A 44895-nucleotide genomic window follows, 5' to 3' on the forward strand; every position below is an offset into this window, starting at 1 on the left:
CGAAGGTCTTCCTGTCAGCCATCGCACTCGCGGCTACCGTTCTATTCTGGTTGTAAATCAATGAGTCTGGAGCCTAAGGCATCGTGGGGTTTGGTGCGTTCGGACAACTTGCAGCACTTCATCTCGGACAGCACTTCGAGATATCGGCCTATAATCCGTCGCCGGACCTTGCCAAGATCGCAAAGAAACTCGGCGTGCGTCTGTCATCCCTGCACTCAGTATCGCAGGCTGATGTGATCCTCATTGCGGCACCAGTGTCCTCTTTCGAGCAGGTTGTCAGAGGGATCGCGGTTGCTTGTAAACCCGGCGCGCTGATTGTCGATGTTGGCTCAGTTAAAGTAATTCCCGCGGAAATCATGCGGCGGCTGCTGCCGAACCATGTAGACATCGTCGCAACCCACCCCTTGTTTGGTCCTCAGAGTGCCGCGACGGGTATTGAGGGTCTAAAGATCGCGGTCTGCCCCATTCAGGGAAACCGGCATACAAGGCTGGCTGCGTTTTTACGCAAAGCGCTCGGTCTGACTGTCATCATGACGACACCAGAAGATCACGACCAAGAAGCAGCAGTTGTCCAGGGACTCACGCACCTCATTGCCAAAGTGCTACTGCGAATGGGACCGCTGCCAACGCGCATGTCAACGAAAAGCTTTGACTTGTTATCTGAGGCAATATCCATGGTTTAGCACGATGCGCCAGAAGTATTCGAAGCGATTGAGAAGGCCAATCCTTACGCCGAGACGGTGCGACGACAGTTTTTTGATTTGGCCGCAAGTTTGAGTGTTGAGCTGGAAACAGCATCGAGGACGCTACGGCACAATGAAAACGGAAGTTGATGGAGCGGCATCCAAGGTCTACTTCGGAGTCCACTTTGACCGATGCTGCGCGATACCTCAATTACAGCAATGCGCAGAAAACAGGCTTCGCAAAATTTGGTGGATCTTCCTTTGCCGCCGCTTTAGTCCAGCCTCAATGCAGCGGTCGCAGCCAACGTTGCCGCCGTGTGCAAACACTGTTGTATTTTGCATTGGGTGAGGATGACCGACGTTAGGTGCTAAGTGATAAGCTTGCGATGGAGTCTTTCAAAGCAGTCGTTCGCGGCCGGTATTTGGTCCAATGCAAGCTGAGCTCGCACGTGCCAAAGCAGCGTTCAAAAGCGGTCTCTTAAAGCATGACCAGCGGATTCTTCCTACTTTGAAATTTTGACTGCGATGAGTTTCGGCTACATTCCAGAAAGCCCAGCATTGGTATTCAATAGAAACTGGCGGAAAATTGGGCTGCTAGCCGCCCCAATGCCGCGAGCGTTTTCCCCAACCGCAGCGGCCTCAACGACCGGAGGAATCAAGCCGCGTTTGTCTTGATTGACTAAGTAACGGCGAACCCTAGACACCAGTTCTTCCCGAACCTCAGGCGGGAACGCGCCATCGATAAGAATGGCCTCGAAGTCGATGACAGCACAGATTGAAAGAGCGGCCTTAGCTAATTCTTGCGCCGTGGTGCCAATCCACGGCTCGACATAGCGGGAAATGCTGCTCCAGTCCTGCGGCTTCTCCCATAGAATCCCCGGGTCGACACCCGCTTCGATCAATCGGTCCTCGAGCAAAAACAGCGACGCCGTGTCGATCAGTTGTTGGCTTTCACCCAAAGGACCGGTCGTGCGCATGGCGCCCAATGCACCGGCATTGCCTTGGTTGCCTTCGAACACGGTGCCGTTCAATGCAACACCGCCGCCGATCATTGAGCCAATAAAAAAGTAGAAGTAGTCACGGTATTCTGCCCCACGTCCATAGAGATGCTCTGCGTGACAGGCGGCTGTCGCGTCGTTGACCACAAAAACCGGCAAATCGCTGAACTTGGCGACCTCGGAAAAGAAATTCACGTTTCTCCAAGACCTAAATTTTTTTGCAGCAAGCCCAGACAGATCGTGCCATTTCCAAAGTTCAAATGGAGTCCCGATCCCGATCCCACAAACACGATCACGAAGCCTCTGAGGCTCGTGGGACAGAAGCGTTTCCAAACCAGACTCCAAAAAACCGAAAATGACCTCTGGTAGCGGATAGTCATAAGTCGTGGAAAGTTGGCGGCGCGGCGTGCCAGTAAAGTCGATCAAGAGCAGATCGGCGCTACGCCGCCCGATCTTCATCCCAACCGACAAGATGCCTTCCGGGTTTAATTCCATAGGGGTTGAGGGCTTTCCAACCTTCCCGCGAAGTGGAGTACCACGCTTGAGAATCGCGTCCTTTTCTAGCTTGCGCAGAATGATTGATACAGTCTGAGGAGACAGGCCCGTTAATCGCGCGACGTCGGCGCCTGCGGCGGGCCCATGCCGTTGTAAAACTGTCAAAATCAGACGCTCGTTGTGATCGCGAACCCCGCTTTGACTTACCCCACCGGTCAGTGTGTTGAGCGCTTCTCTCTCCATAAGCCTGAACATAAACACCTTGTTTTCTTATGAAAAGGTACTTCGGTAAATTAATAAATAAACTTTATTTATTTATTGACAGAAAGACTAGAATCACAGTTTCTTGAAATAGACCTTCATTGGAGGATGAGGGCGAGTCTCGTTGGCCTGCCATGCGGGGCATCAACAATTTTCTGGGAGGACTACATGAAAAATCTATTCAAGATTGCCGCATCTGCTACCGCGCTTACGGTGGCTGCTGCATCTGCTCACGCAGCCGGAGAAACCGTTTGTCTGATCACGAAGACAGATACCAATCCATTCTTTGTAAAGATGAAGGAAGGCGCAACGGCCAAGGCCGAAGAGCTTGGCATGACCTTGAAGGCCTTTGCCGGTAAAATCGACGGCGACCATGAAACTCAAGTTCAGGCCATTGAAACTTGTATTCTCGACGGCGCAAAGGGAATTCTCCTGACGGCCTCGGACACAAGCTCGATTGTCCCCGCTGTTCAACAGGCGCGTGACGCTGGCCTGTTGGTTATCGCTCTGGACACGCCGCTAAGCCCGATTGATTCCGCTGACGCAACCTTTGCGACAGACAACTACAAAGCTGGCCTGTTGATCGGACAATGGGCGAAGGCAAAGATGGGCGACGCAGTGGCTGACGCCAAAATTGCGACGCTTGATCTGAACGTCAGTCAACCAACCGTGGACGTTCTTCGCAATCAGGGCTTCCTCGACGGCTTCGGTGTGGACCTGGCAGACCCCAATGTCATCGGCGATGAATCTGATGCTCGATTGGTCGGCAGTGACGTGACCGACGGCAACGAAGAAGGTGGGCGCCGTGCCATGGAAAACCTTCTGGCCAAGGACTCGACGATCAACGTGGTTCACACGATCAACGAGCCGGCAGCGGCAGGTGCCTATGAGGCATTGAAATCTATTGGACGTGAAAACGATGTGCTGATCGTTTCGGTCGACGGTGGCTGCCCCGGTGTACAAAATGTGCAGGCCGGAGTTATTGGTGCCACAAGCCAGCAGTATCCGCTTTTGATGGCTTCGCTTGGCGTCGAGGCTGTCAAAAAGTGGGCTGAAGAAGGCGTAAAGCCTGAAAACACGCCCGGAAAAGACTTCTACGATACCGGAGTCGCGCTCATCACGAACCAACCTGTTGATGGCGTGGATTCGATCTCGGTCGCCGAAGGCTTAGAACTCTGCTGGGGCTAAAAAGACCTAATGAATGAGGCGCATGAGAGCGCCTCATCACTCCTTTCACCAGCAAACCGAAACTTCCTGTACACTGATCTCGTGGGCGTTACGCCGCCCGCGAAAAGGGGGAGATATGTCCGAAGCAAACCAAAGCGCCCAGGAATTTGAATCCGCTGCTAGCAGAACAGAAACTGTTGCGGCTTTTGAGGACCATCGGCGTGGCGTTCTGGGGAAGTTGCAGCATCTTCTCCACGTCAATCCATCTTTTGTGCCGCTTATCGTTCTGGTCGGTGCGATATTGATATTCGGACTGCTATTGGGGTCAAAGTTCTTTTCGCCCTTTGCCATGACCTTGATCCTCCAGCAGGTTCAGATCGTCGGCATCGTGGCCGCAGCTCAAAGCCTGGTCATTCTGACCGCTGGCATCGATCTGAGCGTCGGCGCAATTATGGTATTTTCTTCTGTTATCATGGGGCAGTTCTCTTTCCGATACGGCATTCCCGTGCCAATCGCTGTAATGTGCGGGCTTGCGGTTGGAACCTTGATCGGAGCACTGAACGGCTGGCTTGTCAGCCGCGTTAAACTTCCCCCCTTCATTGTCACACTAGGGATGTGGCAGATCGTACTGGCGACTAACTTCCTGTATTCCGCGAACGAGACTATTCGCAGTCAGGATATCGAAGCCAACGCTCCCTTCCTTCAATTCTTCGGAACCAAGTTCAGCATTGGTGGAGCGACCTTTACTGTCGGCGTCATTTTCATGCTCGCCCTGATTTTTGTGTTGGCCTATGCACTTAAACACACGGCTTGGGGGCGGCATGTCTATGCGGTCGGAGACGATCCAGAGGCTGCCGAGCTCTCCGGTGTCAACGTCCACAGAACTCTGATGTCCGTCTACATGCTGTCCGGATTGATCTGCGCCTTTGCGGGCTGGGCTTTGATTGGGCGCATCGGGTCGGTCTCGCCGACCTCCGGCCAATTGGCCAACATTGAAAGTATCACCGCGGTTGTGATCGGGGGCATCTCATTGTTCGGCGGGCGAGGATCCATTCTGGGATCGTTGTTCGGAGCTCTGATCGTTGGCGTGTTTACTCTGGGGCTGAGGCTTCTGGGCGCAGATGCACAGTGGACCTTCCTGTTGATCGGTCTTCTCATCATCGCAGCGGTCGCAGTCGACCAGTGGATCAGAAAGGTATCGGGCTAATGTCAGACACAACTCCAGTCGTCCAAGGGCGCGGGATCGTGAAGCGTTATGGCCACGTCACCGCCATCGACCATTCCGACTTTGAACTGCGGAAAGGAGAAATCCTTGCAGTTATCGGGGACAACGGTGCGGGTAAATCTTCCATCGTCAAGGCGATTTGCGGGGCCACCATCCCGGATGAGGGCGAGATTCTGATCGAAGGGAAGAAGGTAAACTTTAGCTCTCCAATCGACGCCCGCAATATGGGTATCGAAATCGTCTATCAGCAGCTTGCCATGTCTCCTGCCCTTTCAATTGCGGACAACATGTTCATGGGGCGCGAGATCCGCAAAAAGGGTTTCATGGGCAAATACATGCGTCAGCTCGACCGGCAAGCTATGGAGAAGTTCGCCCGCGAAAAATTAACCGAGCTTGGCCTGATGACCGTGCAGTCGATCAACCAGGCGATAGAGACGTTGTCCGGCGGCCAGCGCCAAGGCGTTGCCGTTGCGCGCGCAGCCGCCTTTGCGACCAAGTTTATCATCATGGACGAGCCCACAGCAGCTTTGGGCGTGAAAGAGAGCCGCAAGGTGCTTGAACTCATCCAAGACGTACGCGCACGTGGCATTCCAATTATCCTGATCAGTCACAACATGCCACATGTCTTCGAAGTCGCTGACCGAATTCATGTGCACCGGCTCGGTAAAAGGCTCTGCACGATTGATCCCAAGGACTACACGATGTCCGACGCCGTGGCCTTTATGACCGGCGCCAAAGAACCACCAAAAGAAGACGCCGCGTGATCGAGCAGGATGCAAAGCGCGTGTACGACCTGATCTCCTCCCGGAAGCAGGTTGGGGTTCGGACGATTGTCGCAATCTCCGGCCCCCCTGCATCCGGAAAGTCGACCCTGGCAGAATCCGTTGTGCAATCGCTGAACGCAAAACAGAACTCGGCGGTTCCTATAGCCACGTTAGTGCCTATGGATGGCTACCATTTAGACAATCGTGTACTTGAAACGCGAGGTTTTCTGGCGAGAAAAGGCGCGCCAGAATCCTTCGATGCAATTGGGTTTTGCAATGCAATAAAAAAGTTGCAATCCGCGCAGCATGAATCTTTTCACCCCAGATTTGACCGTCAAATGGATCTCGCCATTGCTAACGCGATTGCGGTTCACCCGGACACTCGAACTGTTGTTGTTGAAGGGAACTACCTTCTGATGGATAGTGACCCGTGGAGAACATTGGCGGATGTCTATGCCGCAACGATTTTTGTCAGCCCAACTTTGGAAGAACTCGAAAAGCGGTTGCAACACCGCTGGATCAAGCATGGATTTGATCCGAAAACCGCGTTGCAACGCGCGAAAACGAACGATCTGCCAAACGCTGAACGTGTCATCCGTGATAGCCGGAAAGCCGATCTTACACTGAACCAGAATTACACCGAATTCGGGATGCGCTACGCATTCTGAATTTACGCATTGGATTCACCCATCCGTCAAAGCAGCACCTCTAGGCGGGTTCAGGTGCAACCAAAATCACTCCATTCACGATGAGGAAACCTCATGAAGTTCTTTGTGGACACAGCAGAAGTAGACGAGATCAAAGCCCTAATAGGCTTTGGATTAGTAAATGGTATCACCACCAATCCAAGCCTGATTGCCAAGTCCGACCGCAATTTCAAAGAAGTTATCGCCGAAATTTGCACCCTGACAGATACACCCGTGTCGGCAGAAGTTGCAGCCCTGGATGCTGCGGGAATGATTGCAGAGGGAGAGCATCTTGCAGCAATTGCCGACAACGTCGTTGTCAAACTGCCGCTGACGCTGGATGGCCTCAGGGCCTGTGCTCATTTCAAAAAGGAAGGGATTAGCACGAACGTCACACTTTGTTTCTCAGCCAATCAGGCACTTTTGGCTGCCAAGGCAGGCGCGACCTATGTATCGCCTTTTATTGGCAGATTGGATGACATCAATCTGGACGGAGCCGATTTGATCCGTGACATCAGGATCATCTACGACAACTACGGTATTGAAACTGAAATCATCGCAGCATCAATCAGAACCCCAAATCACATAGCTGAGGCTGCTTTGGCCGGATCAGACATTGCCACGATACCCCCGTCCGTCATCCGCAAACTAGTAAGGCATCCGTTGACCGACGCAGGCATTGAACAGTTTCTCTATGATTGGAAGTCTACAGAGCAATCGATTCTTTGATGGGGTTTTATTTTGACTGAAACGGGATGACGTGAACCAGACTTTGAACGGCTGAGCAGCAAGGCCATGTTTCGAGAAAATAGTCTAAATGAGATTCTCCTTAATTTGACAAGCAGGCCGAGTTTTGTGGGAAACTTCCGAAAATCCTTTTCAGTGGTGGCATTAACACTACGGCAACAGGAGATCGGTCTGAGGTCCGCATTATTGAATTGATTGGAAATTTTGGCGCGGTCGCAGCGGCAGTCCGGTTCGGTCCTTCGCGGCTGACCATCCAGAGTGATCTACCGTGTTTATCTCGTCTGCGTTGGCTGCGATCAGCTAGTTGTCCCAGACGCAGACAGCAGTTTCATTGCGGCTAAAACTGGGTTTTTACGGCAGAGTAAATCCGACACCGGCTGACAATTACTTTTGATCCACGTATCTGACAATCATCCTGTTGTTTTTGTCTTTGTGCATTTCCCAATAGCTCTTGGTGATTTGGTTCGTGATTTGACCAGGGACTCCAGAACCAATCTTTTGGCCATTTATTTTGGTCACTGGCATGATTCCACCAGCGGTTGAAGATATGAAAACCTCTTCTGCATCAAGGAGTTGATCTTGAGGTATGTCGACGGCTGAGCGGTCGATATCCAGGTTCGTGCAGATGTCGAAGACCGTCTGACGAGTGACCCCGAGAAGCACACCGAACCTTGGTGTTAAAACTGTTCCGTCGATGACAGCAAAAATATTGAACCCGGGTCCTTCAGACACGTTTCCATTTTCATCAATGAGGATTGCTGTGTCAGCTCCGCGGTCGTAGGCCTCATAGAGGTCCTTCACCAAATCCAACCAATGATAGTTCTTAACGGTCGGATCGACTGACTTTGGAGGAATGCGCACCAAGGATGATATTGCTGCATTTAGTCCATGCTTCATCTGCTCTGGATTGGCCACCGATCCAAACGGGATTGCGAATGCGATGACGGACAAAGGATACACCGACTACCCGGCACTGGAAGAGAAAGCGGTTGCCGCAGAGTGATGCATCACTCTTAACTCCTTGGTGACAGGCAATACCAAATAGAGTGAGCGCGCCGGTTTGGACGCGCTCACTTCGCGGGTACGGCAATATCCTTTCTTGAAGCGGGGTTCTGTCACAAGTCTACGAATGGACTGCTTCCCCCCGATTGCAGTGATTAAGAGAGGCTTTTGAGTTTATCTTCAGCGTCTCTTTGAGTTGGCGAAATCCAGGTTTCAGCAGATACCACGCCCGAGAAAACGAGCCGCGTGAGTCGGCCTGATGGATTTTGGCCTTATCTGACGCGCAGAGTTGGTCCTTCGTATTTGCTGGTAGTCAGGTAACGTTAGGTTGGGAGTACGATATGGAATTACCAACACTGACGTACGAAATGATAGCCGTACTGAGTCTATTGTCTTTTACGGTCTTACTTTTTGTTACCGAGATTATACGGATCGATGTCGCAGCAATTCTTGTAATGGTACTGCTTGGCGCACTGAGCTATCTACCGGGGCTAGGTAATCTAGCCGATGTATCCAAGCTCTTTGAAGGTTTTTCCTCGAACGCCGTGATGTCCATCATCGCAGTTATGGTAATTGGGGCTGGGCTTGATAAGACTGGACTTATGTCAAAGGTCGCTGCCTTGATCCTCAAAAATGGTGGTACGACAGAGGCCCGGATAATCCCCATAATATCAACAACGGTTGGTGTCATCAGCTCTTTCATGCAGAACGTGGGAGCTGCTGCGCTTTTTCTGCCTGTTGTGAGCCGCATCTCAGCACGTACGGAAATCCCTATGAGTAGGTTGCTTATGCCCATGGGGTTTTGCGCGATTCTGGGTGGTACGATCACTTTGGTCGGGTCGTCGCCCCTCATCCTGCTGAATGACCTGATTGTTTCGGCAAATTCATCCCTTCCGGCTAATCAACAAATGGAGACATTTGGGTTGTTTTCAGTCACGCCTATCGGTGTGATGCTGGTGCTGACAGGGGTGCTTTATTTTGTGCTCTTTGGTCGTTGGGTTCTCCCTGAACAGCGGGAGCGTGGAGAAGACGCAAGCTCAGCTCGGTCCATGCAGACCTATGTCGAAAACACATATGGGCTCAGGGCTGATATGTTCGAAATTCGTGTTCCTGAAGGCTCGATCTTGATAGGACAAACGCTCGCGGATGTCATGGTCGCCCATAACATTTACATTCTCGGCACATCCTATCGCGGCCACAAGGTCATCGCGCCGATGGCTGATACCAAGATCGAAGCCCCGGCGCGGCTCGCTGTGCTTGGCCTGCGTCGGGTGGTTGAGCAACAGTTCGTTGAGCCTTACGGCTTAGAGATCCTACCGCAACTAGACGTCTTTGCAGATGATTTCGCCGCAACTCAATCGGGGGTGGCAGAGGTTGTTATTCCCCCCGGTTCTTCAGTGATCGGCCAGACTCCGATTGATTTGCGTCTCCGTCAGACACATGGGCTATCTTTGTTGGCCATTCAGCGAGGCGAAGAAACACTGAGCCATGTGGAAACTGAAGATCATGCTGCAACGCATATCGGGCAAGTCCCTTTGCAGGCCGGTGATACGTGTGTGGTGCACGTGCAGTGGGACCGTCTGACACGACTGATGTCGGACAGGGATTTTGTCGTCGTAACTTCGGACTTTCCCCAGGAAGAGTTACGGCCACACAAGGTCGGTTGGGCGCTCGCCTTCTTCCTTATAGCGTTGAGCTTAATTCTGTTCTCTGATCTGCGTTTGTCGCTGTGCCTATTAATTGGCGCTGTTGGCATGGTTTTGAGCCGGGTGTTATCGATTGATGAAGCCTACGAGTCGATCAGTTGGAGCACAGTCTTTCTACTGGCTTCGCTGATCCCGTTGGGCCAGGCAGTTCAGAACACTGGCACTGCGGATTGGATTGCCGCGCATGTATTGGCTCTCCTGAAGGGGTGGCCGATCTGGTCTTTGCAAGCAGGGATCGCCGTTTTGGCAACGGCGTTCACGCTGGTCATGTCCAATGTAGGCGCAACTGTCCTCCTGGTGCCGCTAGCAGTTTCTATTGCCGTATCCGCGGGTGGCAATCCGGCTGTGTTTGCTCTCACCGTGGCAATTTCAACGTCCAACTCATTTTTGATCCCAACACACCAAGTGAACGCGTTGATCATGGGCCCGGCAGGCTACCGGGTGGTCGATTTCGTTCGCTCGGGTGGAATCATGACTCTACTTTTCTTGGTTGTCTCAATGACCGGACTTGCGCTCTTCTTCTGATGCGCTTCTTGGTGATCCGCATTGATGAACTCTGCTTCAGCTGAGAAGAACTGGCAAGATGAGGTCTTTGAGACCAATCCTTTTGTTGGAGCAGCACATCCGAGATCTATGCAATAGCCAGGACAGTCTTGTATAGCGCAGCCAATTGAAGAAGCGATTTAGTGTCTTCGCCCGCGGCCTCAACACACACCAAATTTGCGACGCAAATGCTCAGCCAAGGCCGTTATGCGACGTGGTTGGGCTCGGCTAATCCACAATAGTCAAAGGGCATAAGTCTGATCCAAGCAACCCACCGAAGCGTATCTATCAAGAACCATTTAGCAAGGAGATAACGACCGGATGCGAGAAGATCAGAGGCTGTTGAGCCGATGCTTTTCAAGTATCCCGCAAAGCATAGCCTTGGCTTGCAGCCTGTGTTCTCGATGACGTTCGCGGGCGGCATTTGGACGACCTTCACTAATCGCTTGAAAAACAACCCGGTGATCTTCATTGGATTTGACGGGCAGGGGCCTGATGAACAATGTCGTTGCGCGCGCGCGACGTACCTGGTCGCTCATCATGGCGACAATCGCTTCGACACGTTTGTTGCCGCCCAACCGAACGAGCTCCTGGTGAAACAACTCGTCGGCCTCGGCCCAGGCTTCTAGGTCTTCGGCTTCGATGGCTTGGTCCATCTTTGCAATTGATCCGGCAAGTACTGCCAGTTCATCTTCTGAATAGCCCGCTTCGGCAGCGCGCTGTACTGCGAGACTCTCGAGTTCCGTCAGTATGTCGTAAATTTCACGCATATCATCTGATGAAACAGGCAGTATCCGAACGCCCTTTCGGGGCCGCATTTCCAGCAAGCCCTTACTTTCCAACATCAGCGCAGCTTCCCGTATCGGGGTGCGGGACATGCCAAGGGTCTCGGCGAGTTCCGACTCCAGATGGTCAGTTCCGGCTGCAAGTTCGCCGGACAGGATCATCTTTCGCAAATCCCTAACAGCGCGTTGCGTATTGGAAAGAGTTTTTGCGTCCTGATCTTTCACGGCGTCTCCAGGTTGATCTTTCGTCCCTCCGCAGCCGAGAGATAGATGTTCTCTTCGATGCGGATCACGTCCAAATAGTCGCGAGCCGTGTTTTCCAACGGCGTGCCCCGTAGAAGGCCTGAAACGACGTGACTTTGCAAGGCGTGGACGCAGTCTCCTCCAAACCCATCATGATCGCTTGGAGGTAGAATCTGCTGTCGCTCCTGTTTTCCAAAAGCGCGGAGCTCGACTGAACCGTCGCCGTTAAGAACCAGTGATCCTTCCGTTCCTTCGATGAGCGCTTCGCCCATGGTCTGACGCAGATTTTCGGCACTGTGGTCAAGGCACCTGTTGCCATCGAACAGAGCTTTCAAACCGTTGGGGTGGTCAAACAGGATGTAACCTGCGTCCTCGCCCGCGATAACGGGGTTAACTTGGCGCAAGTCCGCATAAACTGCGCTGGGCGCATCGAATAGAAACCGGAACGTGTCTACCCAGTGAACCGCTGTTTCATGAACCAGGAAACGCGGCATGTCCTGAAAGTACGGCTGCCGGTCTAGGTAGGCTCGTGGTCCCTGTCCGTCGCCGGGTCGAAGCCGGAAAGTCGCTTGTAGAGGTGTTCCAATTCGACCCTCGGTCATCGCCACCTTGATCGCACGATACCAGGGCTGAAAGCGAAAATTTTCATGCACGACAATGGTTGCGCCTACTGTTTCAGCCTCGGAGACGATTTTCTTAGCTTCATCCAATGACATGCAGAAAGGTTTTTGGCAGATCAGCCACTTGATACCAAACCGCAGTGCCGTTCGGATGGCGTCGGCCTGTGCCACAGGTGGAAGGATGATGTCCACGAGATCTGGTTTTTCCGCCCCCAGCATTTTTGACAGATCATCGTAAGCGGCCAGTCCCGTTTCCTTCGCCTTGTTGATATCACGGTTGCAGGATGCAAACGGAACCGCTCCGGGCATTCGGGACCAGCTTTCGTAGTGGAACCTGCTGAAATACCCCGCACCCACACACGCGACCCTGATGGCTTGTTGAGTATTCATGCCCGCATTGCTTCCAATACCGATGCCGCGGCACCCTGCGTCCCGGCCGTTCCACCTAGGTCACGGGTCAGGTTCTGTCCGTTCGCCGTCACCTTTTCCACGGCTTCACGCAATCGTTCGCCGTCGCTGGACAGGTCTGGATGATCATGGGTGAACCCCAACCATTCAAGCATCATTGCTGCGGACAGGATCATCGCAAACGGGTTGGCAATACCCTGTCCCGCAATGTCCGGAGCGGAACCATGGCAGGGTTGGAATACAGCGTGGTTCAACCCGATATCCGCTGATGGCGCCAGTCCTAGACCACCCATGAGACCCGCACCAAGGTCAGAGAGGATGTCTCCGAACATGTTCTCAGTGACCAAAACGTCAAATTCCCAAGGCTTTTGAACCATCCACAGAGCGGTAGCATCAACATAAGCATGGTCTGCCTGTAATTCGGGATGGTGGGCGGCTTCTGCATCAAACATCGATCTGAAGAACGCAAAGGCGCGGAATACATTGGCTTTGTCGACACATGTAACTCGACCCCGACCGCGCCCGGTTCTTTTGCGGTTCTGGGCGAGCTCAAACGCGAACCGGAACAGTTTTTCGGACACCTCACGCGTGATCAGCAGAGTTTCACGTGCTTCGTCATCGGTAACTTCGCCAGCGCCTTGGGTGAAGAACAGCCCTTCCGTGCTTTCGCGTATCAAGACAAAGTCGATCTCTTTTCCGGGGGGCAGCGCCAAGGGGGTCATTTGTCCGCTGCTTACTTTTACAGGACGCACACCAGCGAAAAGTCCCAGTTGCTTTCGCAGATCAATTTGCGGTGAAATTTCGGTTCCGTCAGGATATCGCACATCCGGCAAACCCATTGCAGATAGCAGAATCGCGTCGGCGTTGCGTGCAGTTTCGAGTGACCCAGCCGGAAACGATTCTCCAGTTTTGGCGTAGTGGCCTGCGCCTGCCGGAGCGTCTGTAAACACCAGTTCGTAGGAAGGACTGCCGCGCGAAAGCTGGCGCAGAATTTCAAGCGTAGGGGCCATGATTTCCGGGCCGATTCCGTCCCCTTGGAACACTGCCACATCATAACTTTTCTTCATCTTAGCCCGCTTCCTTCCCGTTTCGCATTCATAGCGCGATTGCAGCTCTCACTACAGTCCGTTGACAACGCATTCTTTAATGTATACGCAAATAAATGCAATAATAAACGCAAAGTTGTTTGGAAGGACTTGGAAATGAAACTAAAGCTAGGGCGGTTGGCGGCCGCAGCCGTGATGGCGACCGGTGTTGCAGGCGCAGCTGCGGCGCAGGATTACCCCTATCGTGATATCACCACAGCTGTGGTCTGGGGGGCCGGTGGTGGCACGGACACGATCAACCGAATGATCATGGCCGAGATGGAAAAACACCTTCCGGTTTCGATCAATGTGATCAATCAAACAGGTGGGGTCGCAGGCTCTAACGGTATGGTCTACGTCATGAACCAACCAGACGATGGCTACACATTGGTTGGTCTTTCTGAATCGAACGTAACCGCTGCTGTGCAGGGTGGTTGGGATAAGAAATTTGACTTTTGGTATCCGTTTATTGTTGGCGGATCACCCGATCTGATCTCGGTTCCAGCGGACAGCCCTTACAATACTCTGGAAGAACTGGTCGACGCTGCGAAAGCTGCTCCTGGCACTATTCCAGCGGCGGCTTCCGGCGCGGGTTCGATCCACCATTTGAATCTTCTGGCCATCGAAAAAGGGTCAGGGACTGAGTTCAAGTTTGTTCCCTACAAAGGCTCAGCGCCCGGGCAGGAGGCAGCGATAGCGGGCGAAGTTGCGTTGGTTGTGACGTCACTGGCTGAACAGGCTCCGTTGATTGAAGGCGGTCAACTTAAACCGCTCGCGATGTTGACGCCCGAAGATGCGCAGATTGCAGGGGCAACAGTGCCTTCTGCCTTTGGCATCTATGACGGTCTCGATCAGTATTTGCCGCTCAAGCAGGCCATCGGGTTTGCAGTTCACAGTTCAGCCGGGGACGATGTAAAGGCCGCGCTTGGTGATGCCTTCGAGCAAGCTATTGCCTCCGACACCGTCGCCGAATGGGCCGCGGCAAACAATTACGATGTCGGTGGTCAACACGGTGAAGAAGCTCAAGAACTGTTTGCGAACCTCGAGGCTACTTTTGCCTATACCTTGCAGGACCTTGGCGCTGCCACAGTGGATCCAGCCTCGCTGGGTATCGCGCAGCCCTAATCCGATCAATTTTGAAGGGGCGCACTTGATCGCGCCCTTTCCCTCAGGAGGCAGGCAATGGACAAACCTGACGAAACACTGGTCATGCGGTCGCGCGACTTTTGGGCAGCAATTGTTCTAATAACAGTGTCCGTCTTTTTTCTTTGGAAGACGTCGGACATTCCACTTTGGGGCGAAAACCGCGCAGGTGTAAGTGGATCGGATTGGTACAACTCGGCGGCAATTGTACCGCTGTTCATCTTCGGTGGATTGCTTGTGCTGTCCTTCGTCTTACTGGCTAATTCAATCCGCTCAGGTGGTGCCCAAAACGCGCTCAGTGCTTTGGGCATCGGATGGGATAAGTCGGAAGCCTATCGAGCTTCTACAATAGGCCTGATCCTTCTTGCATATGTCGTCGGACTGGTTCCCAGAGTGGACTTCATTCTGTGTTCTGGGTTACTGATTACAGCTTTGACTTACGGCTACTACGGGGGTCATGCGCGGCGTGCTTTGGTGGCCTGTAGCGCGGTTGTCTCTGCCGGGCTATTTGCGTTTGCTGTATTTCCCGCGCAGGCGGGCTGGAACGCACACAGTGATGATTGGTTTACACTGGCCTTATGGGGCTCGCTCACACTTGTGGTGTTGAGCAAGGCGGTTTCCGAACGCGTTTTGCGGTTCGTTCCGTTGGTGGCAATACTTGCCCCGCTCATCCTCGTTTGTGCGATGGCCTTTGTTTTCCGGCAGAACGTGCCCGCGCGCGGTGGGCTGATCTTCAAGCAAATCGAATACCACTACTATGTGACGCTTCGTCCGCTATGGAAAGACTGACCGGATGGACTTTATTCTTTCGCAACTGGCCGGATTTGGGACTGCATTCGTGGGCCTGGCAGTGGACCCGCTGACCTATCTGTATTTGATCGCATCCGTGTTCTTGGGCATCTCGTTCGGCGCATTGCCCGGCCTGACCGCAACCCTGGCCGTGACGATTCTGACGGGATTCTTCGGCAACAAAATCCCGCTGGACTATTCACTCATCGCATTGCTCGGGGCCTATGTTGGCGCGATTTATGGGGGTTCTTACCCGTCAATTCTGTTGAACATTCCAGGTACGGCAGCCAGCGCGGCGACGGCAATGGATGGCTACCCACTGGCCAAAGCGGGTCGAGGGGGCGAAGCACTTGGGCTGACCACAACGGCCAGTTTCATTGGCACAGTTATCGGAACCCTCACGCTTCTGATTTTCGTATGGGCACTGCTTTTGGTTTCAAAGAACATCGCAAGCCCGGAGAAAGCATTGCTGGCCCTGTTCGGCATTCTGCTTTCTGGCACTTTGATGAGCGAAGACCTGGTGATCAAGGGATGGATCGCCGGTCTGATCGGGCTTGCGATGTCCATGGTGGGGCTTGACCCTCTGTTGTCTGAACCGCGCTATACTTTCGGCTGGTCTTACCTGTTGAGCGGGTTTCAGGTCGTGCCAGTTTTGATGGGGGCCTTCGCCATCCCCCAAATCATCGACGGCTTGAGGCACGTTGAGGCCGGGAAAGTTCTGGCCCTGAAAGGTCGCATCCTTCCGAACCTACGCTCCATCCGACGCTACCTGCCCACCATTGGCCGGTCAGGAGTGATCGGGACCGGGGTAGGAGCGCTTCCCGGCGTGGGCGAAGATGTCGCCGGTTGGGTCAGTTACGGTGTCGGCAAGACCGTATCTGCCGAGGGCGACAAGTTTGGAAAAGGCTCTTTGGAAGGTCTGCTGTGCTCAGAGACCGCAAACAACGCCTGTATTGGTGGCGCACTAATCCCGCTTTTGGTGTTGGGTATTCCCGGTTCACCACCTGCGGCCGCTTTGATGGGCGCTTTCAAGATTAACAATGTGATCCCGGGACCGACGATTGATCCCGAGATCATTCTGCGCGTGGTTGCAATACTTGTGTTGGCCTCCCTGACAATGTTCCTGATGGGCCTGTTCACTGCTCGGGTTTTCATCAGAATACTCGCCATCCCGCAGACTATCTTCTTGCCGGTTGTGATGGTTCTAACAACAATTGGGTCTTTCAGCGTCGGTGGTGGCATCAATGATCTTTACCTGATGCTTGGCGTCGGCGCCGTTGCCTATTTCATGAACCTGATGAAATACCCAATCGCGCCATTGGTTATCGGGGTTATTCTGGGCAGCCTATTTGACGAAACCTTCCGCCGGTCGCTGTTCTTGTCGGACGGGGATCTTTCGGTCTTCTTTTCACGCCCGGGTGCGGCCATTCTGCTGGTGCTCAACATTGGCCTGATCCTCAGCCAACTGCCCGTTGCGAAGCGCGCTTTCTCACGTCTGAAAGGACTTTCCGTCTGATGTTTGTGGTTACTGTCACCTTCACTCTCAAGCCCGGTACGCGGGACACCTTTTTGCCGCTGATGGTCGAAAACGCTTCAACCTCTTTGCGTGAAGAAGCCGGATGCCAGCAGTTTGACGTTTGCCTCGGCGATGATCCTGAGACAGTTTTTCTCTATGAGGTTTATGATGATAGCGCGGCGTTCTCCGCCCACCTAGAAAGCGCGCATTTCCAGTCCTTCGATACGGCTGTGGCTGATATGATCGCCACCAAGGTAGTTCACCAGTACTCCGAGGTCATCCGATGAACGATTGGGAAATCCACGCCGTGAAATACGCGGATCGCAATGCCCGGACGCGAGCTGATAGTTTCATCATCGATGATAATCACAGCGCGCCTCACGCGATGGATTACTTCGTTTGGGTGCTCAAACGCGGTAACAAAGTCATTCTGGTCGATACTGGCTACGACTCCGATGAGGCCGCCGCCCGTGGTCGTCCCATTGCGATGGATCCTCGCGAGGCTCTGCGGCCCCTAGGCATTTCACCGGAAGCGGTAACCGAGGTTATCGTGACCCATCTTCATTATGATCACGCGGGGGGGCTGCATATGTTCCCGAACGCGAAGTTGCATATGCAATCGGCGGAGATGGCCTTCGCCACAGGCCCCTGCATGTGCCACGACCATCTGCGCGCGCCTTTCACGGCCGGCCATGTCTGCGAGGTCGTAAAGCGTCTCTATTCAGGCAAGGTCGTGTTCTACGATGGAGATGCCGAGATTGCAGATGGGATCACGGTGCACTGCATCGGTGGGCATTCGCGCGGGTTGCAATGCGTTCGCGTGAGAACGGCAGCCGGGTGGATGATACTCGCCTCTGATGCCTCACACTATTACGAGAATTTCATGGCGCGCAAAGCCTTTCCCATCGTCGTCGACCTGCAAGACATGATGGATGGTTTCGAGATGCTCGAAAAGCTGGCCTCGCACCCTCGACTTATCGTGCCAGGTCATGATCCACTTGTGCGTGAGATTTTTCCCGTCGGAGCGGCACCGCATATCCGTAGGCTAGATCCCGGGCCAACCAGGGACATCAAATTATGAAGATCGGCGTCATAGCGGACGACTTTACCGGTGCGAGCGATATTGCGAACACCTTGGCGAAAGGCGTTGAGCCGGAAGGTGGATTAAGAACCGCGCAGTTTCCGGGTATTCCGAATACCCCAGCCGACGAGGAGATCGAAGCAGGCGTCGTCTCGCTCAAGAGCCGCACTGCACCGGTCGAGGAAGCTGTTGCGGACAGTCTGAATGCCTTGCAGTGGCTCGCGGACCAAGGTTGCCAGCAGTTCATCTTCAAGTATTGCTCGACCTTCGATTCCACTATGGAGAGAAATATCGGCCCCGTTGCGGAAGCGCTGGCCAACGAACTGGGCGCGGAAAAAGTGATTTTCTGTCCGGCCTTTCCGACAACGGGGCGTACTATCTATTACGGTCATCTCTTTGTGCTTGGTAAGTTGTTGCACGAGTCTGGGATGGAAAATCACCCTCTTACTCCGATGACGGATGCCAATATCAGGCGATGGTTGCAGTATCAGACTGAAGAAGCGGTTGGGTTGGTGTCAATTGACACTGTGAAGCAAGGTTCAAAGGCGATTGCTGATGCTTTGCAGAAAGCCGACGAACGATTTGTGATTGGCGATGCGATTTCGGATGAAGATTTGTTGGCCTGGGGCGAAGCTCTAAAAGATGCCAAGCTCATTACTGGGGGATCGGGTATAGCGCTGGGTCTACCAAGAAACTTCCTGAGAGAGACTTCATCCAAAAGTGCTGGCAGTGCGTTCACTGGTATCGCAGGGCCTGCCGCGATCCTTGCGGGTTCTTGTTCAGGTGCGACCCGCGGGCAGATCGATGTTCATGCGAAATCCCATCCAACCTTCGCCATTGATGTTCCGGGTGTCATGTCCGGGGATGTGACCACGCAAACGCTTCTGGATTTCTTTAAAGCGCATCCGGGTCAGGCGCCGCTCGCATATTCATCGGGAAGTCCGGATGATGTGCGAGCGATCCAAAATCAATTTGGTCAGGAAGCTGTAGCGAACAGGCTGGATAATCTCTTTGCAGAAACTGCATGGGAACTTGTCCAAACGGGTTATGAGCGCCTTGTCGTGGCCGGAGGAGAGACGTCGGGAGCTGTCGCCCAGGCTGTCTCTGAGGCACTGGGGTCACCGGCCATGTCAATTGGGACAGAGATTGACCCAGGCGTACCTGTCCTGAGCGTTGGAAAAACTGAACCCATTGCGATGGCTTTGAAATCCGGAAACTTTGGCGCTCCGGATTTTTTCGCGAAAGCGCTGAGAATGATGGAGTCGGGCAAATGAGCTCTGAAGAAATGGCGCTGCGGCAGCAGATGTCGGAGCTGTGTGCCTCGCTGTTTGTGCGTGGCTTTTCCGTTGGCACTGCGGGCAATGTCTCTGCGCGTTTACCGGACGGGATTCTCATGACGCCAACGAATTCGACTTTAGGCAATGTTGACCCCGAGCGAATTGCCAAGATTGATTTGGATGGCAACCACGTCTCCGGAGACAAGCCGACCAAGGAGGTCTTTCTGCACCAAGCCTTTTATGAGACGCGGCCGGAAGCTGGTGCAGTGGTGCATCTGCATTCGACCTGGGCCACCGCACTGTCGTGTCTGGAAGACACCGATCCCAATGACTGTATTCCGCCGCTTACACCATACGTGGTCATGCGCGTAGGCACGGTTAAACTGGTTCGATACGTTAAGCCGGGTGATCCAAAATCCGGTGATTTGATCCGCGAACTGGGCGGCAAGTATAGTGCTGTTCTGCTGGCCAATCACGGCCCTGTCGTGTCGGGAAAGGATCTCTTCTCAGCGGTCTATGCAGCAGAAGAGTTAGAAGAAACAGCCAAGTTACTCTTGGCACTTCGAGGTATGCCAACCCGGATGTTGGATGTAGCTCAAGTCGCAGAACTCAAGGGAACTATCGGAAGGATGTAGTCCGGTACCGAAAAGGGGAGTGTGCAAACTTTTGGGCAAATCGTGCAAAGTTATGCGCAAATATCGCGCAGAATTATGGGCAAACTTCAAGGATTTTCTTTAATGAAATCAATGCCGGTAATGCAGCGTTATGAGAGCACCTACAGGATCTTGTAGGTTTGCGCATAGCACTTCGCACACCCCATAAGTTTGCGTAGTTTGCCTATAGTTTTGCGCTGCGCGATTGTTTGCCCTGGCGGTGAATACAATCAGTTTTTGGCGTAGTCGTTGCGGTTATGGTCCTTTGCGTTGCTCAATCCCGCAAATGGCCTCCCTATGGAATCTTGGGTTGCATGCGGCCCTTTTTTGCTTGGCCTTCTCGCCAAGGCCTGCGATGCGCACAAAGCTGACTTTGCAAAGTCTCCGTTCAAAGTTTCGCCTGCCTAACCTAACCTGACCGGCCCGGAGCCGCCGTACGTGCAGGCGTACTAAGCTACCGCGCAGCTTCAGGAAAGCAGTCATTGAAGTGTCTGCTCAAGCTACCTACTGGCTACCTACTGGTTTGCACGTCTCACTGCAAAACGCCTCCACATCACAAGAGACGCCTAAGGCAAAGCTGCTTGCACTTGCGTTGGCATACCTGGATTTCGGTAACGAAAACCCAAACCTATGGGCCGCTTTATTCGATCACCGGATGCAGCCGGGTGTACCGGTCCCGCAATGGCACCTTGAGGAACACGCGGTGCTCATCGCCGAGATCATCGCTCCGTTATCGCAATTGAACCCTCAGTTGGATGACGACACATTGGCTTCGCGTGCACGAACTGTGTTTTCTGCTGTGCACGGCATAGTAAAGCTATCACTGGAAGGCCGGTTCGTCGCGTTGGACGCGGATGCGGTACAAGCTGAATTGTCCGAGTTCATGACCCAATATCTGCAGGGGTATCAGTCAGGGTAAGTGTCCTCGTTTTCTCGAAAGTGATTGCATATGGAATTGACATCAATGCCACCGCATTGCGACGCTGCCAAACAAGTTAAGAAAGCGGAAAATCCGAAAATTCGACGGAGGAATCATGCGTAACATGTTTAAGGTGGCGTTGGCTGCAACACTCATAGTGTCTGCTCCGATCATGGTGCAGGCCGAAACCATCATCCGAGTGACGTTACAGTTGCCAGAGACTCATTCGTTGGGACAGAACTGGATCGCGTTCAAGGATATCGTTGAAGAGAAGTCCGGCGGTGAGCTAACGGTTCAGCTGTTCCCGTCAGCGCAGCTTTACAAAGATAAGGAAGTTCCAGAAGCAGTGGGTACAGGCGCTGTCGAGGCCGGTTCGGCGTTTCTTGGCCGGTTTACCGGGGCGGTCCCGGCAGTAGACGTCGTGAACCTGCCCTTCTTTTTCCGTGATGAGGACCATCTGCGGGCGGCCGTTGCCACTGGATCACCGATGCGCAACATTCTGGATGCCGCTGTGCTTGAGGAAACGGGGGCCAAGGTTCTGTGGTGGCAGGCGTTTGGGCGTAATGTCTATTTGTCGAACGGGTCTGCCATCCGAACACCCGCCGATCTCAAGGACCAAAAAGTCCGGACCTACGGTAAGGTGATTGGTTGGACGATCGAGGCGCTTGGTGGCGCACCCACGCTGATGTCGGGGTCCAAACAGTTTCTGGCCTATCAGCAGGGTGCTGTAGATGTGGGCATGACAGGTGCGTCTGCCGTGAAATCGCGAAAACTGCACGAAGTGATGGATCACATGACATTGTCATATGACAGTGCCATCGAATTTGTTGCCGCCATGAACAACGACTTTTTCGAAAGCCTTTCGCCCGAGCATCAGCAGATCATTCTGGACGCCGCCGCTGAGGTCGAACAGCAATTGCGTGACGCGATCTACGCAGAAGAAGATGCAACGATCGACGAAATGCGTGGCCTGATGACCGTGGTCGATCTGACCGATGAAGAGCGTCAGCAATGGATTGAGGCGACCTCGAGCGTTTCTCAGCGTTTTGTCGATGACGCAGGCGATACTGCCGCCGAAGTGATTTCAGCCGTGTCCGGAATGTAATCCCTTCTTCATATTGTCAAAGCAAGCGGACATCCCAGGTTCGATTGCTTCTTCTATTGGCGAGGCACCCCGAATGCTGCAAGCCCTGACCAGAACCGTCGATTGGCTGTCTGAACTCTTTGGTATTGTCGCCGGATGGATGTTCTTCGCCATAGGCATTTTCGTGGCTCACGAGGTCTTCATGCGCTACGCGCTCACCAGCCCGACGGTTTGGGTGGATGAGATCGCAAGGATCTTTCAGGTTTGGGCTACTTTTGGCGCGACGGCATATGTTCTAAAGCACCGCCAGCACATCGTCATTGATTTGGCGTTCCGGGATGCGAACACGCTTAGGCGCAGGGTTGTCGAGACGTTTTCGTTGCTTGTTATCGTGTTTTTCGGATGCGTCGCCGCGCGATATGGTTGGGACATCTGGCTGAAATCCACGCTCGCCGGGCACACGACGGACAGCTACCTTGCTGTACCCAAGGCCTATACTCAATCCGCGATCTGGGTTGGGTTTGGTTTGCTATCGCTTCAGGCTTTGGTGGAAATCTACCGGGTGTGGACGGGCCAGGCGAACCTGCAAAACCATGAACTTGGGGGTCACTGACCCTTGGAAACCATTCTGATCATCGGGGCCCTGCTGGGTTTGCTGCTTTTGCGCGTACCCGTCGCCTTTGCCATGGGGGCCCTCGGGGTTGTGCTGTTATGGCTGAAAGGGCTCCCATTGATTGCCGTGCCGCAGCGCCTGTTCGGGACGATGGACAGTTTTGAGCTTTTGGCCGTGCCTTTGTTCCTGCTCATGTCAAACGTGCTGTTGAAAGGCGGCGTCGGACGGGATCTCTTTGCCGGCGTGCAGGCTTGGGTCGGGCATTGGCCCGGGGGATTGGGCGTCGCTACGATCAAAAGCTGCACGCTTTTTTCGGCGATTTCGGGATCCTCGGTGGCGACGGCAGCCACAATTGGCACCGTCGCCATCCCCGAGATGGAAAAGCGCGGCTATGACCGTCCATTCATCTTGGGACAACTCGCCGCCGGAGGAACCCTGGGCATTCTGATCCCCCCATCGATCCCGCTGATCATCTATGGCGTCATTACCGAGACTTCGATTCCAACGCTTTTCCTTGCCGGAATTGGACCTGGATTGTTCCTTGCAACGCTCTTTATCATCTACGCCATGCTTTATGCGCGCGGCAAAAAGAGCTTAAAAGTCGAGCGCATGCCAATGAAACAACGGCTGCTGGTGACATTAAGTGCGCTTCCGACTGTCGTCTTGGCTATAGCAATCATTGGATCGATCTATGCAGGAATAGCGACGCCATCAGAAAGCGCGGGCATCGGGTTCGTGATCGCGATGGTCATAACATTCGCGATGCGAAGAATGACCTTCGTAAAACTGCGAGAAGCCGTGCACGATTCACTGATAACCACTGTGATGATTTTCATCATCGTCGCAGGGGCTAAGGTTTTTTCTTACGCCATTACTTTGTATCTGATTCCGCAATCGATCAGCAGCTTTCTCACTGAAAACATCTCAAACCCGACGATTTTTATTTTCGCGGTCGGGCTTGTGTTGCTGATTATCGGTTTTTTCCTCGAAGCACTTTCCATGATGCTGATTATGGTTCCGGTGCTTTTCCCTGCGCTTGAAGTCATGGGAATTGATCCGATCTGGTTCGGCATCTTTTTCGTCGTCCTGATCGAGACAGCGCTAATCACTCCGCCGGTCGGATTAAACCTGTTTGTCCTTCAAGCTGTCGGAAAGGCGCGCCTTGAGGAGGTTATTCAAGGGGCCATCCCTTTTGCGTTCATCATGCTGGCTACGGCCGTGCTGTTGTGGTTTTGGCAGGATTTGGCGCTTTGGATTCCTTACAAGCTGTTCTGACGGAACAAGCGGCGCACTCAATTGGTTCTTACAAACTGCCATACCGGGATACAGTCAGGCCGAAACGGTGCCATCCTCCGGTGAAGGTTCCGTCTGGGGTTTCGTATACGGCCTCGGATCGGCGAAGTTACTCAAACTGAATTATGACCGCTTCAAAGTCCTGATCGTTTGTGACCCTGGTGTGGTGACCCTTTCCCACTTTGTCTTCCATGTGCCACACGTCGCCGGGGCCGATGTCACGATAGTTTCCATCACTTGCAGTGACGCGGATTGTGCCTGCAAGGCATATCAGCCTTTGCGCCACCGGGGTCGGATGGATGGGCTCGTTCCAACCGGATCGAAGCCGCAGAAACATTGTCTGTTTGACGCGCGCTGGCTCGGATACCTCGATGGCGTGCGCGGGCGGGGCGAAACTCCGTTCCTCGAGGTTGACGTCAATGTCATCCCAATGGCTTTCGCCAGCAGCATCGGCATAAAGCTTGTAATACTTCACGGTGAACGTCCTTTCAGCTTTTTGCAGCGGTAAACCTAAGAATGATCGGTCGCGTTAGTCGTTACTTGCGGGCCTAAAGCTGTGACCCGATCGGTAAAATACTCAGAAAACCAGAGACGATGTGATCCCAGACCGACCCCGTGGGCTCGGAATCGTATTCCAGTATTTCCCCGTCCGCTCCTCGTGTTCTCCATTTAAGCTGGCCTGCGCGTTCCAACGTCACCTGGTAGGTGTAGGCGGGCAGGGCCGCGTCCAATGCACCCATCGTTTGAACAGCCATCGCGGGCGAGTCGATCAGAATGCCCATTTCGGTATTGATGTTCACAGACCGCGGGTCCCAATTGAATGAGCCAACAAAGAGGTAACGGTCGTCGATGGCAAAAGCCTTGGAATGCAGGCCGGAACGGGATTGCGCCCAGTTGATACCGCGACGCTGAACCTGATAGGCATCTGGCCGCAATTCATAAAGCTCAACCCCACCGCGCAGCAACGCCCTGCGTTTCTTGGCGTAATGGGCATAGACCGGCACGACGTCGTTCGACCCTAAGGAATTGGTCACGACTTTGACGTCCACACCGCGATTTTCCAACTCGGTCATCCATCGGACGCCATTGTTGCGCGGCACGAAATAGGCCGAGATGATATTTACCTCGCTGCTGGCAATTTCAAAATACGGCAGCAATTGCGATGCAAGAATGGGGTCGGACGTTTCATCGCCCGCAGCTTTTGAAGGCGGGTCCGCATACAAACGCGCGGGGACCCAATTCAGCCGCAGCGCGCCGTCGGCAAAATTCTCTTGCGCGGATTTCCTGAGCGCAGCGCCGTACTGGGTCTGTTTTGCTTCCTCCACCAACTCATTCAGCCTTGTGCGCGCATCGTTCAGGTCAAACGATTCCGGTTGTCCAACAACCGCGCGGGCGGGAACGGCAAATTCACTGTTCCAATAGGCGTCAAAGCTTTGGGAAACCTCATTCACGACAGGGCCTGCCGCCAGCACGTCCAGATCTGCGTAGTTCATTTCTTCCCGGGCCAAGAAATACTCGGCCCCAATGTTGCGCCCCCCGACGATCGTGAACATGTTGTCTGCGGTCATGGATTTGTTGTGCATCCGGCGATTTATGCGTTTGAAGTCTGTCAGACCTGCAATCAGTAGGCTTTGATCCCGCCAAAAAGGATTGAACAGCCGGATCTCGATATTCTCGTGATAGTCCAGCGCTGCGGTCATAGCGTCGTAACCGGACGTGTCCATGTCATCCAAAAGCAGCCGGACACGAACGCCCCTGTCCGCCGCCTGCAAAAGACTGGCCGCAAACAGGTGGCCCGTGGGGTCATTGTGCAAAAGGTAGTATTGCGCGTCGATGGTATGCTCTGCTGCAGCGGCCAGCAAAAGCCTTGAAACCAGCGCTTGTTCCCCATCACTGATCAGTTTTACCCCGGACCGCCCATCCTTGGGATCGCCAAGCCGGTTGGCCGCGCGCATCAGGGCGCTGTTCGCGGGGGCCGCAAAGGACAACGAAATGGTTTTTTCATAGCTGCGTGTTTTGGGGGCGCATGCAGCAAGAGCCAGCGTACTGCACACACAAACCACCACGGCCCATGGCTTCATCGACATTCTCCCCCCATTCTATCTCAGGTGACTACGCTTGTAGGGGTGATTGCAAGTTTGTTTCCGGATTCACCGGGTCGTTTCTCAAGCCTGTGTTGTATGGGCGAAACCCCAAAAAGGCCCGCGCAGGGGTGTTCGCTGACCGCGTCGTTTAAAATTGAAGACGGAGTCTCGGGTACTGAGGTTGAAGGGGTGTCGCCGGGTTTTGCAGGTCCGATCCGCCCCAATTCTGATCATAAAGCATCTAACTGGTTCAAGGCACCTAGGCCGTCCCACAAATGGGTGACGATTTTCAGGTTCGGGGTTTGCGGCTCAGCAACCCGTATTTCATGGCCCACGACCGGAATGAACGACGTTTGCGTCTTTCCGATTTCACTGCACGCTTGGACTGTGCGCCGCCTTGTCGGTTGAATTCGAACACATCAATCACCTTCTCGGCACAGCCGCAGGCTTCGCCCATGCCAACCTTGGCAAAGTAGAATTTCTCGAAACTATCCCGGTTTTTCATGGCGAGCCTCCTGACGTGATTGAACCCGTTTTGGGGGAAAACTCCAAATCACATTCCGGATGGTTGTTGAAAACGCCACGATGACCGGGTGTTTCCAAAATGCAAGCCATCAGATTTCGTGACCGCGAATTTGTTGTTTTCGTTTTTCGTAAACTAAGACTGGGTTACGGTTCGCTTAACGCCTAGCGCGTCTACAAGGATGCGCTTGCCGGCCGACAACATACGACAGGCGAACCTGCGATTGAAAAGACTTGTTGCGTACACACTGCCAATGTTCTGTGGTTTCGCTGCGTCGACCAACGCGCAAAACCTGGATCCAGACGCCTCGGAAACCGCCGCCCGGGCCGCTCTTGCGGTGCTGAGTATTGCCGCCACACCGAACGAAACACTGTCGTCCCTATCCTTTCTGAGCGCAGCCGGTGACGCGCGAAATCTGCGGTCCACGCAGTTGCGCGGCGGGTTCAAACCATTGGACAACGGCCTGTATCTGGAAGGTCAGTTCGCCTATCAGAACTATAATCCGGTGGTGATATTCCCCGAAATCGGGTCTGATACCGAACTGGATGTGAAATGGTCAAGCATCGCCGCGACCCTTGGTGTCGGATGGGAATTTCCGCTCACAAATGATTGGCACATCCGGCCAGCCGCGCATCTGTCCCTTGGCCATGTCACAACGGACGCCGTGTTTTCCGACTTCCCGTTGTTTCCGACCCGCTCGAACGGAGTGGGCGAGGTGGATGGCAATCTGAACGCCTTTGGCTTCGGCGCGTCCCTGAGTCTTTTTCGCGAGGCACAGTTCGGCCGTTGGCACGCAGAATACAAACTGCGCCAAACATTTCTGGAGTTTCACCCGATAGACGAACCCGAGGTTGGGAATGCGCGCGCAAACTCGAACCAGACCACGTTGTTTTCGCGCTATCGCTATCCGCTGGACAAGGTCAAACTACTGGGCAGTCCGTCAAAGCTGGTTTTGGACGGGGGTGTTGTCCTCTATCACGGCGACAGCGCGATGGTGTTGGATACGGATTGGCTCGCGACGGTAGGTGTCGGAATTGAGGTCGATACCACAAAGATCGGGTTGCCCGCCGTCGAAGGCGCGCGCGTCATGCTGAACGGCGTTATCGCGGATTCGTTTTCGGGGTTTTCGGTCGGGTTCGGGGTTCGGTTCTGAACCTGCCACCAAAGGAAAAGGGCGCAGAAAACCTGCGCCCTTCTTACTGCTCTGGTTTTTGCCCAGATTATTTCCAGCCGGCTTCGTTAAAGATCTTTTGTGCTGTCGGCAGGTTTTCGGCGACGTCGGACAGGACGACCTCATCCGCTTTGAACTCACCCAGCGATTTCACGGAGTCCGCCAGTGCGACGCCTTCAACCGCGGGGAATTCGTCATTCCCGGCGGAAAAATATTGCTGGGCGCTGTCGCTTGCCAAATATTCGAGGAAGAGAACGGCATTCTCTTTGTTCGGTGCATTTGCGGCAACACCTGCACCGGACAGGTTCATATGCGCGCCATAGCTGTCCTGGTTCGGGAAGACCCAACCGATTGCGTCGATATCGGCCGAAACACCTTTGACATCTTTGCGGATTGCACGGGCAAAGTAATAGGTGTTTGAAACCGCGATGTCGCATTCGCCGGATACGATACCCCGCAGCTGATCGGTGTCACCGCCCTGTGGTTCACGGGCCATGTTGGCCACGATGCCTTCGGCCCATGCCTTGGCGGCCTCTGGGCCTTCATGGGTGACGATCGAAGCCAACAGGGTCTGGTTATACGTATTGCTGGACGACCGGATGCAGACCTGACCCATGTATTCGGGCTTGGCAAGATCGGCATATGTCGCCGGCGGGTTGGCGACGTTTTCCTTGTCGAAGAAAATAATGCGGCCACGCTGCGAGAAGCCGAACCATTCATTGTCGCTATCCTGAAGGTTGTTCGGGATGCGCTCTTCCAGAACGGCGCTTTCGATCGGTTGCAAAATGCCTGCATTCTTGGCCCGTGAAAGGCGCGAGGTGTCGACTGTCAGCAGAATATCCGCGGGCGAGTTCGCGCCTTCGGCTTCCATCCGCGCGATCAGCTCATCGGCTTTGCCTTCGATGCGGTTGATGGTGATGCCAGTGGCCTTTTCGAAATCACTGTACAGGTTTTCGTCGGTGTCATAATGGCGCGAGGAATAAAGGTTCAACTCACCCTCGGCAGCGGCAGAAGTGGCAATCAGGGCCGACAATGCGGCGGCGAAGCAGGTAGAGGATTTGAGCATCATAACTCCCAACATTGAAATGTGCGGCGTAGTAATCCGACTGAAATTGTCAATTAAACGATTCCCGAGTGGATGCAAGGAAATCTGACAAAATTAGTTGGTCAAATGGTCGCTATTGTCCGGTGGGGAAAAGATGCGGAAAGTACGATGCAGAAAAAGTTGGTGGGTAGGATTGTTAAGGGCCCAATGCGTGAATTGGATTCTACGCTGTGAGTGCACGCCGCACCAAACATGCTGCAACTGCGTAGTTCTTGGTCCCGCCATGCAAGGAAGAAGTCAGCCATTCGGACTGCGTGCCGCGATTTTAGGACCGCGAGTTCACACATCGCGCAGCATTGCCACCATTGGCCATTTTCAAGCAAAAAGCCGCTCTGCGGTGTAATCCGAGACATTGCCAAGCTAACTGAGCTCGCGAAAACGTTTTAGTCGAACCACGATACGTCCCAGTTGGGCGTTTTTTTGTTCTTCAAATCACCGGTCACGCCCGGTGTTTGGCCAGTTCACTCCAACACAATTCAAGAGCAGCCGAAGTGTTTTGGGATTTGCGCGCCGCGCAGATGTTCCATGAAAGGCTCTGTTTCATCGACACCGGTTTGATTTTCTTTGTGCTGATCAGTTCTGCGAAAGTGTCCGGCATCCCTCCTACGATATAGTCTGGCTCTTCCAGTAATCCGGTCAGAAAGTTGTAATCGTCGCATTCGACATTCGGCTGGACATTGACTTTATTGACCGCGTCAGTGTTGCCGCCAAGTGACTTTATCAGAGTCGCTTTCCAGTGTTTGTGAAGATGCGGTGATGCAAAGGGAAAGTCGAAAACACCTGCCATTGTTTGCGGGCCGCGTTGGTGAATTTCATGATCGGGGTGCGCAACAAACTGAATTTGCCGTTTTTCCATCACCATGATTTCGACATTATCCGCATCTGGAGTGTAGGTCAGATCGCCCAGAAACACATCGAACTGCCCCGCCTGCAACAAGTCGAGCGGACGCGCGTAGGCGCTCACCAGTATTCTGAATCGCAGGTCGGGCATCACTTGCCGCACAGACCGCAGGACGGGCACGATCAGAGATCTTGTGGTCAGAGGTCCGCAACCGATCAGCAAAGTACCAGGTCCGGCGTCACGCAAATTGGCAACACGCGTCGCATAGCGATCCAGGTCTTGCCGCAGAGCCTTAGCGATGGGCAAAAACTCCTGCCCCGCCCGCGTCAGCGTACTGCTGTTGCGCCTTCGATGAAACAGCACGAGCCCTGCATGGTCCTCGGCTTGCCCAATATAGCGGGAAAACGACGCGTTGGAGGCACCCATCACGCGGGCCGCGTGTTGGAAGCTGCCAGTTTCAGCCAAAGTAAGAAAGGCGGTTAATGCGTTTTCATTCATCGTGCGGTCAATTTCATCTCAGCTATCGGTTTTTAACTTTCATAATGTGAAATCCTAGTAAAGCTCTGTTGCAGCATTAAAGTTTCGACCGTTATCCCTGATGAACCTTCCGATATTTCCATCATCGGTATCGCCTTCCACTTCCGCAGAGGTCAAAATGTTCAACCTTCGATCCATTGCGTTTTCGGCAACGGTGACCACAGCTTCGGTCTGTGCTACGCCTGTCTTGGCCGAAACCGACCAACCCAATATCCTTGTCATCATGGCCGACGATGTGGGGTGGGCCAGTCTTGGCAGCTATCATCAGGGGGTTAAAAGCATCAAAACCCCCAATCTCGATCAACTGGCAGCGGATGGCATGCGCCTGACGGACTATTATGCTCAGCCAAGCTGCACGGCGGGGCGTTCGGCATTTATCACCGGACAGTTGCCGGTTCGCACCGGGATGCATACCGTCGGCTTACCCGGAGACCCCGAAAAGGGTCTGAGTGATGACGATCCCACGCTGGCCAACATGCTGAAATCCTTGGGTTACACGACCGGTCAATTCGGTAAGAACCATTTGGGCGATATGAACAAGTTTCTGCCAACGGTGAAAGGCTTTGATGAATATTGGGGTTGGCTCTATCACTTGAACGCGATGGAATACACGTCCGACCCGGACTGGCCCAAAGATCAAAAGTTCAACGACACTTTTGGTCCTCGGAATATCATCCACGCCTATGCGACAGATACGGTTGATGAAACGGTAGACCCGCGCTGGGGTCTGGTCGGCAAGCAACGCATCATCGACGATGGCCCCGCTCCGCCTGAACGGCAAAAAACGCTGGACGACGAAGTGACAGCCCATACTCTGGGATTCATCAACCGCGCGGTTGAAAGCGACACCCCGTTCTTTGTCTGGATGGCACCGGCGCGGGCGCATGTCTGGACACACCTGAGCCCTGAATACGAAGCCATGCTCGGCGATGGGCGTGGGTTGCAAGATGTGGTGATGAAGGAACTTGACGACAACGTAGGAAAAGTCATGGAGCGGTTGGAAGAACTGGGTGTTTCCGACAATACGATTGTTGTATTTACTTCCGACAACGGCCCCGAAACCATGACTTGGCCCGACGGGGGAACAACGCCATTCCACGGTGAAAAGGGCACGACCTGGGAAGGTGGTTTCCGCGTACCCGCCATTATTCGCTGGCCCGGGAAAGTTCCAGCCGGAACCGTGAGTAATGGCATTTTTGCCGGGCTCGACTGGATGCCAACCCTGGTCGCGGCTGCAGGTGGACCGAATGACTTGCCGGATGCTTTGTTAGAGGGTCATGAAGGCTATCAGGTGCATCTTGATGGTTACAATCAGTTGTCGTTCTTGACCGGCGCAAGCGACAGCAGCCGCGAAGAAATCGTCTACTACGAGGGACCGGACCTGCAGGCCGTACGCCACGGTGACTGGAAAGCGCATTTCACAATTCAAACCGAAGGGTGGGCTGGCCCCAAAGAGGAGTTGAATGCTCCGCTTCTATTCAACTTGCGCCGTGATCCCTACGAAAAAGCGGCCGAAGAGTCGGGGATGTATACCCGGTGGATGGGCAACAAAATGTGGGCCTTTGGTCCTGCGGCTAAGATCGTTCAGAACCACCTGTCTACGTTCAAGGACTATCCTCCGCGGGGATCGGACATAACCAATCAAACTCATGTGGAAGAACAAATCTCGACCGAAGGCGGGATGTCACAGTAAGACAAACAATAGTCGGGAGGCATCCAATTGTGCCTCTCGATCTTCTTAATCGAGTACTTGAAAACACCTGCGCACGTGGGTCAGCTTTGATACCTTGCTCGGGCACTCGTGTATGCCGCAGCGTCAAAAAGTCTGGGCTCGACGCCGATGTAGGAGCAATCGTGACATCATTTCGACTGCCCCAACCTCGCTCAGCTTTGGATCGGTTCTTACAGCACGCGCTCACTCCGACGGGCGAAAGCCGCGAAAATCTAACGCAAGACCGGAATCCTTCACGCTGTGCAGCTTTTGCTGGGTCACACGAAAGTCGACAGCCAAGGCGCTACCCAGGTATTGAACTGGAGGACAAGTTGAGCATCTAGTAACAATTGGCGAGCGGCTCGGCCATTCCAGAACGGTTCTTTATCTTCTTGCGTCATTGGGCCGTTTTGAGCCCATAATGTCCGATGCTGCGCAGTGCATAAAGGTCTGCTTCGGTGAAATCTGTTGAGCTCTGCACTTTTGTTGAAGCTCACTCGAATAAGTGCCATGCTAAGCATAATTTCGAACAGAAACTTAGCAAGATCTGACCGAAGGATGGATTCACTCCTTTGATTTACGTTTACTATTTTTTCTACCTTTTGGCTTGGATTTTCGGGGTAACACGACGAGGCAATGATGCCGCGAAAACCAAGAGAATTGGTGTTAGGCTAACCGTTATCTCTCTGCTTACTACGGTTGCCTTTTTTGTTTTGATAAGCGGCATAAAGATGGGTGGCCTTATTTTTGGTGCCATACCACTTTTTCTTCTTTTTCCCATACTCGCGCTTGGAATTGGCCTTGTCACTTCAGCAGTTGCAAATGACCTTGCAAACCGAGGCCTGACGATTTCCGCCCATGCCGTCCGGGTAATCTCGTTGGTCGGCCCTTCTTTGGCAATTCTGTTTTTATGGTGGAACCAACACATAGATGAACAGCAGCGCCGGGATGACTTGGCTGCTTTCCAGGCTGGCGAGCTTGCTGGGCAAATCGGTGACGAAGAGATTCGTTTTCCCGCAAGTCCACAGCTTGAGACCATTCATTCGTGTAGGGGAGATCAGCCCTGCTACACGAAATTTTGGCGCAGTGGAGACACACTGCAAGACATGGTTGCATATGGGGTGGGCGAAGTCAGTTTTACTGAAATTGAGCTGATCCCCGTGCATAGCACATGTGACGGTCCCACCGCGCCACTGAACGCATGTTTGCAACAGTCCGAACTTCAGAGGTGGTGTGAAACAAGGGTGGCGCTTTCTGAGAGCATCTGGTGCCTGGGGAGGCCAAGGCATAGGGTGGTATTCTCGCCTGTGGCTGAAGGCAATTTGCGGCAATTCCAGGAGGAAAACTGGTTAGGTACTGATACAGATAGCCTCGGGACAGATTATGTTGGCAATCCTATTGCAATTGAATGCAATGCCCGCCGCGATGAAAGCATACTGAGCAATCCTCACCTTAGTCGCTATTGCCGTGTCAAGTTTAGCGTTGCTGCTGATGTGATTGCCGCTGTCTATCTTGATAGGTTTGAGCCTTCTGAAATGAAATCGCAGGCAACAACCATGTTGGAATATGCGAGTGTAATCTGGGCGAGCGTAATCCAACAATGATCGATCCAAGTGTGCCGACGACGTTGCTTCGTTTTTTAGGCGAACGCGTGTTGAGCAGACATTGATGCAAATACAACAAAGGTCTGCTTCGTCCGCATAGCAGACATTAACACCGCAAACAAAAAAAGCCGCGCTCGAAAGCGCGGCTTTAATATTTGGTAGAGTGCAGTTCTTAGCCCTGGCGAGCTTTGAACTTGCGCTGCGTCTTGTTGATCACGTAGACGCGGCCTTTGCGACGCACAACACGGCAATCACGGTGCCGGTTCTTGAGCGAGCGGAGCGAGTTCTTGACCTTCATGGGTCTGTCTCCAATCTGCGGCGCCTTCATCAAGGACGTGGCCAGCGCCTGGGTTTGCGGGTGTCCCGGGTCAGACCCGAAACAGTGAATAGATGGTGGGCGGTACAAGGATCGAACTTGTGACCCCTTCGATGTCAACGAAGTGCTCTACCGCTGAGCTAACCGCCCACTTAACCTTTGCGTTGCCCTGCCCCATAACGAAATGGGGCGCGGAACCCCGCGCCGGTAGCGGGGTCTATAAAAGGAGTCGCAAAGGGGTTCAAGGGGTTTGGTAGAACTATTTTCCGGTCTATGTTCAATGCGAACAAGGAGTCACCATGAAGAACGCTGCTTACGTATTGGATATGCCCGTCAAGCGCACGTCTTGCGTTGTATTTTCTTCTCCTCACAGTGGCCGGAACTACCCTGAAGCGATGCTGAACCGGACGGTTCTGAGCCAAAATGTGATTCGATCTTCGGAAGATGCATTCGTGGATCAGTTGTTTTCCGCAGCGACTGACCATGGTGCGCCTCTAATATCCGCAACAAAACCAAGAGCCTACCTGGATCTTAACCGCAGTGCTGAGGAGCTGGACCCGGCTTTGATCCAGGGCGCGCGCCGCCACGGCCATAACCCGCGTGTCGTTTCGGGGCTGGGCGTGATTCCCAGGGTCGTCGCCAATGGGCGCGCAATCTATCGCGGGAAGCTAACGATGGATGAGGCGCGTTTGCGCATCGACACCTGCTGGCGTCCTTATCATGCGCGTCTCAAGTCGCTGCTGGCCGAATCGCACACCGCTTTTGGTCAGGCCATTTTGATTGATTGCCATTCGATGCCGCATGAAGCGGTTTCGATGGCCAGTACGACCACGTCCCAGCGCCCGCAGATCGTGTTGGGTGACAGATTTGGCGCTTCAGCTTCGACCGAGATTGTAGACCGGATCGAATCCGCGTTTGCCTCAGCGGGTCTGATCGTGGCGCGCAACGCGCCCTTCGCGGGCGCCTACGTGACACAGACCTACGGGCGGCCCGGGCGCAATCAGCACGCTATCCAGGTTGAGATCGACCGATCTCTGTATATGGATGAGGTCAAAATCGCGCCGAACGGCAATTTCGCTGCGTTTCAGGACGTATTGCGGCAGGTCATACGGGAAATCTCGGGTATAGGCCGCGATCCGTTGCGTCTGGCGGCTGAGTAACCTCAGCGCAAAGCCCGGCCTTTGACAATCGCATCCGTTCCGAATCTGCGCCGGATTTCATCCGTTGCGCGTTCCGCCTGAGACCGCCTTGACGCGTCGGGATCCAAAAGGTCTCCCGAGATGTCCGCCTGATCTTCGGGGCACAGATCGGATATTCCGCAACCCAACAGACGATATGGCCCTTTGTCGCCGACCTGATCGAATAGCCCACGTGCGGTGCGGTAGATGCGGTCCGCGATCTGCGTGGCGTCCCGCAACGAGACACGTCGGGTGATGATCTTGTGGTTTGCTTGTTTGAGTTTCAGGGTTACGACCCGTCCGGCCAGCCCTTTGGCTTTGGCGCGATCCGCAACTTTTTCGGACATGCGCCACAGATGCCCGTCAAGGATGTCCAGGCTGGCTGTATCCTCGAAAAACGTGGTTTCGTTGCTGATCGACTTCATTGGCTCGTGCGAAGACACGCGCCGTTTGTCCTGACCGCGCGCCAGATGCCATAGCCGATACCCCATAGATCCGAAGCGGGCTGTCAGTGCCTCCTGATCCCAGCGTAATAAATCCGAGAAGGCGCGGATGCCGGCACGATCCAACGATTCCTGTGCCGCCGGGCCGATACCCCAGATCAGGCGCACCGGTTTGTCATACAGAAACTCGGCGGTCTCAGCTTCTCCAATAACTGAAAACCCACGCGGCTTGTCCAGATCTGAGGCGACTTTGGCTAGAAACTTGTTGTGCGACAGACCGATCGAGCCTGTAACACCCAGTTCGTCCTTCATCCGCTTAACCAACCTTGCCAGCATGGCCGCAGGTGGCGCGCCATGCAGTCGCTGCGTACCGGACAGATCCATGAATGCTTCGTCCAGTGACAGCGGTTCGATCACGGGAGTCAATTCGTCCATCATGGCTCTGATCTGGCGTGAAACCTCGGCGTAGACCGACATGCGAGGCTTGATGACAACGGCGTCCGGGCACAGTTGCAAGGCTTTGAACATTGGCATCGCAGAGCGGACGCCCCGAATACGCGCCACATAACAAGCGGTTGACACGACACCGCGTTTGCCGCCGCCGATGATCACCGGTTTGTCGGCCAGATCGGGATTGTCCCGCTTTTCAACCGAAGCATAGAACGCGTCGCAATCCATATGCGCGATGGACAGGTCGAACAGCTCGGGGTGCGTCTTGATCCGCGGGCTGCCGCAGGAAGGGCAGCGCGCTTCCTGTTCCAGAATCGAAAAGCAGTCGCGGCATAAAGCGGGCATTACATTTACATCTCAGTTTTATGCGCTTTGTCATATCAGGCGTTACTGGCTAAAATTTATCCGGTTGGGCAACAAAGAGAAAGCGCTCATGCAGTTCACGGGGGCGAAGGTCGCACTGTTTCTTGGACCAGACCTTTTGGTCATTCAAAGGGACGACAAGAAGGACATTCCATTCCCGGGCCATTTCGACTTTCCCGGCGGTGGGCGCGAAGGGTCAGAGACGCCGCTGCAATGCGTCAGGCGCGAAACACTGGAAGAAGTCGGGCTGCACCTCGCCAAGGCTGATTTTGTCTGGTCGCGCATGTATGGGCAAAACTGGTTCTTCGCAGCACACCGGCCACCCAGCGACGTCAACCTGATCAGTTTTGGCGATGAGGGGCAAGGATGGTGTTTGATGTCGCCGGATATTTACCTTGAGAATGCGTTGGCGGTGCCGAATTTCGCGATCCGCCTACGTGACTACTTGGCCCAAGGTAGGCCGTCTTTTGACATGTGAGGTTTTCAGAAGAAGACCCCCCGCGATTGGCGGGGGGAGGTGACGGACCTCAGGAAGAGATGGTCCGCGGGGAGTATCACGTCCCCAGAATCGCGCAAATTCCGGGATTTAGATAGGATCCAGATCACACAACGAAAACTCGCATATTTCATGTGTGTTTTGGGGCACAGGGACGATTTGGCGCGGAATTGGCAAAAAGTGACGTTGGGTCAACTGCTTGAGCCGAAGAAACCGACAGAAATTGTCTGCGCGGACGCGGCCACCCGGCATCAAGCCCTAAAAAATTTTAGCCTGCAATGCGTCGAGAATTAAGCCCTGTTCGGTGCTTTTGCCTGCGGTGAGGACAATTCGGCTAGGATTGCCTCGGCAGCAGCTTTAGGGTCGTCGGCCTGATAGACGGGTCGGCCCACGACGATGTGGTCCACGCCATCTGCGACGGCATTTGCGGGTGTTGCAACGCGTTTCTGATCGCCAAGCGCGGCACCTGCGGGGCGGACGCCAGGGGTCACGATCAGGCGACCTTCGGCCTGGGGCAGGGCACGGATCAGCGCGGCTTCTTGCGGGCTGGCGATCACGCCGTCGGCACCAGCCTCAAGCGCGCGTGCAGCGCGTTCGACCACCAGATCCTGCACGTCGCCCTTTTTCAGAAGGCTGGCATCCAGGTCGTCGCGGTTCAGCGAGGTCAGGATGGTAACGGCTAGAATTTTGAGGTCTTTGCCAGCGGCCCCTTCTTTCGCGGCCCGAACCACATGCGGATCACCATGCACTGTCAGGAAATCCAGATCGAATTGTGCCAGTCCGCGAACGGCGTTTTCGACGGTGTTACCGATATCGAACAGTTTCATGTCCAAAAAGATGCGCTTGCCGTGTTCATGTTTCAGTTCATTGGCTAATGCCAGCCCGCCACCGGTCAACATGCCCAGCCCGATCTTGTAGAAGGAAACGCTGTCGCCCAGCTGTTCGGCCATGGCCAGCCCCTGCAGAGCGTTGGGAACATCTAGGGCTACGATCAGGCGATCATCGGACATGGGGCAAGCTCCTTTTTGGCAAACGTCTGCGTCCTAGCGGTTTCGGGCGGCTGTGTCCATGCAGGGCGCGCGGGTGATCGAGATCACGCAGCTTTGGGCCAACTGTGATATGGTGCCGACCATCCACAAGAATTTTCGATGGGGGAACTATGAAACAGGTTTTTGGTGTTGGGATTATTCTGATCTTGGTGGGATGTCAGGATATGCCACTAGAAAATGAGGCGGCAGATACTGTCATCAAATCTCCGACCAATGACAATTTGCGGTTGGTGGGGGGGTACCGTTCGACCGACGATGACTGCCAATTGACGGGTGAGACGTCGTTCACGGTCAATTTTCTGGATGATGCAGCAGACCTTGTTTCCTGCCCGACGGGCAGCGACGCCGCGCAATCGCTGGTGGACATGTACGCCGCGCGCGAGGTTGCGCAGACCGGAGGCTACACCGTCTATTCCATACCTCGACGATAAGTCTGAAATTGCGCGCCAGCCTCTTGAATGAACAAAGATATTTCCCAGATTGAATGTGAGGCCCAGACCGACGCGTGCCGCCAAGCGGGCGCATCACATTCAGGGCGCTTAGGAAAAGGAGAATACTATGGACTTGAACAAGTTCACCGAGCGGGCACGGGGATTCGTGCAGGCGGCGCAGACGATTGCGCTGCGCGAGGGGCACCAGCGACTGATGCCCGAACATCTTTTGAAAGCATTGATGGATGACGATCAGGGGCTGGCCAGCAACCTGATCACACGCGCCGGCGGCGCGCCGACCCGCGTGGTCGAAGCGCTGGACGCCGCGCTGTCTAAGATTCCGAAAGTCAGCGGCGATGCGAGCCAGATCTACATGGATGGTCAGACCGCCAAGGTTTTTGCCGAAGCTGAAAAGATTGCCACCAAGGCAGGCGACAGCTTTGTGCCGGTCGAACGCGTTCTGATGGCCCTGTGCATGGTGAAATCCAAGGCCAAAGAGGCGTTGGAAGCAGGTGCCGTATCTGCGCAAAAGCTGAATGAAGCGATCAATGACATCCGCAAGGGTCGCACGGCTGACACCGCATCGGCGGAAGAAGGCTATGACGCGCTCAAGAAATATGCGCGTGACCTGACCGAAGCCGCAGCTGAGGGCAAGATCGATCCGATCATCGGGCGCGATGAAGAAATCCGCCGCTCGATGCAGGTTCTGTCGCGTCGCACCAAGAACAACCCGGTTCTGATCGGGGAGCCCGGCGTGGGTAAAACCGCGATTGCCGAGGGCATGGCCCTGCGCATCATCAACGGTGACGTGCCGGAGTCGTTGAAAGATAAAAAGCTGCTTGCGCTCGATATGGGTGCGCTGATCGCCGGTGCGAAATATCGCGGTGAGTTCGAAGAACGCCTCAAGGCCGTTCTGACCGAGGTCACCGAGGCCGCCGGTGAAATCATCCTGTTCATCGACGAGATGCACACGCTGGTCGGTGCCGGGAAATCCGATGGCGCGATGGACGCCGCCAACTTGATCAAGCCTGCGCTTGCCCGGGGTGAGCTGCATTGTATCGGCGCGACCACGCTGGATGAGTACCGCAAATACGTGGAAAAAGACGCGGCCCTTGCACGCCGGTTCCAGCCGGTTGTGGTGCAGGAGCCGACTGTCGAGGACACGATCAGCATCCTGCGCGGCATCAAGGAAAAGTACGAGCTACACCACGGTGTGCGTATCTCAGACTCGGCTTTGGTGTCGGCAGCGACCCTGTCGCATCGCTACATCACTGATCGCTTCCTGCCCGACAAGGCCATCGACTTAGTCGATGAAGCGTCGGCTCGCTTGCGGATGGAAGTGGACAGCAAGCCAGAGGAACTCGATCAACTGGATCGTCAGATTCTGCAGATGCAGATCGAGGAACAGGCGCTGAAGCTCGAAGATGATGCGGCCTCCAAGGACCGTCTGGAAACCTTGCAAAAGGATCTGGCCGATCTGCAGGAGAAATCTGCCGAGATGACCGCCCAGTGGCAGGCTGAACGCGACAAGCTTGCTGGCGCGCGCGATCTGAAAGAGCAACTCGACAAGGCGCGCGCTGATCTCGAGATTGCCAAGCGTGAAGGCAACCTCGCCAAAGCGGGTGAGCTGTCTTATGGCGTCATCCCAGAGCTTGAGAAAAAGCTGACCGAAGCCGAAAATGCCGAAAGCAGCCAGATGATGGCCGAGGAAACGGTGCGTCCGGAACAGATCGCTAGCGTTGTCGAACGCTGGACCGGTATTCCGACCTCGAAAATGCTGGAAGGTGAGCGCGAGAAGCTGCTGCGGATGGAAGACGATCTGCATTCGCGCGTGATCGGTCAGGATGCGGCGGTCACTGCTGTGGCCAATGCTGTACGTCGTGCGCGTGCGGGCCTGAACGACGAAGGCCGCCCGCTGGGCTCGTTCCTGTTCCTCGGGCCCACGGGTGTAGGTAAGACCGAGCTGACCAAAGCCGTGGCGAACTTCCTGTTCGACGACGACAACGCGATGGTGCGTATCGATATGTCCGAGTTCATGGAGAAACACGCGGTTGCCCGTCTGATTGGCGCCCCTCCGGGCTATGTCGGCTATGACGAAGGCGGCGTGCTGACCGAAGCCGTGCGGCGCAGGCCCTATCAGGTCGTGCTGTTTGACGAGGTCGAAAAGGCGCACCCGGATGTGTTCAACGTGCTGTTGCAGGTTCTGGATGATGGCGTTCTGACCGATGGTCAGGGCCGTACCGTGGACTTCAAGCAGACGCTGATCATCCTGACGTCGAACCTTGGGTCTCAGGCGCTCAGCCAGTTGCCAGAAGGTGCCGACAGTGCGCAGGCCAAGCGTGACGTGATGGACGCGGTCCGGGCGCATTTCCGGCCTGAGTTCCTGAACCGTCTGGACGAAACGATCATCTTTGATCGCCTAAAACGGGCCGATATGGATGGTATTGTCGATATCCAGATGGCTCGTCTGCAGAAACGTCTGGCCGCCCGCAAGATCGAGCTGGTCTTGGACGGCGGCGCCAAGGAATGGCTTGCCGACGAGGGCTATGACCCGGTCTTCGGTGCACGCCCGCTGAAACGCGTTATCCAGCGTGCCTTGCAAAACCCGCTGGCCGAGGCTCTGCTTGCCGGTGAGATCAAGGATGGTGAGACCGTCCCTGTGACCGCAGGCTCAGACGGTCTGATTATCGGCGACCGGCTGGGTACGTCAGAGCGGCCCCGTCCGGATGATGCCGTGGTGCATTAAACCAAACAAAGGCCCGCCACACCGGCGGGCCTTCTTTTTTAGTCACTTCAAAAGCAACTTGTTCAAGCGGGTCGCAGTTGAACAAGTGAGAAAGATGAGGCGTCCAAAGAATCCATAGGGAAATCCATCGTCTCTGGACCCAGCCCCAATTCGCTCAAGTATTTTTCAGTCCCTCTGCGCCCAAATATGTGCTCGAGCACAGAAAACCCTTGTTCAGACGCGTAGGCGCTGACCTCACTGGGAGAGATGTTGAAACGAAAGGGTTCACCGACCCCGGCCACCGCATTTCCGATACTATCGACTTCTTGTTGTGCCTGCGACGCTGCAGCGGTCGAAGCGTATGTCGTCAGAAAACGCGTTTCATTTGCACCATTCGATCGGACCATTGTGTAGACATCTGCAACTTCGGGCGGTGCTACATATTCCAGCGAAACCTCAGCAATAAAGACCGTGCCCAGTTCATGGTCGTAACCGAGCGACTGCAACTTATCGAGCGTTGTCTCACGCGAGAAATCAACCGCTGTATATCGAACATTTGGTGGAACGCCAAAATTTGAATTGACCAAAGACCGCTTGGCTTCGATGGTCTCGGGGCGGTCGACCTCGAAAACTGGAATGTGGCTGTGACTGTTGGACAGCCTCAGACCCAGCGTATCTAGGCCCGCGCCAAGCACTACGATCTGACGTGCACCATTCTTGATTGCAGTAAGTGCGCGGCTTTGCATGAATGTCTTACGCCAAAGGACCGACGCGACGAGGCGGCGCGCCACTGAACGGTCATCGGCGAACTTGAGGACGGCATCCCAGTCGGTAGCTTGGTCAAGGACCTCGGGTCCCTCGGTAGAACCGTTGCGAAATAGCTGCTCGGCAAATGGGTCATAGAATACGCGTCGGTATGTTGGGTTGCGGTTGACCAAAGCGCAAAATGCGCAAACCCCAAGAGCGGTGCGGCTTAGTTCGGGAAAGGCACTTTGCGGAACATAAAACATGAAAAGCTCGCCTCCGTTGTTTGTATGATAAGATAGCCTGAATACTCTGCCAATTGGCAGAGTTCAGATTACCCGGTCAAAGTCGCCAGTCTTTTGGAGATAAGGCCCGCCAAGCAAGCGGGCCACTTTGTCAAACCATCGCAAAAATGCGCGCAGGCCCGCCGGTGCCACCGGCATGTTTTGGTGCACCGATCACCAGCGTTGCGCCAGCGGCCGGTACGCGATCCAGTCCCGCGATGTTCTCAATCCCGAAACGGCCGGTGGGCAGCCACGCATAATGGGTGGCGAAGTCGGTCGATATGCCGTGGTCCAGGGACAGCGTGTCCGATGCAATGGAGCGCGCCGCGGTTTCTTCGATCAGCATCATTGCGGCTTCGGGGTGGAAACCCGGGTAATGTTGTGCCTGACCGTCAAACCCGCGGTACTCGTCGCTGTCGGCTTTAGCGGCCCACCCGGAATACAGGGCTACGCAAGCGCCATCCGGAATGTCTCCGTTGGCTGACATCCATGCCTTCAGGTCATCTGGTGTCAGCACCGTATCGACATCCTCGGCTGCGCGGGCGGCAATGTCGACAACGCAAAGCGGTGCCACAAGATCGGACACGGGGATTTCGTCCACCGAAGCACCATCCGCTGAAAAGTGCAGCGGCGCGTCGATATGTGTGCCTGTGTGTTCATTGACTGTCAGGCGCTGCAGGTTAAAGCCGTGTTCGCCAAAATTGAAAACCTGTTCGGACGCATACCCCGGTTCGCCAAAATAGGTTGGGAAATCGGCACTGATCGTATGGGTCATATCCTCGACCTTACCCTCACCAGCGGCGAGGGCGAACGATGCACTGGTGCCAGTTGCGGCAACAGCCACACCAGAGGCAGCGGCAGCTTTGAAGAACCCTCTTCTAGAAAGCATACGGTCTTTGACCGCGTTCATCACACAGATGTCACACATTCGTCTTCTCCCTATAGTCTTTCCCGACAATCGGGTGGACAGCGGATCTTTGGGCCAGTCGGCCGATCCTGACAAGAAGACTGCAAGTTGCGCGAAGCAGTTGTAAAGATTGAAGGCCCGGGTGTACCGCCTGAATTGGGCGGGATGCGATCAACTTGGCGTGACAGGTATCAACGGTATTGCCGCAATTGGTTCCCGGGGATTGTCATAGGTAATTTGGATTTGATTTGGCGTGAAACGTTACAGTCTCTTCTCCCAATCGTGACGCATGTTGCCTTGGCGGTGTGGTATCAGCGGATTAACTGGAATCTCAGGCTAGCTTACCAAGGAGACTTAAATGGCGCATCGCTGGACCAATACACTGACACATGCCGACGTCACGCCACAGGCGGCGTTCTTGAACCGGCGGCAGGTGATGGCTGGCCTTGCGGGTGTCGGATTGGCGGGACTGGCCAGACCGGCGGCGGCGCAGGAAGTTCTGGAACCCAACACCTGGGAAGAGATCACCTCGTACAATAACTTTTATGAATTCGGGACCCGCAAGGACGATCCGGCGAAATATGCGCATACTCTGGTGACCGAACCCTGGAGCGTCACAATCGACGGTTTGGTCGACAAACCGGGTGACTATGATTTCAAAGACATCATGTCCGAGATGATGGTCGAAGAGCGCATCTACAGATTCCGGTGTGTTGAGGCTTGGTCGATGGTGGTCCCGTGGAACGGGTTTGAACTGGCTGATCTGCTGAATATGGCCGGTGTGCAGGAAGGCGCCAAGTACGTGGCCTTTGAAACAGCATACCGTCCCGATGAGATGCCGGGCGTTCAATTTCCAATCCTCGAATGGCCCTACCGGGAAGGTTTGCGCCTGGACGAGGCGATGCACCCACTGACCATCATGGCGACTGGCATCTACGACAAACCCATTCCCAACCAGAATGGCGCGCCTCTGCGTCTGGTGGTGCCGTGGAAATATGGCTTCAAGTCCATCAAGTCGATTGTTCGCATCACCGTTTCGGATGTTGAACCGCCCACCAGTTGGAACATGTCTGCCCCGCGTGAATATGGCTTCTATAGTAACGTGAACCCCAACGTGGATCATCCGCGTTGGTCGCAGGCCTCGGAACGTCAGATTGGCGGCGGTCTCTTTGCCAAGCGTATCCCGACGCTGATGTTCAATGGATATGAAGAAGAGGTCGCCGGACTTTACGACGCTATGGATCTGAAGGAATTCTACTAAGACCATGCAGACGCTGAATCAGATATTGCGCCGCATTCCGGTGTGGCTGGTCTACTTGCTGGGGGCGCTTCCGGCGCCCTGGCTGTTTTACCAGGGGCTGACCGGCGGTTTGGGCGTGGATCCGATTGAGGCGTTGGAACACCGGTACGGCGAACTGGCGCTTCAACTGTTGATCGTCGTGTTGGCAATTTCTCCGCTGCGGCGGTTCTTTGGGCTGAACCTGCTCAAATTCCGCCGCGCGCTGGGCGTGCTGACCTTTGCCTATGTCAGCCTGCATCTTTTGGTGTGGCTGGTGTTGGACGTGCAGCTTCCCAGCCAGATCTGGGCGGATATCTTGAAGCGTCCTTATATTACAGTCGGCATGGCAGCGTTTATCCTGATGATCCCGCTGGCGGTAACGTCAAACAACCTATCCCTGCGCAAATTGGGGGCCCGTTGGCGCATCCTGCAGCGGCTTGTCTTTCCCGCCGCGATTCTGGGCGGGCTGCATTATGTCATGCTTGCCAAGGGATTTCAGATCGAACCACTGGTCTACCTGTCTCTGATCGTTAGCCTGATCCTGCTGCGTATTCCGGTTTCCGGCCTGCTGACTCGGTTCCGCGCGGCCGATTCCGCCTGACTCGGTACCGACTCTGTGGGTAACTCTGTCTAATACTCCAGATTCGCTGCCAGCTACTCTGTCGATCGCTTTGTTTGGAATAGTCGTCTCTTAGTAATATATTGTTTTTATGCAATAAATTAAGAAAATTCGGTTTTTTGTAAGTTTGTCTAATTTTCTGCTTGCGGACTTATGCGGTTATACTTAGAACCCCCTTCACCGGCGCTGCTGAGGCGGTGCTGACGGGTCGGAGAGACGGCCGGACGCATCGGAGAGACGGTGGAGACG

General features: G+C 54.5%; 42 protein-coding genes, 1 tRNA gene and 1 pseudogene. 28 read left to right on the top strand and 16 right to left on the bottom strand.

Annotated features, from left to right (window positions below; translation table 11 throughout):
* Positions 1–83 precede the first annotated feature (83 nt).
* Positions 84–683 (top strand): prephenate dehydrogenase/arogenate dehydrogenase family protein, encoded by a 600-nt coding sequence (locus AC2FJC_RS20795; RefSeq protein ID WP_496741291.1) that lies wholly within the window; start codon positions 84–86, stop codon positions 681–683.
* Between the two features lie 536 nt (positions 684–1219).
* Here the strand turns inward: AC2FJC_RS20795 and AC2FJC_RS20800 are convergent.
* Positions 1220–2419: an ROK family transcriptional regulator gene (locus AC2FJC_RS20800; protein ID WP_496741360.1), complete on the bottom strand. Its 1200-nt coding sequence runs from the start codon at positions 2417–2419 to the stop codon at positions 1220–1222.
* Positions 2420–2605: 186 nt separating this feature from the next.
* Here AC2FJC_RS20800 and AC2FJC_RS20805 point away from each other — a divergent pair, with 186 nt between their 5' ends.
* The 5 genes from AC2FJC_RS20805 to fsa all read left to right on the top strand — a co-directional run bounded on the left by AC2FJC_RS20805 (position 2606) and on the right by fsa (position 7008).
* On the top strand, positions 2606–3625 hold the full coding sequence (locus AC2FJC_RS20805) for a sugar ABC transporter substrate-binding protein (protein WP_496741293.1): 1020 nt from the start codon (positions 2606–2608) through the stop codon (positions 3623–3625).
* A gap of 115 nt (positions 3626–3740) precedes the next feature.
* Positions 3741–4811 (top strand): ABC transporter permease, encoded by a 1071-nt coding sequence (locus AC2FJC_RS20810; RefSeq protein WP_496741295.1) that lies wholly within the window; start codon positions 3741–3743, stop codon positions 4809–4811.
* Entirely contained in the window at positions 4811–5593 is a 783-nt protein-coding gene (locus AC2FJC_RS20815) for an ATP-binding cassette domain-containing protein (RefSeq protein ID WP_496741297.1), read from the top strand. The genes AC2FJC_RS20810 and AC2FJC_RS20815 overlap by 1 nt, the downstream gene beginning before the upstream one ends.
* Positions 5590–6261, top strand: a complete 672-nt coding sequence (locus AC2FJC_RS20820) for a nucleoside/nucleotide kinase family protein (RefSeq protein WP_496741299.1) — start codon at positions 5590–5592, stop codon at positions 6259–6261. The genes AC2FJC_RS20815 and AC2FJC_RS20820 overlap by 4 nt, the downstream gene beginning before the upstream one ends.
* 93 nt (positions 6262–6354) lie before the next feature.
* Positions 6355–7008, top strand: coding sequence for a fructose-6-phosphate aldolase (fsa, locus tag AC2FJC_RS20825; protein WP_496741301.1), 654 nt, complete (start codon positions 6355–6357; stop codon positions 7006–7008).
* A gap of 402 nt (positions 7009–7410) precedes the next feature.
* Here fsa and AC2FJC_RS20830 read toward each other — a convergent pair whose 3' ends face one another.
* Positions 7411–7977, bottom strand: coding sequence for an aminotransferase class IV (locus AC2FJC_RS20830; protein ID WP_496741303.1), 567 nt, complete (start codon positions 7975–7977; stop codon positions 7411–7413).
* A 392-nt stretch (positions 7978–8369) separates the two neighbouring features.
* On the opposite strand from AC2FJC_RS20830, the gene AC2FJC_RS20835 reads away from it, so the two are divergent.
* Positions 8370–10259 (top strand): SLC13 family permease, encoded by a 1890-nt coding sequence (locus AC2FJC_RS20835; RefSeq protein ID WP_496741305.1) that lies wholly within the window; start codon positions 8370–8372, stop codon positions 10257–10259.
* Between the two features lie 350 nt (positions 10260–10609).
* On the opposite strand, the gene AC2FJC_RS20840 is transcribed toward AC2FJC_RS20835, so the two are convergent.
* From AC2FJC_RS20840 to AC2FJC_RS20850, 3 genes are read right to left on the bottom strand one after another with little or no spacing between them, the layout of a single operon-like run.
* Positions 10610–11287 (bottom strand): GntR family transcriptional regulator, encoded by a 678-nt coding sequence (locus tag AC2FJC_RS20840; protein WP_496741307.1) that lies wholly within the window; start codon positions 11285–11287, stop codon positions 10610–10612.
* Positions 11284–12315, bottom strand: a complete 1032-nt coding sequence (locus AC2FJC_RS20845) for a Gfo/Idh/MocA family protein (protein WP_496741309.1) — start codon at positions 12313–12315, stop codon at positions 11284–11286. Before AC2FJC_RS20845 ends, AC2FJC_RS20840 begins: the two co-directional genes overlap by 4 nt.
* Positions 12312–13400, bottom strand: coding sequence for an isocitrate/isopropylmalate dehydrogenase family protein (locus tag AC2FJC_RS20850; RefSeq protein ID WP_496741311.1), 1089 nt, complete (start codon positions 13398–13400; stop codon positions 12312–12314). The genes AC2FJC_RS20845 and AC2FJC_RS20850 overlap by 4 nt, the downstream gene beginning before the upstream one ends.
* 135 nt (positions 13401–13535) lie before the next feature.
* Here AC2FJC_RS20850 and AC2FJC_RS20855 point away from each other — a divergent pair, with 135 nt between their 5' ends.
* From AC2FJC_RS20855 to AC2FJC_RS20905, 11 genes are all read left to right on the top strand, one after another.
* The gene (locus AC2FJC_RS20855; RefSeq protein ID WP_496741313.1) at positions 13536–14543 is read left to right on the top strand and encodes a Bug family tripartite tricarboxylate transporter substrate binding protein; all 1008 of its coding nucleotides are present in this window, start codon (positions 13536–13538) and stop codon (positions 14541–14543) included.
* Between the two features lie 57 nt (positions 14544–14600).
* The gene (locus tag AC2FJC_RS20860) at positions 14601–15350 is read left to right on the top strand and encodes a hypothetical protein (protein WP_496741315.1); all 750 of its coding nucleotides are present in this window, start codon (positions 14601–14603) and stop codon (positions 15348–15350) included.
* Positions 15351–15354: 4 nt separating this feature from the next.
* Positions 15355–16866, top strand: coding sequence for a tripartite tricarboxylate transporter permease (locus tag AC2FJC_RS20865; RefSeq protein ID WP_496741317.1), 1512 nt, complete (start codon positions 15355–15357; stop codon positions 16864–16866).
* Positions 16866–17153, top strand: coding sequence for a putative quinol monooxygenase (locus AC2FJC_RS20870; RefSeq protein WP_496741319.1), 288 nt, complete (start codon positions 16866–16868; stop codon positions 17151–17153). Before AC2FJC_RS20865 ends, AC2FJC_RS20870 begins: the two co-directional genes overlap by 1 nt.
* Entirely contained in the window at positions 17150–17947 is a 798-nt protein-coding gene (locus tag AC2FJC_RS20875) for an N-acyl homoserine lactonase family protein (protein WP_496741321.1), read from the top strand. The genes AC2FJC_RS20870 and AC2FJC_RS20875 overlap by 4 nt, the downstream gene beginning before the upstream one ends.
* A complete protein-coding gene (gene otnK / locus AC2FJC_RS20880) occupies positions 17944–19221 on the top strand; it encodes a 3-oxo-tetronate kinase (protein WP_496741323.1) in 1278 nt (425 codons plus the stop codon). The genes AC2FJC_RS20875 and otnK overlap by 4 nt, the downstream gene beginning before the upstream one ends.
* A complete protein-coding gene (otnC, locus tag AC2FJC_RS20885; protein ID WP_496741325.1) occupies positions 19218–19859 on the top strand; it encodes a 3-oxo-tetronate 4-phosphate decarboxylase in 642 nt (213 codons plus the stop codon). Before otnK ends, otnC begins: the two co-directional genes overlap by 4 nt.
* Before the next feature lie 505 nt (positions 19860–20364).
* A complete protein-coding gene (locus tag AC2FJC_RS20890; protein WP_496741327.1) occupies positions 20365–20796 on the top strand; it encodes a TetR-like C-terminal domain-containing protein in 432 nt (143 codons plus the stop codon).
* Between the two features lie 115 nt (positions 20797–20911).
* Positions 20912–21901 (top strand): TRAP transporter substrate-binding protein, encoded by a 990-nt coding sequence (locus AC2FJC_RS20895; protein WP_496741329.1) that lies wholly within the window; start codon positions 20912–20914, stop codon positions 21899–21901.
* 73 nt (positions 21902–21974) lie between these two features.
* On the top strand, positions 21975–22493 hold the full coding sequence (locus tag AC2FJC_RS20900) for a TRAP transporter small permease (protein WP_496741331.1): 519 nt from the start codon (positions 21975–21977) through the stop codon (positions 22491–22493).
* A gap of 3 nt (positions 22494–22496) precedes the next feature.
* Positions 22497–23768 (top strand): TRAP transporter large permease, encoded by a 1272-nt coding sequence (locus tag AC2FJC_RS20905; protein ID WP_496741333.1) that lies wholly within the window; start codon positions 22497–22499, stop codon positions 23766–23768.
* Positions 23769–23895: 127 nt separating this feature from the next.
* On the opposite strand, the gene AC2FJC_RS20910 is transcribed toward AC2FJC_RS20905, so the two are convergent.
* The 3 genes from AC2FJC_RS20910 to AC2FJC_RS20920 all read right to left on the bottom strand — a co-directional run bounded on the left by AC2FJC_RS20910 (position 23896) and on the right by AC2FJC_RS20920 (position 26375).
* Positions 23896–24261, bottom strand: a complete 366-nt coding sequence (locus AC2FJC_RS20910) for a cupin domain-containing protein (RefSeq protein WP_496741335.1) — start codon at positions 24259–24261, stop codon at positions 23896–23898.
* A gap of 73 nt (positions 24262–24334) precedes the next feature.
* Positions 24335–25867: a phospholipase D family protein gene (locus AC2FJC_RS20915; protein ID WP_496741337.1), complete on the bottom strand. Its 1533-nt coding sequence runs from the start codon at positions 25865–25867 to the stop codon at positions 24335–24337.
* Positions 25868–26159: 292 nt separating this feature from the next.
* A complete protein-coding gene (locus AC2FJC_RS20920; RefSeq protein ID WP_496737020.1) occupies positions 26160–26375 on the bottom strand; it encodes a hypothetical protein in 216 nt (71 codons plus the stop codon).
* 241 nt (positions 26376–26616) lie between these two features.
* Here AC2FJC_RS20920 and AC2FJC_RS20925 point away from each other — a divergent pair, with 241 nt between their 5' ends.
* Positions 26617–27546, top strand: a complete 930-nt coding sequence (locus AC2FJC_RS20925; RefSeq protein ID WP_496741339.1) for an autotransporter domain-containing protein — start codon at positions 26617–26619, stop codon at positions 27544–27546.
* 67 nt (positions 27547–27613) lie between these two features.
* On the opposite strand, the gene AC2FJC_RS20930 is transcribed toward AC2FJC_RS20925, so the two are convergent.
* Together AC2FJC_RS20930 and AC2FJC_RS20935 are read right to left on the bottom strand one after the other, a co-directional pair.
* Entirely contained in the window at positions 27614–28630 is a 1017-nt protein-coding gene (locus AC2FJC_RS20930; RefSeq protein ID WP_496741341.1) for a Fe(3+) ABC transporter substrate-binding protein, read from the bottom strand.
* A 478-nt stretch (positions 28631–29108) separates the two neighbouring features.
* A complete protein-coding gene (locus tag AC2FJC_RS20935; protein WP_496741343.1) occupies positions 29109–30008 on the bottom strand; it encodes a LysR family transcriptional regulator in 900 nt (299 codons plus the stop codon).
* A 157-nt stretch (positions 30009–30165) separates the two neighbouring features.
* Here AC2FJC_RS20935 and AC2FJC_RS20940 point away from each other — a divergent pair, with 157 nt between their 5' ends.
* The 3 genes and pseudogenes from AC2FJC_RS20940 (at position 30166) to AC2FJC_RS20950 (ending at position 33362) form a co-directional block, all read left to right on the top strand.
* Positions 30166–31740 (top strand): arylsulfatase, encoded by a 1575-nt coding sequence (locus tag AC2FJC_RS20940; protein ID WP_496741345.1) that lies wholly within the window; start codon positions 30166–30168, stop codon positions 31738–31740.
* A 210-nt stretch (positions 31741–31950) separates the two neighbouring features.
* Positions 31951–32102 (top strand): annotated as a pseudogene (locus AC2FJC_RS20945) (integrase); the annotation flags it as partial.
* A gap of 228 nt (positions 32103–32330) precedes the next feature.
* Entirely contained in the window at positions 32331–33362 is a 1032-nt protein-coding gene (locus tag AC2FJC_RS20950; protein WP_496727421.1) for a hypothetical protein, read from the top strand.
* A 172-nt stretch (positions 33363–33534) separates the two neighbouring features.
* On the opposite strand, the gene ykgO is transcribed toward AC2FJC_RS20950, so the two are convergent.
* Positions 33535–33660: a type B 50S ribosomal protein L36 gene (ykgO, locus tag AC2FJC_RS20955; RefSeq protein WP_005648635.1), complete on the bottom strand. Its 126-nt coding sequence runs from the start codon at positions 33658–33660 to the stop codon at positions 33535–33537.
* A gap of 93 nt (positions 33661–33753) precedes the next feature.
* Positions 33754–33828: transfer RNA gene (locus tag AC2FJC_RS20960), tRNA-Val, on the bottom strand.
* A gap of 149 nt (positions 33829–33977) precedes the next feature.
* Here AC2FJC_RS20960 and AC2FJC_RS20965 point away from each other — a divergent pair.
* Positions 33978–34838, top strand: coding sequence for an N-formylglutamate amidohydrolase (locus tag AC2FJC_RS20965; RefSeq protein ID WP_496741347.1), 861 nt, complete (start codon positions 33978–33980; stop codon positions 34836–34838).
* Between the two features lie 2 nt (positions 34839–34840).
* Here AC2FJC_RS20965 and AC2FJC_RS20970 read toward each other — a convergent pair whose 3' ends face one another.
* Positions 34841–36094, bottom strand: a complete 1254-nt coding sequence (locus AC2FJC_RS20970; protein ID WP_282152744.1) for a DNA polymerase IV — start codon at positions 36092–36094, stop codon at positions 34841–34843.
* 88 nt (positions 36095–36182) lie between these two features.
* Here AC2FJC_RS20970 and AC2FJC_RS20975 point away from each other — a divergent pair, with 88 nt between their 5' ends.
* Complete coding sequence (locus AC2FJC_RS20975) at positions 36183–36590, top strand: NUDIX domain-containing protein (protein WP_496741350.1); 408 nt, start codon at positions 36183–36185, stop codon at positions 36588–36590.
* A gap of 308 nt (positions 36591–36898) precedes the next feature.
* Here AC2FJC_RS20975 and pyrF read toward each other — a convergent pair whose 3' ends face one another.
* The gene (pyrF, locus tag AC2FJC_RS20980) at positions 36899–37618 is read right to left on the bottom strand and encodes an orotidine-5'-phosphate decarboxylase (RefSeq protein WP_496741352.1); all 720 of its coding nucleotides are present in this window, start codon (positions 37616–37618) and stop codon (positions 36899–36901) included.
* A gap of 149 nt (positions 37619–37767) precedes the next feature.
* On the opposite strand from pyrF, the gene AC2FJC_RS20985 reads away from it, so the two are divergent.
* Both AC2FJC_RS20985 and clpB read left to right on the top strand, forming a co-directional pair.
* Positions 37768–38088, top strand: a complete 321-nt coding sequence (locus tag AC2FJC_RS20985; RefSeq protein WP_496724192.1) for a hypothetical protein — start codon at positions 37768–37770, stop codon at positions 38086–38088.
* Positions 38089–38215: 127 nt separating this feature from the next.
* On the top strand, positions 38216–40834 hold the full coding sequence (clpB, locus tag AC2FJC_RS20990; RefSeq protein ID WP_109310799.1) for an ATP-dependent chaperone ClpB: 2619 nt from the start codon (positions 38216–38218) through the stop codon (positions 40832–40834).
* Between the two features lie 62 nt (positions 40835–40896).
* Here clpB and AC2FJC_RS20995 read toward each other — a convergent pair whose 3' ends face one another.
* Entirely contained in the window at positions 40897–41823 is a 927-nt protein-coding gene (locus AC2FJC_RS20995; RefSeq protein ID WP_496741354.1) for a class I SAM-dependent methyltransferase, read from the bottom strand.
* A gap of 130 nt (positions 41824–41953) precedes the next feature.
* A complete protein-coding gene (locus AC2FJC_RS21000; RefSeq protein WP_496741356.1) occupies positions 41954–42769 on the bottom strand; it encodes a cyclase family protein in 816 nt (271 codons plus the stop codon).
* Between the two features lie 337 nt (positions 42770–43106).
* Here AC2FJC_RS21000 and msrP point away from each other — a divergent pair, with 337 nt between their 5' ends.
* Together msrP and msrQ are read left to right on the top strand one after the other, a co-directional pair.
* Positions 43107–44009, top strand: a complete 903-nt coding sequence (msrP, locus tag AC2FJC_RS21005) for a protein-methionine-sulfoxide reductase catalytic subunit MsrP (RefSeq protein WP_496741358.1) — start codon at positions 43107–43109, stop codon at positions 44007–44009.
* Positions 44010–44013: 4 nt separating this feature from the next.
* Positions 44014–44628, top strand: coding sequence for a protein-methionine-sulfoxide reductase heme-binding subunit MsrQ (msrQ, locus tag AC2FJC_RS21010; protein WP_282121295.1), 615 nt, complete (start codon positions 44014–44016; stop codon positions 44626–44628).
* Positions 44629–44895: the final 267 nt, after the last annotated feature.

The sequence above is a fragment of the Ruegeria sp. CDSB117 genome, from assembly GCF_059611005.1.

Coding starts and splice junctions, on each gene's coding strand:
- AC2FJC_RS20800 (WP_496741360.1), bottom strand. CDS start 2,419: ATGGAGAGAGAAGCGCTCAACACACTGACCGGTGGGGTAAGTCAAAGC.
- AC2FJC_RS20805 (WP_496741293.1), top strand. CDS start 2,606: ATGAAAAATCTATTCAAGATTGCCGCATCTGCTACCGCGCTTACGGTG.
- AC2FJC_RS20810 (WP_496741295.1), top strand. CDS start 3,741: ATGTCCGAAGCAAACCAAAGCGCCCAGGAATTTGAATCCGCTGCTAGC.
- AC2FJC_RS20815 (WP_496741297.1), top strand. CDS start 4,811: ATGTCAGACACAACTCCAGTCGTCCAAGGGCGCGGGATCGTGAAGCGT.
- fsa (WP_496741301.1), top strand. CDS start 6,355: ATGAAGTTCTTTGTGGACACAGCAGAAGTAGACGAGATCAAAGCCCTA.
- AC2FJC_RS20835 (WP_496741305.1), top strand. CDS start 8,370: ATGGAATTACCAACACTGACGTACGAAATGATAGCCGTACTGAGTCTA.
- AC2FJC_RS20845 (WP_496741309.1), bottom strand. CDS start 12,315: ATGAATACTCAACAAGCCATCAGGGTCGCGTGTGTGGGTGCGGGGTAT.
- AC2FJC_RS20850 (WP_496741311.1), bottom strand. CDS start 13,400: ATGAAGAAAAGTTATGATGTGGCAGTGTTCCAAGGGGACGGAATCGGC.
- AC2FJC_RS20855 (WP_496741313.1), top strand. CDS start 13,536: ATGAAACTAAAGCTAGGGCGGTTGGCGGCCGCAGCCGTGATGGCGACC.
- AC2FJC_RS20860 (WP_496741315.1), top strand. CDS start 14,601: ATGGACAAACCTGACGAAACACTGGTCATGCGGTCGCGCGACTTTTGG.
- AC2FJC_RS20865 (WP_496741317.1), top strand. CDS start 15,355: ATGGACTTTATTCTTTCGCAACTGGCCGGATTTGGGACTGCATTCGTG.
- AC2FJC_RS20870 (WP_496741319.1), top strand. CDS start 16,866: ATGTTTGTGGTTACTGTCACCTTCACTCTCAAGCCCGGTACGCGGGAC.
- AC2FJC_RS20875 (WP_496741321.1), top strand. CDS start 17,150: ATGAACGATTGGGAAATCCACGCCGTGAAATACGCGGATCGCAATGCC.
- otnK (WP_496741323.1), top strand. CDS start 17,944: ATGAAGATCGGCGTCATAGCGGACGACTTTACCGGTGCGAGCGATATT.
- otnC (WP_496741325.1), top strand. CDS start 19,218: ATGAGCTCTGAAGAAATGGCGCTGCGGCAGCAGATGTCGGAGCTGTGT.
- AC2FJC_RS20895 (WP_496741329.1), top strand. CDS start 20,912: ATGCGTAACATGTTTAAGGTGGCGTTGGCTGCAACACTCATAGTGTCT.
- AC2FJC_RS20900 (WP_496741331.1), top strand. CDS start 21,975: ATGCTGCAAGCCCTGACCAGAACCGTCGATTGGCTGTCTGAACTCTTT.
- AC2FJC_RS20915 (WP_496741337.1), bottom strand. CDS start 25,867: ATGAAGCCATGGGCCGTGGTGGTTTGTGTGTGCAGTACGCTGGCTCTT.
- AC2FJC_RS20920 (WP_496737020.1), bottom strand. CDS start 26,375: ATGAAAAACCGGGATAGTTTCGAGAAATTCTACTTTGCCAAGGTTGGC.
- AC2FJC_RS20930 (WP_496741341.1), bottom strand. CDS start 28,630: ATGCTCAAATCCTCTACCTGCTTCGCCGCCGCATTGTCGGCCCTGATT.
- AC2FJC_RS20935 (WP_496741343.1), bottom strand. CDS start 30,008: ATGAATGAAAACGCATTAACCGCCTTTCTTACTTTGGCTGAAACTGGC.
- AC2FJC_RS20940 (WP_496741345.1), top strand. CDS start 30,166: ATGTTCAACCTTCGATCCATTGCGTTTTCGGCAACGGTGACCACAGCT.
- ykgO (WP_005648635.1), bottom strand. CDS start 33,660: ATGAAGGTCAAGAACTCGCTCCGCTCGCTCAAGAACCGGCACCGTGAT.
- AC2FJC_RS20965 (WP_496741347.1), top strand. CDS start 33,978: ATGAAGAACGCTGCTTACGTATTGGATATGCCCGTCAAGCGCACGTCT.
- AC2FJC_RS20970 (WP_282152744.1), bottom strand. CDS start 36,094: ATGCCCGCTTTATGCCGCGACTGCTTTTCGATTCTGGAACAGGAAGCG.
- AC2FJC_RS20975 (WP_496741350.1), top strand. CDS start 36,183: ATGCAGTTCACGGGGGCGAAGGTCGCACTGTTTCTTGGACCAGACCTT.
- pyrF (WP_496741352.1), bottom strand. CDS start 37,618: ATGTCCGATGATCGCCTGATCGTAGCCCTAGATGTTCCCAACGCTCTG.
- AC2FJC_RS20985 (WP_496724192.1), top strand. CDS start 37,768: ATGAAACAGGTTTTTGGTGTTGGGATTATTCTGATCTTGGTGGGATGT.
- clpB (WP_109310799.1), top strand. CDS start 38,216: ATGGACTTGAACAAGTTCACCGAGCGGGCACGGGGATTCGTGCAGGCG.
- AC2FJC_RS20995 (WP_496741354.1), bottom strand. CDS start 41,823: ATGTTTTATGTTCCGCAAAGTGCCTTTCCCGAACTAAGCCGCACCGCT.
- AC2FJC_RS21000 (WP_496741356.1), bottom strand. CDS start 42,769: ATGTGTGACATCTGTGTGATGAACGCGGTCAAAGACCGTATGCTTTCT.
- msrP (WP_496741358.1), top strand. CDS start 43,107: ATGGCGCATCGCTGGACCAATACACTGACACATGCCGACGTCACGCCA.
- msrQ (WP_282121295.1), top strand. CDS start 44,014: ATGCAGACGCTGAATCAGATATTGCGCCGCATTCCGGTGTGGCTGGTC.